At 42.4% G+C, this 57,671-nt stretch carries 57 protein-coding genes (1 of these 57 running past the window's edge); 27 read left to right on the forward strand and 30 right to left on the reverse strand.

The window, feature by feature from the left end; translation table 11 throughout:
* Positions 1 to 131 precede the first annotated feature (131 nt).
* The 8 genes from HKX39_RS00875 to HKX39_RS00910 form a co-directional block, all read right to left on the reverse strand.
* Positions 132 to 1,415: a TRAP transporter large permease gene (locus HKX39_RS00875; protein WP_171679428.1), complete on the reverse strand. Its 1,284-nt coding sequence runs from the start codon at positions 1,413 to 1,415 to the stop codon at positions 132 to 134.
* Positions 1,416 to 1,418: 3 nt separating this feature from the next.
* Entirely contained in the window at positions 1,419 to 2,045 is a 627-nt protein-coding gene (locus HKX39_RS00880; RefSeq protein WP_171679429.1) for a TRAP transporter small permease, read from the reverse strand.
* Between the two features lie 84 nt (positions 2,046 to 2,129).
* The gene (locus HKX39_RS00885; RefSeq protein ID WP_216605029.1) at positions 2,130 to 3,125 is read right to left on the reverse strand and encodes a TRAP transporter substrate-binding protein; all 996 of its coding nucleotides are present in this window, start codon (positions 3,123 to 3,125) and stop codon (positions 2,130 to 2,132) included.
* Between the two features lie 165 nt (positions 3,126 to 3,290).
* Positions 3,291 to 4,625, reverse strand: a complete 1,335-nt coding sequence (gene hslU / locus HKX39_RS00890) for an ATP-dependent protease ATPase subunit HslU (RefSeq protein WP_171679431.1) — start codon at positions 4,623 to 4,625, stop codon at positions 3,291 to 3,293.
* Between the two features lie 15 nt (positions 4,626 to 4,640).
* Positions 4,641 to 5,174: an ATP-dependent protease subunit HslV gene (gene hslV, locus HKX39_RS00895; protein ID WP_171679432.1), complete on the reverse strand. Its 534-nt coding sequence runs from the start codon at positions 5,172 to 5,174 to the stop codon at positions 4,641 to 4,643.
* A 230-nt stretch (positions 5,175 to 5,404) separates the two neighbouring features.
* A complete protein-coding gene (dksA, locus tag HKX39_RS00900; RefSeq protein WP_171679433.1) occupies positions 5,405 to 5,851 on the reverse strand; it encodes an RNA polymerase-binding protein DksA in 447 nt (148 codons plus the stop codon).
* 47 nt (positions 5,852 to 5,898) lie between these two features.
* Positions 5,899 to 7,014, reverse strand: a complete 1,116-nt coding sequence (locus HKX39_RS00905) for a CobW family GTP-binding protein (RefSeq protein ID WP_171679434.1) — start codon at positions 7,012 to 7,014, stop codon at positions 5,899 to 5,901.
* Between the two features lie 109 nt (positions 7,015 to 7,123).
* Positions 7,124 to 7,585: a Fur family transcriptional regulator gene (locus tag HKX39_RS00910; protein WP_171679435.1), complete on the reverse strand. Its 462-nt coding sequence runs from the start codon at positions 7,583 to 7,585 to the stop codon at positions 7,124 to 7,126.
* A 100-nt stretch (positions 7,586 to 7,685) separates the two neighbouring features.
* Between HKX39_RS00910 and HKX39_RS00915 the strand changes: the two genes are divergently transcribed.
* From HKX39_RS00915 to HKX39_RS00935, 5 genes are all read left to right on the forward strand, one after another.
* A complete protein-coding gene (locus HKX39_RS00915) occupies positions 7,686 to 7,856 on the forward strand; it encodes a hypothetical protein (protein ID WP_171679436.1) in 171 nt (56 codons plus the stop codon).
* Positions 7,857 to 8,573, forward strand: coding sequence for a metal ABC transporter ATP-binding protein (locus tag HKX39_RS00920; RefSeq protein ID WP_171679437.1), 717 nt, complete (start codon positions 7,857 to 7,859; stop codon positions 8,571 to 8,573).
* Complete coding sequence (locus tag HKX39_RS00925; protein WP_171679438.1) at positions 8,574 to 9,434, forward strand: metal ABC transporter permease; 861 nt, start codon at positions 8,574 to 8,576, stop codon at positions 9,432 to 9,434. It abuts the gene before it with no gap.
* Entirely contained in the window at positions 9,434 to 10,447 is a 1,014-nt protein-coding gene (locus tag HKX39_RS00930; RefSeq protein WP_171679439.1) for a metal ABC transporter solute-binding protein, Zn/Mn family, read from the forward strand. Before HKX39_RS00925 ends, HKX39_RS00930 begins: the two co-directional genes overlap by 1 nt.
* Before the next feature lie 354 nt (positions 10,448 to 10,801).
* A complete protein-coding gene (locus HKX39_RS00935) occupies positions 10,802 to 13,072 on the forward strand; it encodes an autotransporter outer membrane beta-barrel domain-containing protein (RefSeq protein WP_171679440.1) in 2,271 nt (756 codons plus the stop codon).
* A 64-nt stretch (positions 13,073 to 13,136) separates the two neighbouring features.
* Here HKX39_RS00935 and xerC read toward each other — a convergent pair whose 3' ends face one another.
* From xerC to gatC, 6 genes are read right to left on the reverse strand one after another with little or no spacing between them, the layout of a single operon-like run.
* Positions 13,137 to 14,087, reverse strand: coding sequence for a tyrosine recombinase XerC (gene xerC / locus HKX39_RS00940; RefSeq protein WP_246225990.1), 951 nt, complete (start codon positions 14,085 to 14,087; stop codon positions 13,137 to 13,139).
* Positions 14,088 to 14,116: 29 nt separating this feature from the next.
* Positions 14,117 to 14,848 (reverse strand): DUF484 family protein, encoded by a 732-nt coding sequence (locus HKX39_RS00945; RefSeq protein WP_171679441.1) that lies wholly within the window; start codon positions 14,846 to 14,848, stop codon positions 14,117 to 14,119.
* Positions 14,845 to 15,735: a diaminopimelate epimerase gene (dapF, locus tag HKX39_RS00950; protein WP_171679442.1), complete on the reverse strand. Its 891-nt coding sequence runs from the start codon at positions 15,733 to 15,735 to the stop codon at positions 14,845 to 14,847. Before dapF ends, HKX39_RS00945 begins: the two co-directional genes overlap by 4 nt.
* 4 nt (positions 15,736 to 15,739) lie before the next feature.
* Positions 15,740 to 17,194 (reverse strand): Asp-tRNA(Asn)/Glu-tRNA(Gln) amidotransferase subunit GatB, encoded by a 1,455-nt coding sequence (gene gatB, locus HKX39_RS00955; RefSeq protein WP_171679443.1) that lies wholly within the window; start codon positions 17,192 to 17,194, stop codon positions 15,740 to 15,742.
* The gene (gatA, locus tag HKX39_RS00960) at positions 17,194 to 18,705 is read right to left on the reverse strand and encodes an Asp-tRNA(Asn)/Glu-tRNA(Gln) amidotransferase subunit GatA (protein WP_171679444.1); all 1,512 of its coding nucleotides are present in this window, start codon (positions 18,703 to 18,705) and stop codon (positions 17,194 to 17,196) included. The genes gatB and gatA overlap by 1 nt, the downstream gene beginning before the upstream one ends.
* A 5-nt stretch (positions 18,706 to 18,710) precedes the next feature.
* Positions 18,711 to 19,019 (reverse strand): Asp-tRNA(Asn)/Glu-tRNA(Gln) amidotransferase subunit GatC, encoded by a 309-nt coding sequence (gene gatC / locus HKX39_RS00965; protein ID WP_171679445.1) that lies wholly within the window; start codon positions 19,017 to 19,019, stop codon positions 18,711 to 18,713.
* Positions 19,020 to 19,208: 189 nt separating this feature from the next.
* Between gatC and HKX39_RS00970 the strand changes: the two genes are divergently transcribed.
* The 5 genes from HKX39_RS00970 (at position 19,209) to rodA (ending at position 24,999) form a co-directional block, all read left to right on the forward strand.
* On the forward strand, positions 19,209 to 20,249 hold the full coding sequence (locus HKX39_RS00970; protein ID WP_171679446.1) for a rod shape-determining protein: 1,041 nt from the start codon (positions 19,209 to 19,211) through the stop codon (positions 20,247 to 20,249).
* 109 nt (positions 20,250 to 20,358) lie between these two features.
* Positions 20,359 to 21,243: a rod shape-determining protein MreC gene (gene mreC / locus HKX39_RS00975; protein ID WP_171679447.1), complete on the forward strand. Its 885-nt coding sequence runs from the start codon at positions 20,359 to 20,361 to the stop codon at positions 21,241 to 21,243.
* Positions 21,230 to 21,769: a rod shape-determining protein MreD gene (gene mreD / locus HKX39_RS00980; protein WP_171679448.1), complete on the forward strand. Its 540-nt coding sequence runs from the start codon at positions 21,230 to 21,232 to the stop codon at positions 21,767 to 21,769. Before mreC ends, mreD begins: the two co-directional genes overlap by 14 nt.
* A 9-nt stretch (positions 21,770 to 21,778) precedes the next feature.
* Positions 21,779 to 23,845 (forward strand): penicillin-binding protein 2, encoded by a 2,067-nt coding sequence (mrdA, locus tag HKX39_RS00985; RefSeq protein WP_171679449.1) that lies wholly within the window; start codon positions 21,779 to 21,781, stop codon positions 23,843 to 23,845.
* Positions 23,846 to 23,856: 11 nt separating this feature from the next.
* Positions 23,857 to 24,999 carry a rod shape-determining protein RodA gene (gene rodA, locus HKX39_RS00990; RefSeq protein ID WP_171679877.1) on the forward strand — a complete coding sequence of 381 codons (1,143 nt, stop codon included), beginning with the start codon at positions 23,857 to 23,859 and terminating at the stop codon, positions 24,997 to 24,999.
* Here rodA and mutY read toward each other — a convergent pair.
* From mutY to HKX39_RS01005, 3 genes are read right to left on the reverse strand one after another with little or no spacing between them, the layout of a single operon-like run.
* Positions 24,994 to 26,031, reverse strand: a complete 1,038-nt coding sequence (gene mutY / locus HKX39_RS00995) for an A/G-specific adenine glycosylase (RefSeq protein ID WP_171679450.1) — start codon at positions 26,029 to 26,031, stop codon at positions 24,994 to 24,996. The two genes, rodA and mutY, sit on opposite strands and share 6 nt — an antisense overlap.
* On the reverse strand, positions 26,031 to 26,936 hold the full coding sequence (locus tag HKX39_RS01000; RefSeq protein ID WP_171679451.1) for a cell division protein FtsX: 906 nt from the start codon (positions 26,934 to 26,936) through the stop codon (positions 26,031 to 26,033). Before HKX39_RS01000 ends, mutY begins: the two co-directional genes overlap by 1 nt.
* Positions 26,936 to 27,601 (reverse strand): cell division ATP-binding protein FtsE, encoded by a 666-nt coding sequence (locus HKX39_RS01005; protein WP_171679452.1) that lies wholly within the window; start codon positions 27,599 to 27,601, stop codon positions 26,936 to 26,938. Before HKX39_RS01005 ends, HKX39_RS01000 begins: the two co-directional genes overlap by 1 nt.
* A 146-nt stretch (positions 27,602 to 27,747) precedes the next feature.
* Here HKX39_RS01005 and HKX39_RS01010 point away from each other — a divergent pair, with 146 nt between their 5' ends.
* The 6 genes from HKX39_RS01010 to panC all read left to right on the forward strand — a co-directional run bounded on the left by HKX39_RS01010 (position 27,748) and on the right by panC (position 32,738).
* Positions 27,748 to 28,911: an amino acid ABC transporter permease gene (locus HKX39_RS01010; RefSeq protein WP_171679453.1), complete on the forward strand. Its 1,164-nt coding sequence runs from the start codon at positions 27,748 to 27,750 to the stop codon at positions 28,909 to 28,911.
* Positions 28,912 to 29,994, forward strand: coding sequence for an amino acid ABC transporter permease (locus HKX39_RS01015; RefSeq protein WP_171679454.1), 1,083 nt, complete (start codon positions 28,912 to 28,914; stop codon positions 29,992 to 29,994).
* 8 nt (positions 29,995 to 30,002) lie between these two features.
* The gene (locus HKX39_RS01020; RefSeq protein WP_281356360.1) at positions 30,003 to 30,740 is read left to right on the forward strand and encodes an amino acid ABC transporter ATP-binding protein; all 738 of its coding nucleotides are present in this window, start codon (positions 30,003 to 30,005) and stop codon (positions 30,738 to 30,740) included.
* Between the two features lie 75 nt (positions 30,741 to 30,815).
* Positions 30,816 to 31,007, forward strand: a complete 192-nt coding sequence (locus HKX39_RS01025; RefSeq protein WP_171679455.1) for a DUF3460 family protein — start codon at positions 30,816 to 30,818, stop codon at positions 31,005 to 31,007.
* Between the two features lie 6 nt (positions 31,008 to 31,013).
* Positions 31,014 to 31,886, forward strand: coding sequence for a segregation and condensation protein A (locus tag HKX39_RS01030; RefSeq protein ID WP_171679456.1), 873 nt, complete (start codon positions 31,014 to 31,016; stop codon positions 31,884 to 31,886).
* 9 nt (positions 31,887 to 31,895) lie between these two features.
* The gene (gene panC / locus HKX39_RS01035) at positions 31,896 to 32,738 is read left to right on the forward strand and encodes a pantoate--beta-alanine ligase (RefSeq protein WP_171679457.1); all 843 of its coding nucleotides are present in this window, start codon (positions 31,896 to 31,898) and stop codon (positions 32,736 to 32,738) included.
* Here the strand turns inward: panC and HKX39_RS01040 are convergent.
* A complete protein-coding gene (locus tag HKX39_RS01040; RefSeq protein WP_216605008.1) occupies positions 32,735 to 33,763 on the reverse strand; it encodes a glycosyltransferase family 4 protein in 1,029 nt (342 codons plus the stop codon). The genes panC and HKX39_RS01040 overlap by 4 nt on opposite strands.
* Before the next feature lie 41 nt (positions 33,764 to 33,804).
* Positions 33,805 to 34,401 (reverse strand): 5-formyltetrahydrofolate cyclo-ligase, encoded by a 597-nt coding sequence (locus tag HKX39_RS01045; protein ID WP_171679458.1) that lies wholly within the window; start codon positions 34,399 to 34,401, stop codon positions 33,805 to 33,807.
* A gap of 33 nt (positions 34,402 to 34,434) precedes the next feature.
* Here HKX39_RS01045 and HKX39_RS01050 point away from each other — a divergent pair, with 33 nt between their 5' ends.
* The gene (locus tag HKX39_RS01050; protein ID WP_171679459.1) at positions 34,435 to 36,459 is read left to right on the forward strand and encodes a lytic transglycosylase domain-containing protein; all 2,025 of its coding nucleotides are present in this window, start codon (positions 34,435 to 34,437) and stop codon (positions 36,457 to 36,459) included.
* Complete coding sequence (locus HKX39_RS01055) at positions 36,453 to 37,595, forward strand: tRNA nucleotidyltransferase/poly(A) polymerase-related protein (protein ID WP_343043403.1); 1,143 nt, start codon at positions 36,453 to 36,455, stop codon at positions 37,593 to 37,595. The genes HKX39_RS01050 and HKX39_RS01055 overlap by 7 nt, the downstream gene beginning before the upstream one ends.
* A 45-nt stretch (positions 37,596 to 37,640) precedes the next feature.
* On the opposite strand, the gene HKX39_RS01060 is transcribed toward HKX39_RS01055, so the two are convergent.
* On the reverse strand, positions 37,641 to 38,792 hold the full coding sequence (locus tag HKX39_RS01060) for a class I SAM-dependent methyltransferase (RefSeq protein ID WP_171679460.1): 1,152 nt from the start codon (positions 38,790 to 38,792) through the stop codon (positions 37,641 to 37,643).
* Between the two features lie 91 nt (positions 38,793 to 38,883).
* On the opposite strand from HKX39_RS01060, the gene HKX39_RS01065 reads away from it, so the two are divergent.
* Positions 38,884 to 40,104 carry an MFS transporter gene (locus tag HKX39_RS01065; RefSeq protein ID WP_281356434.1) on the forward strand — a complete coding sequence of 407 codons (1,221 nt, stop codon included), beginning with the start codon at positions 38,884 to 38,886 and terminating at the stop codon, positions 40,102 to 40,104.
* A gap of 123 nt (positions 40,105 to 40,227) precedes the next feature.
* Here HKX39_RS01065 and HKX39_RS01070 read toward each other — a convergent pair whose 3' ends face one another.
* From HKX39_RS01070 to rpe, 8 genes are all read right to left on the reverse strand, one after another.
* On the reverse strand, positions 40,228 to 42,003 hold the full coding sequence (locus HKX39_RS01070) for a DEAD/DEAH box helicase (RefSeq protein WP_171679462.1): 1,776 nt from the start codon (positions 42,001 to 42,003) through the stop codon (positions 40,228 to 40,230).
* A gap of 169 nt (positions 42,004 to 42,172) precedes the next feature.
* Positions 42,173 to 42,610, reverse strand: coding sequence for an HIT family protein (locus tag HKX39_RS01075; protein WP_171679463.1), 438 nt, complete (start codon positions 42,608 to 42,610; stop codon positions 42,173 to 42,175).
* 415 nt (positions 42,611 to 43,025) lie between these two features.
* Positions 43,026 to 43,814: an indole-3-glycerol phosphate synthase TrpC gene (trpC, locus tag HKX39_RS01080; protein WP_171679464.1), complete on the reverse strand. Its 789-nt coding sequence runs from the start codon at positions 43,812 to 43,814 to the stop codon at positions 43,026 to 43,028.
* Complete coding sequence (gene trpD / locus HKX39_RS01085; RefSeq protein WP_171679465.1) at positions 43,814 to 44,845, reverse strand: anthranilate phosphoribosyltransferase; 1,032 nt, start codon at positions 44,843 to 44,845, stop codon at positions 43,814 to 43,816. Before trpD ends, trpC begins: the two co-directional genes overlap by 1 nt.
* A 1-nt stretch (position 44,846) precedes the next feature.
* On the reverse strand, positions 44,847 to 45,416 hold the full coding sequence (locus HKX39_RS01090; protein ID WP_171679466.1) for an anthranilate synthase component II: 570 nt from the start codon (positions 45,414 to 45,416) through the stop codon (positions 44,847 to 44,849).
* Positions 45,417 to 45,426: 10 nt separating this feature from the next.
* The gene (gene trpE, locus HKX39_RS01095; protein ID WP_171679881.1) at positions 45,427 to 46,947 is read right to left on the reverse strand and encodes an anthranilate synthase component I; all 1,521 of its coding nucleotides are present in this window, start codon (positions 46,945 to 46,947) and stop codon (positions 45,427 to 45,429) included.
* Between the two features lie 254 nt (positions 46,948 to 47,201).
* Complete coding sequence (locus HKX39_RS01100; protein ID WP_171679467.1) at positions 47,202 to 47,876, reverse strand: phosphoglycolate phosphatase; 675 nt, start codon at positions 47,874 to 47,876, stop codon at positions 47,202 to 47,204.
* Complete coding sequence (gene rpe, locus HKX39_RS01105; protein ID WP_171679468.1) at positions 47,876 to 48,565, reverse strand: ribulose-phosphate 3-epimerase; 690 nt, start codon at positions 48,563 to 48,565, stop codon at positions 47,876 to 47,878. The genes HKX39_RS01100 and rpe overlap by 1 nt, the downstream gene beginning before the upstream one ends.
* Positions 48,566 to 48,708: 143 nt before the next feature.
* On the opposite strand from rpe, the gene mltA reads away from it, so the two are divergent.
* The 3 genes from mltA to HKX39_RS01120 are packed head-to-tail and all read left to right on the forward strand — an operon-like array spanning position 48,709 to position 51,894.
* Positions 48,709 to 49,980, forward strand: coding sequence for a murein transglycosylase A (gene mltA, locus HKX39_RS01110; protein WP_171679882.1), 1,272 nt, complete (start codon positions 48,709 to 48,711; stop codon positions 49,978 to 49,980).
* Positions 49,977 to 51,158, forward strand: a complete 1,182-nt coding sequence (locus HKX39_RS01115; protein WP_171679469.1) for an FAD-dependent monooxygenase — start codon at positions 49,977 to 49,979, stop codon at positions 51,156 to 51,158. Before mltA ends, HKX39_RS01115 begins: the two co-directional genes overlap by 4 nt.
* A 43-nt stretch (positions 51,159 to 51,201) precedes the next feature.
* Complete coding sequence (locus HKX39_RS01120) at positions 51,202 to 51,894, forward strand: DsbC family protein (RefSeq protein ID WP_171679470.1); 693 nt, start codon at positions 51,202 to 51,204, stop codon at positions 51,892 to 51,894.
* Positions 51,895 to 51,907: 13 nt separating this feature from the next.
* On the opposite strand, the gene HKX39_RS01125 is transcribed toward HKX39_RS01120, so the two are convergent.
* Positions 51,908 to 52,579: an alpha/beta hydrolase gene (locus tag HKX39_RS01125; protein ID WP_171679471.1), complete on the reverse strand. Its 672-nt coding sequence runs from the start codon at positions 52,577 to 52,579 to the stop codon at positions 51,908 to 51,910.
* A gap of 53 nt (positions 52,580 to 52,632) precedes the next feature.
* The gene (gene yjgA, locus HKX39_RS01130) at positions 52,633 to 53,175 is read right to left on the reverse strand and encodes a ribosome biogenesis factor YjgA (RefSeq protein WP_171679472.1); all 543 of its coding nucleotides are present in this window, start codon (positions 53,173 to 53,175) and stop codon (positions 52,633 to 52,635) included.
* A gap of 35 nt (positions 53,176 to 53,210) precedes the next feature.
* Here yjgA and pmbA point away from each other — a divergent pair, with 35 nt between their 5' ends.
* The 5 genes from pmbA to argC all read left to right on the forward strand — a co-directional run.
* The gene (gene pmbA / locus HKX39_RS01135) at positions 53,211 to 54,596 is read left to right on the forward strand and encodes a metalloprotease PmbA (protein WP_171679473.1); all 1,386 of its coding nucleotides are present in this window, start codon (positions 53,211 to 53,213) and stop codon (positions 54,594 to 54,596) included.
* A 49-nt stretch (positions 54,597 to 54,645) separates the two neighbouring features.
* Positions 54,646 to 55,746, forward strand: a complete 1,101-nt coding sequence (locus HKX39_RS01140) for a TRAP transporter substrate-binding protein (RefSeq protein ID WP_171679474.1) — start codon at positions 54,646 to 54,648, stop codon at positions 55,744 to 55,746.
* A gap of 320 nt (positions 55,747 to 56,066) precedes the next feature.
* The gene (gene rplM / locus HKX39_RS01145) at positions 56,067 to 56,495 is read left to right on the forward strand and encodes a 50S ribosomal protein L13 (protein ID WP_023953361.1); all 429 of its coding nucleotides are present in this window, start codon (positions 56,067 to 56,069) and stop codon (positions 56,493 to 56,495) included.
* Positions 56,496 to 56,504: 9 nt separating this feature from the next.
* Positions 56,505 to 56,897 (forward strand): 30S ribosomal protein S9, encoded by a 393-nt coding sequence (gene rpsI / locus HKX39_RS01150; protein WP_171679475.1) that lies wholly within the window; start codon positions 56,505 to 56,507, stop codon positions 56,895 to 56,897.
* Positions 56,898 to 57,076: 179 nt separating this feature from the next.
* Positions 57,077 to 57,671, forward strand: the 5' portion of a protein-coding gene (gene argC / locus HKX39_RS01155) for an N-acetyl-gamma-glutamyl-phosphate reductase (protein ID WP_171679476.1). Its footprint extends 455 nt past the window's final position; 595 of the gene's 1,050 nt are visible here — the first part of the coding sequence; its start codon is at positions 57,077 to 57,079; its stop codon lies beyond the right edge, outside the window.

The following is a 57,671-nucleotide window of genomic DNA, read 5'->3' on the forward strand; positions in this document are numbered from 1 at the left end:
GTTGAATCTACTGCTACAGCGTTTTTATCATATCGCTGAAAGTCATCCTTGAAAACCAAGAAAAACCCTAATAAACCAAGCGGGGTTCTTGAGTTTATTAGGGTTGCTTAACTTTACTTATATGAGGAAGATTAACGTTGACCTAATAAATCAGGTAGACCGAGAGAAATCTCTGGAACATAAGTAATCAGGATTAAGAACAATAACATAATGCTTAACCAAGGCATAGTCGCTTTAATTACGCGTGTCACCGGTAACTTGGTAATCGCTGATGCCACAAAGAGGTTAAGGCCGACTGGTGGTGTTAATAAACCAATCTCCATATTCACAACCATGATAATACCTAAATGAATTGGATCGATGCCTAAGTGCATAGCAATCGGGAATAAGATAGGTACTAAGATAAGAATGATGGCAGAAGGTTCCATAAAAGCACCCGCGACAAGTAGAACCACGTTAACTACGATGAGGAACTGCCATGGTGCTAAGTCCATTGCGGCAACAATGGCGGTCAGTTGCTGTGGAATTTGCTCGGTCGTGAGAACATGCGCAAATAGCATCGCATTGGCAATAATAAACATCAGCATTACACTCAGTTTACCTGCCTCGAGGATTACCTTAGGACACTCTTTAAAAGAAATATCTTTATAGATAAAGACAGCTACAATAAATGAATAAACCGCAGCAACGGCAGCAGCCTCAGTTGCTGTGAAGGCACCTGAGTAAATACCCCCCAAAATAATAACCATGAGGATAAGCCCCCATAGGGCTTTACGAGCAGCACTTAACCATTCGCGTATAGTCGCACGCGGTAAAGCGGGGAGATTTTTCTTGCGAGCAACGACATAAATGACCACCATAAGGACAAGGCCGAGAAGTAAGCCAGGAACAACACCAGCCATAAATAGACGCCCCACTGATTGTTCTGTCGCTGCTGCATAAACGACCATTACCACAGAAGGAGGGATGAGAATCCCTAATGTTCCTGCATTGGTGATAATACCCGTACCAAATTCAATGGGGTAACCAGAACGAACCATACCTGCAATAGCGATTGAGCCAACCGCTGCTACGGTAGCAGGGCTAGAGCCAGAAAGTGCCGCAAACAGCATGCATGATAGTACAGAAGCAATGGCTAAACCGCCACGAATATGTCCTACGGTCGCATTTGCAAAATCAATGAGACGTTTGGCTACCCCCCCTGTGGTCATAAATGCACCGGCAAGGAGGAAGAATGGAATAGCGAGTAAGGTGTAGTGCTCTGAGGTTTCAAAAATCTTAACAGCGACTGAGCTCAGTGAGTCATTACTGAAGAAAATAATCACTAATGAGCCAGCCAGACCAAGAGAAATAGCGATAGGCACACCAATCAGCATAAAGAAAAAGAGTGCCGCAAATAAAACAATAATCGACATTTTTTACTCCTTATGCTCTTCGTTAATTTTTAAGGCGTCATTGGCTTCGTCAGCTAAACCTAAATCAGTCTGTTGACCACGTAATAGACGGATTAAAATCTCAATAAAACGGATAAGAATCATTCCAAAACCAACCGGAATAATCAGACCGATATGCCATACCTTAATGTGGAAAGCATGTAAATCCTCTGCGCCGACATCAGCCGCATGCATAGCACTAATCCATCCAAAGCTAGCGTAAGCGATGAGACTAACAAAGCCGATACATAGTAAACATGCAAAAATACTAATCATACGGCGCCCCTTAGGGGAGAATTGTTTGAGAACAATATCAATGCCGATGTGTCCGGCTGTACGGACACCATAGGATGCGCCAAGGAAAATGAGCGCTCCAAAGAAGAGTTTTGTCAGTGCTACACTCCATGTCATTTCCATTGCCATCGTCATAATAAAAATAGCAATAGGTTCTAAGATAGGACGTAGCGTTTCAGAACTTTCCGCTAGACTGAGGAAAGGTTGGTATAAGTTGTTAAGAACAACATATACAAAGGTGACGATAGTCATTAATGCGAGCGAGAGAATAATTAGAATTTCTTCTAATTTTCCCCATAGCAGAGAAAGCTGTTTCATAATAGACCCTTAATTGAGCGATAAAGGGCAATAAGCGCTACACAAGCGTCCTATTGCCCCATTTATACGACAAAGAATGGAAAATTATTGTTTGTTAGCGGCTTCTGCGGCTGAGATTAAATCAGCACCGATTTGGTCTTCAAACTTTTTCCATACAGGACGCATAGCTTCACGCCATTTAGCACGTTCTTCATCGGTAAGCGTAATGATTTCTGTTGTGCCAGCCTCAACAATTTTCTTTTTGTCGGCAAGGTTAAAGTCATGAGATACTTTGTTGATTTCTACAGTCACTTGGTCAAGAACTTCTTGTAAACCAGTGCGGACATCAGCTGGTAACTCATCCCAGAATTTTGTATTCACAATTACCATGTATGAGAGTAGACCGTGGTTAGATTCTGTGATGTACTTTTGTACTTCGTGAATTTTTTGAGAGTAAATATTTGAGTATGGGTTCTCTGCACCGTTTACTACCCCAGTTTGTAAGCCTTGGTACATCTCAGCAAACGCCATTTTACGTGGAATTGCTAGGATTTGTTTGAATTGAGCATCAAGAACTTCTGATGCTTGTACACGGAATTTTTGACCACGTGCATCAGTAGGTACACGTAAGGCTTTATTCGCAGAGAGTTGTTTGAGGTCGTTATTCCAGTATGTTAGGCCTGTGATACCTTTATCACGCATAGAGTTTAATAGCTCTTTACCTTTTTCACTCACTTGGAAACGTTCTACCGCTTTAATGTCATCAAATAAGAATGGTAAATCAAATAATTGGATTTTTGGGGTGAACTTGTCAAACTTAGCAAGTGAAGGCGCTAGCATATGAACGTTATTTGTCAATAATGCTTCCATCTCTTTACCGTCACCATAGAGGGATGAGTTTGGGTATACCTCGACTGTTACGCGACCAGGGAATTTCTCTTCTGCTAGTTTTTTAAACATCGCTGCACCTTGACCTTTGGGTGTATCAGCAGCAACAACGTGAGAGAATTTAATCACAATAGGATTGTTTGCTAGAGCAGGGCTCATAGCAAATGCACCTAGAGCAGCAACAGAGATGAGTTTTAGAACGGCTTTTTTCATCATGGTCAATCCCCTAAAAAAGATGAAATAAACTATAAGGTTGTGCAAATGTTACTGCAAAAAAAGGGAGGAAACATAGTGGAGTGGTTAATTAAGGGTTTATCCTAGGGTAATAAAAATGCCCCCTATAAAGGGGGCTCTAAGGAATAGATGAAATGGCAGACTTTAGAGAACGTAGCGCGATAAGTCTTGGCTCTTTGCGGTTTCCTCTAGTTTGCTATTTACATATTCTGCATTCACGATGACTTTTGTACCGCTTTGTGAAGTGGCATCAAACGATAAGTCCTCTAATAGTTTTTCCATTACGGTATATAGGCGACGAGCACCGATATTTTCCGTGCGCTCATTAACATCAAAAGCGAGTTCAGCAAGACGATGTAAACCATCATCTGTAAACTCTAGAGCAACACCTTCGGTTTCCAATAGAGCAGAGTATTGCTTGGTGAGTGATGCATCTGTTTCATTCAGAATACGTACAAAGTCGTCAGCAGTCAGTGACTCTAACTCTACACGAATAGGAAAGCGACCTTGTAATTCAGGGATTAAGTCTGATGGGCGTGATAAATGGAATGCACCAGAGGCGATGAATAAAATATGGTCTGTTTTAATCATGCCATATTTTGTATTGACGGTAGTTCCCTCTACTAAAGGTAATAAGTCACGTTGAACGCCTTGTCGCGATACATCAGCACTGCCATGTTCAGAGCGATTTGCAATCTTATCTACTTCGTCTAGAAATACGATACCATTTTGTTCGGCATTGCGAATAGCAGCATTACGAATTTCTTCTTCATTGACGCGTTTAGCAGCCTCTTCATCAACGAGTAATTTAAACGCATTTTTTACCGTCATTTTCTTGGGTTTGGTGCTTTCTCTACCCATATTCGCAAAAAGACCTCGAATTTGTTCGGTCATCTCTTCCATACCAGGCATGCCAAGTACTTCCATCTGAGGTGCTGCTTGTGCCACTTCAATTTCGATTTCTAAATCGTCGATTTTGCCTTCGCGTAGACGTTTACGGAAAGTTTGACGAGCCGTATTTTCTTCGCGGATAGGTTCGCCATGTGCATCTCGTGCTGGTGTAACAAGGACATCCAGAATGCGATCCTCTGCGGCATCTTCTGCTTGAGCACGAACACGGCGCATTTCTAAGTCACGAGTTTGTTTAACGGAAATATCCACTAAATCACGAATAATCGTGTCAACATCACGTCCTACATAACCTACTTCGGTAAATTTAGTGGCTTCTACCTTAATAAAAGGTGCGTTAGCTAATTTAGCGAGGCGGCGTGCAATTTCGGTTTTACCTACACCTGTTGGGCCAATCATCAGAATATTTTTAGGGTGAATTTCGTGGCGGAGTGGCTCGGCTACTTGTTGTCGACGCCAACGATTACGCAACGCCACGGCAACAGATTTTTTGGCTTTATGTTGGCCTACAATATGCTTATCGAGCTCTGAAACAATTTCTTTGGGTGTCATTACACTAAGGTCGCTCATAATTCTTATCCTTTATTATAATTTTTCAACAATATGATTTTGGTTGGTGTAAATACATAAGTCACCAGCGATTTCGAGTGATTTTTTCACGATTTCTGCAGGAGATAACTCTGTGTTTTGTAATAAAGCTAATGCAGCAGACTGTGCATAGGAACCGCCAGAACCAATCGCTGCAATACCATGTTCAGGTTCTAATACATCACCATTGCCTGTGAGTACCAAAGTGTGGTCTTTGTCCGCAACGATTAACATAGCTTCTAGGCGACGTAAGACGCGGTCAGTGCGCCAGTCGCGAGTTAATTCAACGGCTGCACGCATGAGATGGCCTTGGTGTTTTTCTAGTTTAGCTTCAAAACGTTCTTGTAACGTAAAAGCATCGGCCGTCGCACCAGCAAAACCAGCTAATACGCTGTCTTTGTAAAGACGACGTATTTTACGAGCAGTTCCTTTAATGACAACATGACCAAGAGTTACTTGCCCATCCCCACCAATGGCGACTTCATTGCCGCGGCGAACACAAACAATCGTTGTAGCGTGAAATTGTTCCATAAATAGAAATTCCTAAAGATTTTTTTGCTAGTTGGGGATGGAGTTTACTATTTCAAGGGGGAGGGGGGTGATCTTCTGCTTGTGTGGAGCCGACACAAGAAAGGTATAGGGGAGATTGGAAGAGAAACTTGATGTAGACTGCGATAAAAGTGTGCAGGCTTCCATCATGACGTAGGAATTTGTCAATATAGAAGGCTGCACCATCAAAAAGAGATTAATCTGAAAAGAGATTAGTCGCCGTAGAGCTTTTGACGTTTTTCACGACGCTCTTGTGCTTCTAACGAAAGTGTGGCTGTAGGACGAGCAAGTAAACGACCTAAACCAATAGGCTCACCAGTTTCTTCGCACCAACCGTAGTCTTTTGATTCAATGAGTTGTAAAGACTGTTGAATTTTTTTCAATAGTTTACGCTCACGATCTCGAGTGCGTAGCTCAAGTGCATGTTCTTCTTCGATAGTAGCACGGTCAGCAGGGTCAGGTACAAACTGTGTCTCGCGCAGATTTTCCGTAGTGATATTAGCTTTATTAAGAATATCGTTTTCTAGTAATTTTAGGCGATTTTTGAAAAATGCTAATTGTGCATCGTTCATATAGTCATCGTCTGACATGGCTAGGAGTTGTTCTTCGGTAAGAAGAGTTTCTTCTGCGACAGTCGCTTTTTTAGATGATTTTGCCATATTCTAGTCTCCTAGATGCTACATAAAAGGTTGATAGGACAGTCACCTTAAGCGAGGCACTGCGTTAGTCCTTGTTGGAAAATTTCTTGTGGAAGTTTACGACCAATAAAGACAATTTTGTTTTGTTTTTTCTCTTTGCTTGACCAAGGCTTGCCCGGATTGGTGCCTAAAATCATATGCACGCCTTGTAATAAGTAACGGACAGGAGCGCCTTTAATATAGAGAATACCTTTATAGCGGTACAAATCTGGACCATAAACTTGTACAAGTCCTCCCAGAAACTCATCTAACTTCACTGGGTCAAATGGGCGTTCTGAGGTAAATAAGAAAGCACCAATCTCGTCATCATGGTGGGCGTGATGATGGCAGTGCTCATCACATTCGTGATCATGATGATGACCGTCGTGGCAATGTTCGTTACACTCGTGATGATGGTGATGTTCGCCATGACAATGTTCATCGCATTCATGATTATGATGATGGTGGTGATGATGATCATCTGCCTTTAAGAAAGCAGGGTCAATCTCTAAAACAGAGTTGAGATTAAATCCTGTGATATCAATAATTTCTTTTAAATCGACTTCACCAAAGTTAACGGGCGTAATTTTAGCGCGCGGATTCATCTTAATCAGTCGTTGACGTAGTGCTTGGTATTCATGATCACTAACCAAATCAAGTTTTGAAACCAGGATGCGATCAGCAAACCCTACTTGTTGTTGTGCTTCTGGTTGGGTGGTTAATGTTTCCATACCATGCTTAGCGTCAACGATGGTGATGACAGCGTCTAGCATATAGTAGCTAGCGACGTCTTCATCAATAAAAAATGTTTGGCAAACAGGGCCAGGATTGGCAACACCCGTTGTCTCAATAATAACGCGTTCGAAAGTTAATTCACCCTTTTCACGGCGTGCTTTTAAGTCAAGCAAAGTGCGTTGTAAATCACCACGCACGGTGCAACATACACAACCATTGTTTAGCTCGACAATTTCCTCTTCTGAGTCTTGAACTAATAGCTCGTTGTCAATGCTTTCGGGCCCAAATTCATTCTCAATGACGGCAATACGGCGACCATGATATTCGGTAAGGATACGTTTGAGTAAAGTGGTTTTACCTGCACCTAAGAAACCAGTGAGTACAGTAACGGGAACCATTTTTGTTGCCATGTTTTTTCCTAGTAATCGTTTTGTGCTACGCAAGCATTACATCATAAAAATAAAAATTTCGCTGTTAAATGAGGTTAATTTTGGAAAAAACAAGAGTATTTTATAAATTTTATTTTTTTTGACAGTTGGCACATGTGGCTCGGATTTCTGTCTGAGGGGAGTTTTGATTAAAACCGACTTGCGCAAGGAGTGTGTGTAATTCTTTATTAATATGGGGTGCACTAATTTCTTGGACAGCACCACAAACCGTGCAAACAGCGAGTAAGTCATGGTGGCTATGGTCACATTGAATGTGCTGACAAGCCGTCCAGCCATTAATGGCATCAAGGCGGTGGATAAATCCTTCTTCCTCTAAAAATTCTAAGGCACGATAAACGGTGGAGGGTTTTGAACTTGGATGGATGGCTTGCATTTGCTCTAGTAACTCGTAAGCTTTTAGGCTGCGTCGATTGCTTAGCATGAGTTCGAGTACTTGTGCACGAATGGGTGTCAGACGCTTTCCTCGTAACTCACAGAGGGCAGTGGCTTCAGCAATGCTTTTTTCAACAGAAAGAGAATGGTCGTGACCCATAGTATATCCAGTGATAAAAATTAGTTTTGTTATATTATAACATCTGTTATAATATAACAAAATAGAGACTATACCTGACTAGCGATTTATGAATTCTACAATGAAAACAACCCCCTATGCAGATTCTTTTGCAGGGACAGAGATAACACAAATTGTGCATGAGCAGACGCAAAGTGTGCTTACGGATTCCGCTTGGGTACGTTTAGCTCCTTTGCTATTGCTATTAACTTTTATGTGGCTGCTGGTCGCTGTATTTCTAGGTTGGTGGTAAATGTGTGCTATCCGTTTGACGGATGTGACAGTTGGGCAGAGGGAGTCTTCTGCTGACTTTATTCTTAAAAATATTAACGGTTATTTCCCTCGGGGATCAATGACGGCCATTCTTGGACCTAATGGTGCAGGTAAGTCGACATTGATTAAGACGATTATTGGTTTTTTAAAACCTGTTCGAGGGTATGTGGAGATTGATGTCTCACTACGAGCCCAGATGAGTCTGCTACCTCAACTGAGTGAGATTGATAAAAGTTTTCCAATTACGGTTTATGATTTGGTGGCGTTAGGTGCATGGCGACGATTAGGACCTTTTAAATCCTATAACAAAAAAGAACAAGAAGCCATTCAGCGAGCATTAGAACAAGTAGGCTTACAGCATCAGGCGAATCAATTAATTGGTACGCTATCGGGAGGGCAATTGCAGCGTGCTTTATTTGCCCGTCTTATTGTTCGAGATCCTGAGGTGTTTTTATTGGATGAGCCGTTTGCGGCGATTGATGAAGACACATGTGAAGATTTAATCACTTTAATTCAGGGATGGCACCAGAAGGGACGGACGGTTATTGCCGTTCTTCATGATGCCGATTTAGTTGCTCGTATATTTCCTGATACGTTGTTGCTCGCATGTGAACAAATTGCCTGGGGCAAAACAGCGGATGTGCTCACCGAGGATAATTTACAGCGTGCTCGACGGTTAGCATTAAAGGGGTTTTAAATGTATGACATTTTTATAGCTCCTTTTGTTGAGTTTAGTTTTATGGCGAGGGGGCTTTTCGGCGCATTGTTCTTAGCTTTATCGGCCAGCGCAGTGGGTGTTTTTTTGGTACTTCGCCGCATGAGTCTTGTTGCGGATTCTATGTCACATGCCATATTGCCTGGTGTTGCACTAGGATTTTTAATGGCGGGTATGTCGATGGGAGCCATGCTGATAGGTGGTTTTCTGACTGGCATTTTAGTCGCTGTATTGGCGGGTGTTATTGCTCGCTTAACCAGTCTGAAAGAAGAGTCTAGCTTTGCGGCTTTGTACCTGATTTCTTTAGGATTAGGTGTCATTCTTGTCTCTATCCGAGGGACAAATATGGATTTAGTGCATGTATTATTTGGTTCAGTGCTAACGCTCGACAACTTTAATTTGCTCACGATTATGGTAATGAGCAGTTTATCGGTCATTGTATTGGCAATTATTTATCGACCTTTAATCTTGGATTGCTTAGATCCTGTTTTTTTAAAAGCAGAGGGTGGTGGCGGACATTTAACACATGTGGTTTTTCTTTTATTGCTGGTGACGAATCTATTAGCGGGTTTCCAAGTTTTAGGCACATTAATGGTGGTGGGTATGATGTTATTACCGGCTATTGCCGCTAAATTTTTGGGAAAAACCTTAATTCAACAATTAGTGATAGCGGTTGTTCTCGGTATGGTGAGTGCTTATCTAGGTATGGTGATTTCTTTCCAAGTCGATTTGCCTGCCTCTGCCTGTATTATCTTAACCGCAGGTGTCCTCTATATTTTTGCATTGTGTTTTGGATCACAAGGCGGTCTTTTTCGTCAACTTATTACAAAAAGGAAGGAATAATGAAATTATTAGTTGCTTTAGGCCTAAGTTTAGGAATGAGTGTGGCTGCTCAAGCACATGGATTAAAAGTAGCGACCAGTTTTTCTATTTTAGAAGATATGGTCAAAAATGTTGTGGGCGAGCATGCTGAAGTCGTGAGTCTCGTTGGTGCAGACGCTGATGTTCATCATTATGAATTTAAGCCAAGTGATGTAAAAGCATTTTCAGATAACAAAGAAATTAAAGTATTGTTTACTAATGGTTTAGAGTTAGATGGTTGGGCAGAACAATTGGCAAAGGCAGCAAATTTCCAAGGGAAAGTGGTGGCATTGTCAGATGGTGTCAAAACACGTGCTTTTAATGAAGAAATTCTTGGTGAAGAGAACCATAAACATCATAATCATAAACATGACCATAAAAAAGGTCATAAACACGACCATGATCATAAACATCATGACCACAAGCATGATGATAAGCACAATCATGAGACACATGCAGGACATCAGCATGGTGAGTTTGATCCACATGCATGGCAAAGTCTGACTAATGCTCAGATTTATGTCGATAATATTGTCAAAACATTAAGTGAACTTGACGCTGATCATGCGGATATTTTTGCTAAGAATGGTGCTGCTTACAAAGAGAAAATGCAAACCTTGGATAAGCAATTTAAAGAGCAGTTTGCTACTTTAGCTGCAAATAAACGTTATCTCGTGACGTCGCATGAAGCATTAGGTTATTTTGCAGATGCTTATGGCCTAAAAGTATTAACTCCTTTAGGTTTTGCAGATAATGCTGAGCCATCAGCAAAAGATATCGCTATTGTGGTGAAAGCGATTCGTGAATTAAAAGTACCTGCTGTTTTCTTGGAAAATACAAAGAATCCAAAAGTTGTAGAGCAAATTGCACGTGAGAGTAAAACGAAAGTAGGTGGCACACTTTATACCGATGCATTGTCTAAAGATGCTCCGGCGAATAGTTATCTCGGCATGATGCAGACCAATGCCAAAACTATTTTGGATTCGTTGAAGTAGGATAGGCATTTTTCTATAGGTTGAAGTGTGTGGTGAGCCTATGGTCAATTGACTGTAGGCTCACTTATTATGTTGTTTTGATACAAAACCTATGCTTTTTTGATGACATAACTGTAGAATCATCTGCTATTTTATTGATATATATCAATTTTTTAGTAAAATTTCGTCTTCTACGGATTACATTGTTAAGATGATTCATTTTTATAGTGAAGTCATTTTTTCTCATTTAAAGAGTATACGCTTTAAACAAACGACACTGTTAATTTATTGGTGAAGTTTCTTATTCGTGCGTAGACTAAAAATATTGTAGAGAATAATTATTAAGTTGTTAATGAAGCGGAGCGGGTGAGTATTATGATGTTTTTTCATAAGTCAGGCATATTGATAAGTGCGTTAGTATTAGCGAGTGGCAGTAGTTTTGCACAGACATTCTTGGATGTAGGGGATGCTGAAAGACCAACAGTTCATTCGGTAGATGTGCCTCTTGTCTACTCACCATATTATCCAGCGGGACTTTCCTTATCTAAGGAGTCAGGTAGATATTTAATTGTTGAAAATACAGAAGGTTGGAGTAGTCCGAAACAGCTTAGAACGTTTTTTCTAAGAGATGTAAACCGTGGCGAGGAAATTCTTTTTAAAGATTATTTGGATAGTTTCTCAGGGAAGTCTTTTGCGTTGAGCGGTGATGGGCAACGCATCGTAACGATAACTAATGATTATGATCCTGTAGAGGATATCGCTAACGATTTGTCTTTAACCGTTTACGAGCCATCTCAAAATAGCTTTACTAAAAAATATAAATGGTCATTACCTGATACATTAGCTGTTCCTTATAATCAAAATAATTTGTTAATAGAGGTAGAAGACATCAATCACGATGGCAGTAAAATTTTACTATCATATCGCAATTGGTTGCAGAATATACATGAGAAACATCTGGTGAGCGCTGATTTTCAACAGGGTGTTTTAAACAAAATTGCCTTAGATAATAATTTTAATGCGATGGCTATTAGTGGCGATGGTCGTGTTTTGGCGGGAAGTTGGAGACATGACACTTTAAACAATACAGCCGTTTTGCAAGTGGGTGAAAATTATGAGCAATCAGTGCATTTAACTAATGCGGGCATAAGTTCTGAGGCCAATACCTTAAGCTATGATGGCAAGGTTGTTGGGGGATATACTGTAGTTAGTCAAGAGACTCCGTTTGGCATGACTAGTAGGGTGCAAAGACCTACAGTCTGGTATGGTGATGATTGGAAACTATCAAAATTCTTACAGAGTACACCAGAGAGTCCTGAAGACATTCGAGATGCACAAGTGAGTTTTTTAAGCGCAGATGGTCGTATTGCTGTTGTGAACGCCACTTCATTCTTTGACTTTTCCTCTTCAGCTGGGCGCTTTCCAGAAATCTGGTATGGACAGAATTTTGACAAATATTTTCGTCTGATAGATTCCCCCGATTACTTGACAGCCTTTAGAGTCACTGGTATGAATGCTGATGGCACTGTATTGAGTGGGGTACGCTATAATTTAGGTGCGGAGAGTCAGCACCCAGTATTATGGAAAGTGACTTATCCAAAAGAGCAGGCTCCACCACCTACAGAGCAAGTTCCGCCTGCAGATCAACCATCTTCTCCAGGAGAGGATAACCCGAAAGATGTTCCTGTAGCAGAGGAAAAGCCAGTTGAACCGCCGGTTCATGATACAGTGAATCCACCAAAAGTTACCTTGATTGATGTTAATTTGACGAGAAAGTCTTTTACAAAACAAGGTGAGGATGGTATGCGTGTACTACAAATGCATATAGACGACCTTAAAAGGTTACAACAGGGGTGTTTGGTTAGTCAAGTTGGGGAAAGTTGTTTTTCTGTATATACAGGATTAACGAGTACAGGTAAGCTTCACCAGCCTCATGTCGGTTTTAGTATAGCACGTGGATTTTCCCCTAATTTTTCTGCCGGAATTGTGTTGGATTATGGGATGAGGGGCTCGTTGCCAAGAACTTATCGAACAGGTAATAGTTTAGGGGTTGGTTTGTATGCTCAGTGGCAGTCTAACGGTTGGTCGTTTAGACCTAGTATTTCAATGAACCATTATAGTATAGATATTCGTCGTGATACTTTAGGGTTAACCGAAGTGGCAACGGGGAATAGCTCATTAAAAGGGTTTGGTGCAAGTGCTATTTTGGGACGTCAAATTCAGTTGAACAATCAGGGCAGTATTGAGTTGTATGGTGGCGTTCGTCATACGATGGTTAATCGGAAAGCTTATGTAGAGAAAGATGTGGCTTTCCCTGTATCTTATGGTAAGTTGAAGATGAAAGATACAGCATTGGTTGCGGGTTTAAAAGTATCTGTTCCTGTATCGGATAAGTTAAGTTTACGGATGACGACAGAAGTTGAGCAAAGTATTCAACATAAAGCCCCTAGTTTTGTTGCGCGTGAGCAATATATTGGAGAATGGAAGTATACGCCAAAACTAAAGAAATCAAGACCTTATATCAGTATTGGTATGGAGTACAAAGTATCGCCAATGAAAGTGATTCAAGTTAACTCTTATTATGGACGCTCTATTATGGGGAATAGTAGCAAAGGTGTTATGCTATCATTCACCGCACGATTCTGATGTACATGAGTCGATGAAGACGTAAACAAATCCTTTGCTTATATTCTCTTTATAGGCAAAGGATTTATTTTTTCTTTTTTGCTCTTGGGTGAGCTTGATCATACACCTGTGCTAAGTGTTGAAAATCAAGCTTAGTATAAATCTGGGTAGTGGCAATATTGGCATGACCTAGTAGCTCTTGTACGGCCCGTAAGTCTTGAGAAGATTGCAAGATGTGACTCGCAAAACTATGTCGCAATACATGGGGATGAATATTCGCGGGAATATTGCTTTTAATCCCTAATTTTTTTAGTTGCAGTTGAATCACGCGAGGACTAATGCGAGCGCCGCGCTCACCGAGAAATAGAGCATATTCATCTTCAACAGGTGTTGAGGGCTTTAGGAGTAGGTGACGTTTACTTAGCCAAAACTCAATGGCTTGAATGGCTTTTTCACCTAATGGTAGTAAGCGAGTTTTTTTGCCTTTACCAATCACCGTAATTTCTCGTTCTGCTAGATTCAACCAACCTTGAGATTCATATTTATCGACACGATGAAATTGAATATCCACATTCACCAGTTCAGATAATCGTAAACCACTAGAGTAAAACAGCTCAAAAATAGCTTGGTCGCGAGCAGCAATGGCACTATTGTCGGTTAGATTAAGACCTGTATCAAGAAGTGTTTTTGTCTGATCAGCAGAAAGTGCCTTAGGCAAAGAGCGAGGTACTTTGGGTGTTTTAACATCTAATGTTGGATTAATCGCTAGTTGCTCGCGAATACAGAACCATTTATAAAAACTTCGCCAAGTTGACAGCAGGCGCGAGAGAGAGCGAGGACTGTAATCTTGAGAGTGAAGTCTAGCCACCGCCGAACGAATTTGTGGGTTGGTGATGTTGGCAAGCTTGCTGTCTGGATAAAGCGAGATTAACTGTGCCATATCGCGCTGATAGGCACTTAATGTATGGTTAGAGTAACGTTTTTCAGCACGTAAAAACGCTAACCATTGTTGTATTTCTGGATGCATAGTATCCATCATGAGGTTTAGCTGAGACGATTTATTCGTTAGGCTGGCTCAAGTTCCGGATAGTCATCTTCGGCAATATTGTCGTCATTTTCATCCTCTGGTATTGAATCATCCATCATTGATGGTGCTAATCGAGAAATGGCAGCGCTTGCTAGATAACTGAGAGTTTCTAAGAATGTGACGCCCATGCCCTCGAAAAAATGCTCGCTATCTTGACTGGCAAAAATCAAGGCGCCAATGGCAGCATCATTGACATAAATGGGTGCAATAGCAATTGAACCCGCAGGTTCACTTAGCCAGGCAGCAATACCTGGGTGAATCTGTTTGCCAGTATAAGGAGCAACAAGAGTTTGGATATAGTCTTGAACCTCTTGATTGTCTTCTAATTGATAATCTTCAAGGTTTTCTAAGCCCCATAGCAGTAATTCTACTTCGAGGTCAGGGAAGGCATCTTGTAGGCCTGTCACGATAGCGGCAGGAATAAGCTCTTCTTCTTTCTGCGCTAAAAGACCCGCACACCAATCGGTAATCGTATCGCTAATACCTTGGTTTTCGTGAGCGATATAGCCCAACTCATTAAGATTTGAATGAGCATGAGAAAGACGCTCGCGTAATAGATTGACTTGACGCTCCAACAAAGATAATGTGCCGGGGCCATCAGGATTAGGAACATGTAATTCTGCAAAAACCTCAGCATGTTCGTTGAGGAATTCAGGATTGTTTTTTAAAAAATCAGCAACTTGCTGAGGGTTTAATGCTAAATCTGTCATGGGTTTAATACCTGTTTTGGAATAGCGTTAACAAGGGCATCAATATTGATTTCTCCCTCGAAAACTGTAGTGGCTGGTCCAGTCATTTCAATGGACTGACCGTCATAGCTGATACGTAAGTCGCCACCTCGTGTATGTACAAGTACAGGACTTTCAAGGAGGCCACGACGAATACCTGCGACAGCAGCTGCACAAGCACCTGTCCCGCATGCGAGGGTTTCGCCAGCACCGCGTTCATAGACACGTAGATTGATTTCGTTTTTGTTGAGTACTTGCATAAAACCAGCATTAACACGGTTTTTAAAGCGAGGATTTGACTCAATTAAAGGACCTTGTTCGGCAACGGGAGCGGTTGTCACATCCTCAACGGTTTGCACGGCATGTGGATTAGATATACCGACAATAGATAAGTCTACGGTATCTCCATTATTGAGGGGGAGTTTCCATAAGGTATCATTGCCCATTGTGCTAGATGCGAGCCCCTCTGTATCAAAGGCGATGTCTGCAGGAGCAAAACGTGTTTGCCCCATTTCTACAGTAACTGTTTGATCTTCACGTTCATTGAGCGTGATAAGACCCGTGGCTATCTCTGCTTTTAATGGATTGCGTCCAGAAAGCTTTTGCTCATGGACAAAACGCACAAAGCAACGAGCACCATTACCACAATGCTCGACTTCACTGCCATCCGAGTTAAAAATACGGTAGCGGAAATGAGCCTCGGGGTGGGTAGGCTCCTCGACTAATAGAATTTGATCTGCACCAATGCCAAATTGACGGTGTGCAATAGCTCGCGCTCTTTCTGGTGTCATCTGAATAGACTGACGAACTCCATCAAGGACAACAAAATCATTGCCAACGCCATGCATTTTACTAAAACGCCATTTCATTACATTAGCTCAACTTTTGTTTTAATAGCTCATTAACTTGAGCTGGATTAGCCTTTCCTTTAGCCGCTTTCATCACTTGACCAACGAGTGAGTTAAAGGCTTTTTCTTTGCCAGAGCGGTATTCGTCGACAATCGCAGGATTGGCAACAAGAACATCATCAATCATCTTGCTAATCGCTCCAGTATCACTAATTTGTTTGAGCCCTTTTGCCTCAATAATGGCATCAACATCCGCACCATTTTCGCCAGCCCACATGGCTTGGAATACATCACGTGCAATTTTATTTGAGATGGTATTATCGTTAATGCGAGTGAACAGTTTCGCTAACTGAGCAGGATTAACCGGCGCTTGCGTAATTTCTAACTCATCACGGTTGAGATTCGCCATGACTTCGCCCATAACCCAATTAGCTGCTGTTTTGGCATTTTCTTTGCCTGCTGCTTCGACGACTTGTTCAAAATAGTCGGACGTTGGGCGATTTAAGGTTAGTTGAGCTGCATGATAAGCAGGGAGTGCAAAGTCGTTTTCATAACGTTCACGGCGTGCAGCAGGTAGTTCAGGCATGTCGTTCTGAACTTTAGCCTTCCAATCAGCAGAAATCACCAATGGTGGTAAATCTGGACAAGGGAAGTAGCGATAATCGTGAGCGTCTTCTTTGCTACGCATACTACGAGTTTCATCTTTAGTTTCATCATAAAGACGAGTTTCTTGAACGACTTCACCGCCGTCTTCAATAAGCTCTATTTGACGACGAGCTTCGAATAAAATAGCACGCTCTAAGAAACGGAATGAGTTAACGTTTTTGATTTCAGTGCGGGTACCAAATTTATCACTACCTTTAGGACGGACTGATACATTGGCATCAATACGGAAAGAGCCTTCTTGCATATTACCGTCGCAAATGCCTAACCATACGACTAAGCCATGCAGGGCACGTGCATAGGCAACTGCTTCAGCAGCAGAACGGATTTCTGGTTCGCTCACAATTTCTAAGAGTGGTGTACCAGCACGATTTAAGTCTATGCCTGATGATAGTTCACCTAATGGACCAGTATAGTCTTCGTGTAAAGATTTACCTGCATCTTCTTCTAAGTGGGCACGAGTCAGATTAATCGTTTTTTCTTCTTCACCCACAAAGAAACTTAATTTGCCACCTACGACTACAGGTAACTCATATTGACTGGTTTGGTAGTTCTTTGGATTATCAGGATAGAAATAGTGTTTACGGGCAAAAATTGACAAAGGAGCCACTTCGGCACCAATAGCTAAGCCAAAAGAAATAGCCTTTGCTACTGCCTCACGGTTCATTACGGGTAAGCTACCCGGTAACGCCATATCAACAAGATTAGCTTGTGTATTAGGCGCGGCACCAAAGGCGGTGCTACTGCCTGAGAAAATTTTTGATTTTGTCGAGAGTTGTACGTGAGTCTCTAGACCAATAACGATTTCCCAACTCATTATTTCACCTCTGCTTGGCGTTTATGCCAATCTGTATGTTGTTGGAAGCAGTCACCCAGAGCTAATAATTGCCCTTCCTTGAAGTAATTGCCAATAACTTGTAGGCCAATAGGACGATTGCCTTGTGCACCACCAAAGCCACATGGGATAGACATCGCAGGTAAACCAGCAAGGCTTACACCTAAGGTATAGATGTCCGCTAACCAGTCGGCGGTAACATCCCCTTGATTATCACCGATGTTTTTTGCAACGGTTGGTGTCACGGGTCCCATAATGACGTCGCATTGATGGTTAAGCGCGTCTTGGAAATCATTGGCAATCATACGTCGAATACGTTGAGCCTGTAGATAATAGGCATCGTAGTAGCCTTGAGAGAGCACATAAGTACCAATCATAATACGACGTTGCACCTCAGGACCAAAGCCTTCAGCACGAGAACGGCTCATCATTTGTTCTAATCCAACATATTCTTTACTACGATGGCCATAGCGGACACCGTCATAACGAGAAAGATTGCTAGATGCTTCTGCTGGAGCGATAACATAGTATGCAGGAATAGCTAAGGCTGTGCGAGGTAGTGAAATATCAACGCGCTCAGCACCGAGAGCAACGAATTGAGCGATAGCTTGTTCGACGGCATTTTTAACTTCTGTGCTGATGCCATCGGCAAAATATTCTTGAGGCACACCAATACGTAAGCCTTTGAGGGGCGTACTACCATTAGCTTGGAATTTTGCTGTTTCTGCGTTAAAAGCCTGTTTAACACGTCCCTGAGCATTATTGATGCCATCACAACTCATCACGCTTGTGGAGTCTTTTTCATCAAAACCACTCATAATATCTAATAATTCAACCAAGTCTCGGGCGTTACGAGCTAGAGGACCTGCTTGATCTAGACTTGAAGCAAAGGCAATCATACCAAAACGAGAGACTGTACCATAGGTTGGTTTGATGCCTGATACACCGCATAGGGCCGCAGGTTGACGAACAGAGCCGCCAGTATCTGTGCCGGTAGTGGCTAGTACGATACCTGCAGCGACGGCTGCTGCTGAACCCCCTGAAGATCCCCCAGGGACAGCTTGCTCATCCCATGGGTTTAAACAAGCTCCAAAAGCTGAGTTTTCATTACCAGAACCCATGGCATATTCATCGCAATTGAGCTTGCCGATATTAACGCAACCAGCGTGGGCTAAGCGTTCAACCACAGTCGCATCGAAAGGACTTGTGTAATTGGCCAACATTTTGCTGGCAGCCGTAGTACGCCAGCCTTTGGTGACAAAAACATCTTTGTGGGCAATAGGTAGACCTGTTAGAGGCCCCTGTTGACCCTTGGCGATTGTCTCGTCCGCCATACGTGCTTGAGCGAGTGTTAACTCAGAATCGATATGTAAGAATGCATTCAGACGAGAAAGTTTTTCTGCTTTGTTTAAAGCCTCTTGGGCGAGCTCAACGGCACTAACTTGTTTGCTATCTAGTGCGGAGCGTACTTCGTGAATAGTGTTAAATGACATGATAATTATTCAATAACCTTAGGAACTAAGAAAAGCCCTTCAGATTCAGCAGGGGTGTTAGACATGAGTGACGCACGGGTTTGCTCAGAAGGTGTTTCTGTCACGACGTCTTCGCGTAAACGCAGGCTAATTTCTTCGTGTACTGAGAGAGGGTGGGCTAAAGGTTGTACACCACTAGTATCCACAGATTGCAGTTGCTCAATAAGGCCAAGCATACTATTGAGCTCATTTAGTGCAGTTGCTTGTTCTTGCTCATTGAGCTCTAGGCGAGCAAGGCGAGCGATACGGCTGACATCAGCGGGAGTAAGAGACATAAGAGTGTAAGAAAAAAAACGAGTAATTGTAAAAAAAGGAAAGTTACATTAAAAGGGCATATATCAATGCGCTAAAAATGCTAAACTTGCCAGATATGTTTCATTATAAGTTAATATTAAGAGTTATCCAATTCATAACCCCTTAATAAAAAACTCTTTTTGCTTACTTCACCTCCTAGATGGTAAAAAATGTTCGGATTTTTGAGAAATTATTTATCTACCGATATGGCGATTGACCTCGGTACAGCTAACACCCTTATCTATGTTCGTGGCAAGGGTATTGTTCTTGATGAGCCTTCAGTTGTGGCTATTCGCCATGACGGTGGTCAAGGTCGTAAAGTGATTCAAGCAGTGGGTCATGCCGCAAAACAGATGTTAGGACGTGTGCCTGGCAATATTGATGCTATTCGTCCGATGAAAGACGGTGTGATTGCGGACTTCTCCGTGACAGAGCAGATGATTAAGCAGTTTATCCGTATTGTTAATCCACGTAGTTTTTTTTCACCCAGTCCTCGTATTATCGTATGTGTACCTTGTGGTTCTACACAAGTAGAGCGTCGTGCGATTCGTGAGGCAGCACTGGGTGCGGGTGCAAGCCAAGTTCATCTTATTGAAGAGCCTATGGCGGCGGCAATTGGTGCTGGTCTTAATGTATCTGATCCGAGTGGTTCAATGGTCGTGGATATCGGTGGCGGTACAACAGAGGTTGCTATTATCTCTTTAGGCGGTATGGTGTACAAAGGCTCTGTACGTGTGGGTGGCGATAAATTTGATGAAGCGATTGTCAACTATATCCGTCGTCATCGCGGTATGCTTATTGGTGATCAAACTGCTGAGTATATTAAGAAAGAAATTGGTTCTGCTTTCCCGGGTGCGGAAGTGCGAGAACTAGAAGTTAAGGGCCGTAACCTGACAGAGGGTGTGCCTCGTAGCTTTACCGTTACATCCAATGAAATTCTTGAATCATTAACTGACCCACTCAATCAGATTGTTTCTGCCGTTAAGATTGCCTTAGAGCAAGCACCGCCAGAATTAGGTGCGGACATTACTGAAAAAGGTATTGCTTTAACGGGTGGCGGTGCTTTATTACGTGACTTAGATCGTCTTTTACAAGAAGAGACAGGCTTGCCTGTGATGGTCGCTGAAGATCCGCTAACATGTGTTGTACGTGGATGTGGTGAGGCATTAGAGCATTTAGAATTATTAGGACCTGTATTCATTAACGAATAATCTGTTCTGACTTAACAGAGGCGATAGTGCAAATGCTTTATCGCCTTTCCTTTGGCATATCATCAATCGGTCGGGCAACTTTTGCCCGACATTGTATTTAGGATACTCGATGCAGCAAGAGCAATCCTTACGTTTATTTAAAAGAGGACAAGCCTCTAGTGCAACACTTATTTTTTTTGTGGTGCTATGTATCGTTTTGATGGTCGTTGACTCTCAAACGAATTGGCTTGTACCTGTGCGTCGAGTTGCTGCAACCGTTATCACTCCTCTCCAGAAAGCCGCTCTTTGGCCACGAAATGTTGTGGTTCAAATTTCTAATTGGTCAAATGCTGTTGAGTTGGCAAAAACTCAGACAGAAGAAGCGCAACGACAACGAATTGGTTTAACACAATTAAATGTGCAAGCCTCACAAATGGCTGCTGAAAATGCGCAGTTACGTCGTTTATTGGGGATTAAAAACTCCGTGATTATTCCCTCGGTGGCTGTAGAAATTTTATATACAGCGGCCAATCCTTTACATCAAACTCTTGTGCTTACTAAAGGTGCAAAAGACGGTATTGCGCCGGGTATGCCCTTGATTGGAGAGGGGGGGATTGTAGGGCAAATTCAACGCGTTACCTCATCCACGTCAGAGGCTTCGCTTATTACGGATGAGCGGATTACCATCCCAGCCATTGTTTTGCGTAATGGCTTACGCGTTGTCGTCTATGGTAGTGGTCGACCCAGTCGTGTCGAAGTGCGTTACTTAGCATTGGGTGCTGATATTCAAGAAGGGGATCAATTGGTTACAAGTGGTATCGGAGGCGTATATCCTGCTGGTCTTGCTATCGGAAGAGTGAGTAAAATAGAAAATAATTCAGCACAAGGCTTTGTGAGTGCCGTTGTTGAACCATCTGCTCATCCAGAGCGTTATTTGCATTTTCTTGTATTGCTGACAGAGGTAATACATCCACAGGGCGATACACTATCGGAGAAAGAAAATGAGCAGAAATAAATCTATTCGCTCATTGCAGCCTTTGGATGCTGGTGATGAGGTTTTTCAACCTTCTACGCCGTTTGTATGGATAAGCATTTTTCTGGTGTTTGTTGCTTCTTTATTGCCTTGGCGTAATTGGCCAGGGTCGCCAGATATATTACTGGTGGTGTTGGCGTTTTGGTGTGCCCATAGCGCCAAAGGCGTAGGACTAGTAGCGGCACTTGTACTAGGGATTCTGATGGATGTGCATGATACGAATATTTTAGGTCGACATGCCCTATATTACGTGTTGGTCATTTATGCTGTTATGGCGATGCGGCATCATATTATTCAGTTTTCCGTATTTGCACACTTTACGTCTATGCTACCTGTCTTTGTATTTGCGGCGATTCCCGGACGTATTTTTGAAGCATGGTTAGCAGGTGTGTGGTCAGGTTGGGGCTGGTTGTGGTCTGGGCTTATTACTGCATTCCTATGGTTTGTCGCTGATATTTTATTTAAGTTTTTCTCTCATACGCCAGTAGATGAAAATAAACTTGATTAGAGGGTAGCAATGTTTGAGTTCGGTCAGAAATCAGGGCTACAACGTAAACGATTAATTACTCGAATTATTGTCGGTAGTTTATTTATCCTATTTTGCTTTAGTATTCTTATTTATCGTTTATGGGTGTTGCAGGTTGAGCGTTATGACGGCTTGTCAGAACGCGCCGAGCGCAATCGTATTTCTCTTATTCCTATACCACCGAGACGAGGTGAAGTCGTTGATCGTAATGGTTTGGTATTGGCACGCAGTTATCGTGATTATACGATTGAGATTGCCCCAGCACATGTTAAAAATACAGATGAAGTCATTGCGCAGTTGCGAGAAATTATTCCTGTGAGTGATTTAGACGTACGTCGTTTTAAACGTCGTCTATCTGGGGCGCATCGCTTTAGTTCGGTGATGTTAAGACATAATATCACCGATGATGAAGCGGCCACTTTTGCAGCACATTCCTATCGATTTCCTGGCGTCAGTTTAAAAGCACGTTGGGTGCGAGAATATCCTCAGGGAGAATCTGCTGCGCATTTAATTGGGTATGTAGGCCGTATTTCAGAAAAGGATAAAGAACTTCTTGAAAAAGAAGGTCGTGAGGGTAATTATCGTGGTACCGATGTCATTGGTAAAAAAGGTATCGAAGCGAGTTACGAAGAAATTTTACATGGCAAAACAGGTTGGGAAGAGGTGGAAATTTCTGCGTCGGGTCGCCCTGTTCGTGTACTGAAAAAAACAGATCCTATTCCGGGCGATAATTTGCGTTTATCCATTGATATGGGGTTGCAAAAGATGGCGGAAGGCCTATTTAATAACCCGCGCAATCCCCAGAGAGGTGCATTAGTCGCGATTGAGCCAACAACGGGTGAGGTATTAGCCTATGTGTCAGCACCGTCATTTGATCCCAATCTATTTATTGACGGTATTGACGTAGAAAATTGGCGTCGCTTATCGGATGATGAGGATGCACCATTATTGGATCGTCCGATTTCTGGTACCTTTCCTATTGGATCTACCTATAAGCCCTTTGTCGCTCTAGCGGCATTATCTCTGGGTATCCGTGATGCTGAGACGAGAATCCCTGATCCGGGGTATTTTGAGTATGGGGGGCAACGCTTTCATAATGCAGGGCGTGCCGTCTATGGACCAACCAGTATGCATCGTGCCATTGTAGTGTCTTCTGATACCTATTTCTTTAGTTTGGGTCCAATCATGGGGGTCGATAATCTACATGATTTTGCCCAGCAGTTTGGTTTCGGTAAGCGTACAGGCGTTGATTTACCGGGAGAAAAAAGAGGTATCTTGCCTTCGCGAGAGTGGAAGCGTCAAGCATACAAAGACCCTAAAAAACAGGTTTGGCATGCTGGTGAAACAATTTCTGTTGCGGTAGGTCAGGGCTATAACTCTTTGACGATTATGCAATTAGCACAAGCCACTTCTGTATTGGCGGCAAATGGTGTTTATATGCGTCCTCATATTGTGAATTGGCTAGAAAATCCTGTCACACGTAAGGCAGAGCAAGTAGTCAAAGAACCTGATTATGTGATTCCACTCAAACCAGAGCATTTGCGAGTCATTAAAAATGCCATGGTTGATGTCAATCGGTTTGGTACTGCCAAGAAAATTTTTGCAGGAGCTCGTTATGTTGCTGCTGGCAAGACTGGGACGGCACAAGTATTTAGTCTGAAAGGGGCGCGTTATAATGTACGTGCATTAAATAAGTCGCTACATGATCATGCTTTATATATGGGTTTTGCACCAGCAGATAACCCGAAGATTGCTGTCGCACTCATTGTAGAAAATGGTGGGTGGGGTTCGACAGTGGCAGCGCCTATTGCACGTAAGGTATTTGATTATTGGTTATCACCTACACGTCAAGAAGCTCCAGAGTATGTACCACCTTTTTATGAAGAAGCTAGTGAAGATCCTCAGGAAGAAAGCTCTCCTGATACCGAAGTACCCGCAGAGACACCTCGTAACCCAGAAGATCGTACCCATGATGCAACACCGGATATTCTAGAGCCAGTACCTAATACATCTTCGACAAGTGCCAATCCTCTTCCCGTATTACAAGAGGTTAGATGATGAATAAAGTGATGAATAGAATAATGCACTTTGTGGTATATGCTTTTAAAGCGATTGATTGGCCTTTATTTATTATCTTATTGCTATTTGCTGGTCTTGGGATGTTAGTCATGCATTCTGCAGTCGGTGGCTATGACGGACGTTTTATTGGGCAGGCACGTAATTTCTTGATTGCATTTTGTGTTATGTGGTTTGTTGCCTTATTTCCGCCATCAAAAATCATGAAGATAGTGATTCCTTTCTACGTGTTGGGGTGTTTACTATTATTGGCGGTATTATTATTTGGTTATACGAGTAAAGGCGCTACACGTTGGTTAGATGTGGGTTTTGCGCGTATTCAACCGTCTGAGATGATGAAACTTTGTGTGCCGATGATGCTAGCTTGGTATTTTGATAAGCATAGGAGCGATTTGAGGATACAAGACTTCTTCATTGCAGGTGTTTTACTCGCCATTCCTTTTTTCTTGATTATTAAGCAGCCTGATTTGGGGACTGCCTTATTGGTATTTGCGACGGGCTTTTTTGTCATTTATTTTGCAGGTCTATCTTTTAAGTTATTAACCCCTATTTTTATTTTTGGTTTGATTTTTATTGGGCTTGTTATTCATTTTGAGCCTATGCTCTGTGAACCGGGTTTTGACTGGGTTATCTTACATGAATACCAAAAAACAAGGGTATGTACTTTATTGGATCCGACTTCTGATCCTTTAGGTAAGGGATTTCATACTATTCAAGGGATGATTGCGATTGGTTCTGGTGGTGTCTATGGCAAGGGTTATCTACAAGGCACACAAACCCATTTGGACTTTATTCCAGAGCAAACAACTGACTTTATTTTTGCCGTATTTGCAGAGGAGTTTGGTTTGTACGGCAGTATTTTCTTATTAATTCTTTATACTCTCTTATTAGCGCGTTGCTTTGTGATTACGATGAAGGCAAAAACCCAGTTCGGGGCTTTATTAGCTGGTGCATTGGGTATGATGTTCTTTTTCTATGTGTTTGTGAATATGGGGATGGTGATGGGTATTTTACCGATTGTGGGCGTGCCATTACCTTTTATGAGTTATGGTGGCACGGCATTAGTAACGCTAGGCATTGCTGCAGGCTTATTGATGAGTATTTCTAACTATACCCCGAGTAAGCCTTCGTCATAATTCTGGGTCTGTACTCAGTAGTTTCATCACCGGACTAGGTAAAGCCAATGAGGAAATATCGCTTAGTGGATACCATTGTGTATCGGTGATAGCGAGACGGGCACTATCTTGTAGCGTTGTTGTAGCACTAATCCGCACAGGGTGAATTAGTAAGCGATAATGTGAAAAAATATGTTCAAAGCTTGCCATTTTTTGTGCGTGTAGCGTAGGATGCTCCGTTAGCCATGTATTGAGTTCGGCTTCATTGGTGAGTTCTGGCAAGGATAGTAGTCCTCCCCAAATACCTTGAGCGGGTCTTTTTTGTAGCAACACCTTATGCTGTGTACGAATAATTAGCATAATGGTTTCTCGTTGAGGGATGATTTTCTTGGGCTTTTTACTTGGCAGTACGGCTTGCTTGCTGTATTTAAAGGCATAACAATCAGGACGCAAAGGACATTCTTGGCATTTGGGTTTGCTCCTTGTGCAGACCATAGAGCCTAAGTCCATGAGTCCTTGATTATATTGACCAATTTGTTGCTCACCCATAACGTTTTTATAAGCTTGCTCCCATAATTGCTTATCTGTTTTTGCACCATATCCTTCAATACCGTAAAAGCGTGTAAAAACACGTTTTACATTGCCATCCATAATAGGTGTGGTGGCATGAAAACAAAATGCAGCAATAGAGTTGGCAGTAGACTCACCAATACCGGGGAGTTTTTGTAGCTCACTTGCTTGTGATGGAAAAAGTCCTTTATATTGTGTCGCGACTATTTGTGCGCACTTATGTAAATTGCGTGCTCGTGCATAATAGCCTAGTCCAGCCCAATAGGGCATAACTTCCTCTACGGGTGTATTGGCCAGTGCTGTGACTGAGGGAAATTTTTTTAAAAAACGAAGATAGTAATCAATGACCGTACTGACCTGAGTCTGCTGGAGCATAATTTCCGAGAGCCAGACTTTGTAGGGATCCGTTGTACCTTGCCAAGGTAAGTGATGGCGGCCTGACTGTTGTTGCCAGGCCTGAATGCGTTTAACAAAGCTAGTCATTAAAACTTAGAGTGTTTGGTGACAGACCAACGAGCAGCGATTGCGGCGATAAGCATAACGATAAGGGTAGCTAAGATAAGCCAGAACGTATCTGGCAGTGCTAAAGAGAAAGACTCGCCATAGCTTTCAGATAAAACACGAATCGCATCATTCATCATATTTAAGCCAATAATGGTTAGAACAATAGCGAGCAAACCCGAACATAAGCCAGTTATTGCGCCGAGATATAAGAAAGGGCGACGCACAAAAGACTCCGTAGCACCAACCAATCGCGCAACAGCAATTTCATCTCTTTGCAAAAGTGCTTGCATACGGACAGTATTAAAAATCGTTGCGATGACGATAATAGCCACGCCGAGTGCCAAGATACCTAGTAAAACCTTGAAGAAATATAGAATACCTTCCAGTTTTTTTAACCAATCACTATCAAATTGAACCAAATCAACGGCTTCATTTGTCTCCCATTGAAGTGCCATTTCATTCGCTTGGCCGGTGGTAATTTCACTTTTTAGAGAAATAATCAGGCTATGGGGTAGTGGGTTATTAGGAAGGACGCTGAGAGAGTCTTGCCACTCTTTATTAGCACGTAGAGAGTCAAGCGCCTCTTGTTTGGAGACTACTTCAATCGTATCAATGCTGTCTGCAAAATCCTTTTTTAATTGTTCACCCAGTTCGGTGGTTTTCTCTAAAGAGACAATGTCTTTCATAAAGAGAGTAATGACGGGATTTACAGATACGGTTTGTGCAACGGGAGCGAGTGAAGTGATAATCGCACTTACGACTAAAGGTAAAGATAACACAAACGCAATAACCGTAATATTGGTGAGCGTTGAGAACGGTGTTAGCAATAGGCGGCGCAATGCAGTGCGCAATGCATAAATATGATGACGTAACCAAGTTTTCATTAGTGGTATCCTAAATCGGTAAAGCGCCCTGGCTCAATTAATAGTGTGCGGTTTGAGTAGCTTTGCAATAATGGTCTATCGTGAGAGGCAATCAGAGTGGTGACACCAACGCGATTAAAATCACGAAATACATCGAGAATCAGATGTGCATTTTCTTGGTCAAGATTGGCAGTTGGCTCATCGGCAATCAGGATGCTAGGACGATTAACAATCGCACGAGCAATGGCTAAACGCTGTTGTTCGCCACCTGAGAGAGCAATAGGATTAAGTTTTTCTTTGCCACCTAGACCTACTTTAACAATAGCGGCACGAGCACGTGCTGCTGCAACATCCGTGGGGAGCCCCATGACAGCAAGGGGTAACATCACATTTTCAAAAGCGCTACGGTCATAGAGTAGATGGGTATCTTGTAGAATAATACCTACGGAACGACGCAAGTATGGCATAGCACGAGCGGTGATTTTATCGATACGCTCCCCTTTGACGGTAATAGAGCCTCTACTTGGTGCTTCTAAACCACCAATAAGTTTGAGTAGCGTGGACTTGCCAGCACCAGATGGACCAGAAATAAATACAAATTCGCCACTATCAATTTTAAAATTAATATCAGCGAGGATATTGGCACTTTGACCGTAGGCCTTAAATACGTGCTGGAATTCAATCATAAGTTTTGTCGTAAGCAGTAAAGTCGTTATATGAATATAACTTTCCCTGTATTTTAACATTGAATTAAAAGCTGTTAGCGACAGAAACCCTTAAATGTAACAGTAATAAATGTTATAGTTTTTTCTGATTAGCAATATATAGTGATATGAAGAAAGAGAAACTGCAGTTTTCTTGGCATGATACAAGATTTAGATCTTGGATTTATCAGGCCATTGTTTTGGTATTAGTGGTTTATTGTGGTTGGTATTTAATCAATAACACCATGCAGAATTTGGCTGCTCGTAATATTCAGACAGGGTTTGCTTTTTTAAATAAAGAAGCTGGCTTTGCTATTGGCGAAACCTTGATTGAATATAAATTGACGGATACTTATTGGCAGGCTATTAAGGTGGGTTTATTAAATACTATCTTAGTATCTGTGATAGGGATTATTTTATCGACTATATTAGGAATGATAATCGGTGTTGCGCGCTTATCGACCAATTGGCTCGTCAATAAATTGGCGTCTATTTATGTAGAGGTCATGCGTAATATCCCACTATTAATTCATTTATTCTTTTGGTATGCCTTGCTTACCGAGATGTTACCGGGACCGCGACAAGCCTTAAGTCCTATTGACGGTGTATTTCTTTCTAATCGAGGAATCAAAGTGCCTGCTTTTGAAGGGGCGTCCTTGGTATGGATGTTATGGGCATTGCTGATTGCTGTATTTTGCGCATTTTTCCTCGCTAAGTTTGCCAAAAACAAACAGAATAAAACCGGGCAAACAACACCGGTATTCTTTATGAGTTTAGGTTTGTTCCTTGTCATGCCATTACTTGCCTTTTTATTATCGGGAGGGCAAGTAGAGGTGATTAAACCAGAGTTAAAAGGATTTAACTTTGTTAATGGTTGGAGTTTCAGTCCAGAGTTAGCCGCTTTATTACTAGGCTTGGTGCTTTATACAGCAGGCTTTATTGCAGAAATTGTACGCTCAGGTATTCAAAGTGTTTCTAAGGGGCAATGGGAAGCGGGTGAGTCATTGGGCTTATCAAAGACTCAAACCCTAAGATTGATTGTGATGCCACAAGCCATTAGAGTGATGATTCCGGCGATGAGTAATACCTTTATGAACTTTACTAAAAATAGTTCATTAGCCGTGGCGATTGGTTATCCTGATATCGTGTCTATTGTAAATACTATGCTCACGCAGACAGGGCAAGCTATTGAGGCAGTGATGATTATTATGTTGGCGTATTTTACGTTAAGTATGATGATTGCCCTTTTTATGGCGTGGTATAACAAGCGTATGGCCTTGGTGGAGCGTTAAATGCAGACAGCAAATATTCAAAAGCCACCCATCAATAAAGGGATAGTGTTTTGGTTAAAAAATAACCTTTTTGCCTCTCCAGCCCATACCTTAGCGACTATTTTAGTCTTATGGTTCTTAGTTTTTTCTATTCCAGCGGTTATTGAATGGGCTTGGTTGCAGGCTAACTTTAGTGCGACTAGCGGACGAGAGTGTCAGCAATCAACAGGCGCTTGTTGGTCTTTTATTCAACATAAATATCGAATGATTTTATTTGGTATTTATCCTTTTGATGAACAATGGCGTCCTTTTTTGGTCACATTATTATTAATTGCGCTAATCGTTTATAGTGCTATTCCTAAGTTCTGGAAAAAATCCTTGCTTGCCGTATGGGGTATTGTGATTATATTGTGTGGCGTGTTGATGCAGGGCGGCGTGTTCTCACTAAGCTATGTGGAAACTTCACGTTGGGGTGGCTTGCCAGTGACGTTGATTTTGTCTATTTTTGGTATTGTCATAGCTACTCCAATAGGTATTTTATTAGCATTGGGTCGTCGCTCAGAGATGCCTTTAATTCGTACGTTGTGTATCGCCTATATTGAAATTATTCGTGGCGTTCCTTTTATTAGCTTGTTATTTATGGCTTCCGTTATGGTTCCTTTGTTTTTTCCTGAGGGGATGTCAATGGATAAATTGCTGCGAGCACAACTGGCCGTTATTATTTATGTTTCGGCTTATATAGCGGAGGTTGTTCGAGGTGGTCTGCAATCTATTCCTAAAGGGCAGTTTGAAGGAGCGGCTTCGCTAGGGTTAAATTACTGGCAAACAATGAGGTTGGTGATTTTACCGCAAGCCTTAAAAGTGGTCATTCCTCCGTTGGTAAGTATTTTTATCTCTGTTTTTAAAGATACATCACTTGTCGTGATTATTGGTATTTATGATTTAACCTTATCCGCTAAGGCGGCATTGGCTGATCCTATTTGGCAAGGTTTTAGTGTAGAGACGTATGTCTTTATTGGTTCGATTTATTTTGTATTTTGTTATGCTATGTCTAGGTACTCACGTTATATTGAGCAGCGATTAGACCTAGGTACGCAACGATAGGAGTATTCATGTCTAAAATAATGATTGAACTAAAAGATGTGAATAAATGGTACGGTGATTTTCATGTATTGAAAAATGTCAACCTGAGCGTAAAAGAAGGGGAGAAATTAGTCATTTCCGGTCCTTCTGGCTCAGGGAAATCGACATTGATTCGCTGTATTAATGGATTAGAAAGCCATCAGACTGGCGATATTATTGTTGATGGTACCGTATTGAATAATAACGTTAAACACCTTGAAAGTATTCGTCAAAAAGTCGGCATGGTGTTTCAACACTTTAATCTATTTCCGCATTTGAGTGTTCTTGAGAATTTGATGTTGGGTCCTGTATGGGTCTTAAAAAAGAGCAAAAAAGATGCGCATGATATAGCGATGAAATATCTTGAACGGGTGCAAATTGCGGATCAAGCACATAAGTTTCCCGGACAACTTTCTGGTGGACAACAGCAGCGAGTGGCGATTGCCCGCTCTCTCTGTATGTCACCTAAGGTGATGTTATTTGATGAGCCTACTTCTGCTTTAGATCCAGAAATGGTTAAGGAAGTACTAGAAGTAATGGTCGAACTTGCTGAAAAAGAGCGCATTACGATGCTTTGCGTGACCCATGAAATGGGATTCGCTCAAAAGGTAGCGGATTCGGTGGTATTTATGGATCAAGGTATGATTGTGGAGCAAACCCCTCCTGAGGAGTTCTTTACCAAACCACGTACCGAGCGCGGCCAACAATTCCTTGCGCAGATCTTGTAGCCTATGCATAGTGGGTAGGCCTTAGGCTATAATGTGCTTTTACTTATTCAATGAGTTTGATGTCGAGTATTAATCATGTCAAAGAAAAATTACGAATCTGAAGCGACTTTGTTTTTAAAACAATATAAAAAAGACCATCCAGAGACAATGCAAAAGCAGCTTGAAGGGCGTGCACGTCTTTGGGACAAAGAGGTAGATACAGAGCAGCAAGAGCAGTATAAAGCAGCACGCGTTTACCAAAAGCCTTACGTTTATCAAACACATTAATTTTTGATGAAGCCTATTCAGGCAGAGCTGGACGCATTAGTCGATCCAAATCATGATACGACACCGGATGTGATTGATTCGGTGGCGTTGGCTCGTTTGTACGGAGAGCCTTTATTTGATATTCCCCAAGATCTTTATATTCCTCCTGATGCATTAGAGGTTTTTCTAGAAGCATTTGAAGGACCTCTTGATTTATTGCTCTATCTCATTCGTAAACAAAACTTTAATGTATTGGATATTCCGATGGCGGAAGTCACTATGCAATATATGAGTTATGTTGAGCAAATCCGTGCTAAAAATCTTGAGTTGGCAGGCGAGTATTTGTTAATGGCGGCGATGCTGATAGAAATCAAGTCGCGTATGCTATTGCCCGTAAAGAAAAGCGATACTGGAGAAGAAGTAGAAGATCCTCGTGCAGAATTAGTCCGTCGTTTATTGGCTTATGAGCAGATGAAATTAGCTGCACGTAAACTCGATGAAATGCCACAGCTGGGTAGAGATTTTGAGCGAGCTAACGCACAGGCCAATATTAGCGTTGAGCGAATGCTACCAGAGGTCAATCCAGATGATTTACGTCAGGCTTGGCTAGATATTATTAAGCGTGCCAAGTTAAATCAACGACATCATATTTCTCGAGAACAACTCTCGGTGCGGGATCATATGAGTCATATCTTGCGACGTTTAGCCGATGTGCGCTTTATGGAGTTTAGTGAACTCTTTATGGAGCGTATTAATGAGGGTGCACCTCCAGCGGTTATTGTGGTACATTTTATTGCAATGCTTGAACTAAGCCGTGAGTTATTGGTCGAAATTACTCAAGCTGAGCCTTATGCACCTATTTATGTGCGTTTAACCTATACATCAAATACAACTGTTTAAAGGATTGTTGTGAAGATTGTTCATACTATTGAAGAGTTACGAGACCAATTACGTGGTCAATTAAGAACGGCTTTTGTCCCAACGATGGGTAATTTACATGAGGGGCATTTATCATTAATGCGTTTGGCTCGTCAGCAAGGTGATCCAGTTGTTGCCAGTATTTTTGTGAATCGCTTGCAATTTGGCCCTAATGAAGACTTTGATAAGTATCCTCGTACATTGCAAGAAGATATTGCCAAATTAGAAGAGCGTCGAGATGTTTATGTGCTATTTGCACCGACAGAAAAAGAGATGTACCCTGAGCCACAGAGCTATCGCGTACAGCCTCCTAGCGAATTGGGTAATATTCTGGAAGGTGAGTTTCGTCCTGGATTTTTTGAGGGTGTGAGTACTGTCGTGCTGAAACTTTTCTCCTGTGTACAGCCTAAAGTGGCTGTCTTTGGTAAAAAAGACTATCAACAATTGATGATTGTCCGTAGTATGTGTCGTCAATTCCAATTGCCTGTTCAGATTTATGCACATGAGACTGTACGTGAGGCAAATGGTCTTGCGCTATCGTCTCGCAATCGTTATCTAAGTGCGACCGAGTATGCCGAAGCCCCTATGCTGTATGCCACATTAAATGAGGTAAAAAATAAATTACTAGCAGGTAATTTAGACCGAGAGGCGCTTGAGTATGAGGCGACTAAGCGCTTAAACGATCGTGGCTGGAAAGTAGACTATATTGCGCTACGTAAACAAAGTAATCTGTTAGCACCAAGCGCAGACGAGCTTCTTAATAAAGAGCCCTTGGTTGTGTTAGGTGCGGCTAAATTAGGTAATACTCGCCTTATCGATAATTTAGAAATTTAAGCTTTGTTAAGCAATTCTTGGTAAACCTCTTCATATTCTTTTGTCATGCGTGAAGCGGTAAAATCCATTTTTTGCATATAAGCGTGAATATTGCTTTTCATCTCAGTCAGTTTAGAGGGATTATCAAGTAAGAACTGCAAAGTGTCTTGATAGCCTTCTAAACGATTGTCTTCGATAAGAAAGCCTGTTTCCCCTTGTTGTACAATTTCTGGTATACCGCCAGCTTTATTAGCAATAACTGGTACTTGATAAGAATATCCTTCCAAAATGACAAATCCCATTCCTTCAGAAGATGAGGGGAGGAGCTGGACATCCATATGTTTTAGCACAGATCCTATATAAGGATTAAAGGGAATAAAGGTAATATTTGGGATTCCAGAGGCTTGGGTTTTTAGCTCTGTTTCTAGTTCGCCAGACCCCACAATAAAGAAGTGTATTGATGGAAACCGTCGAGCTAACTCTATAGTCATAGGAAAGTTCTTTACCTTTAATAAATTACCAATATGTGCAACAGATAGACGATAGGAGTTAGTAGAGAAGTATTGCTCTTCGAACTCTGTATTTTCCTTTAAGGGTTTGATACAACCATAAATCGTACGAACATCGGGGTGAATAGCACGCATTTCTTCCGAAACTTGATGGCTGATTCCAATCAGTTTATCGACAGATTGATAAGACCGGAAGGACGATTTGTGACGAAATGGGATGCTAACACGACGTGTAATGAGAGCGGTTTGACCAGATATTTTTTTGAGCAACGCTGCAAAATGAGCTCCGCGACCATCAAGAGCATGAATGATGACAGGACGGCGAGTGAGAACAAGTTTAATTGCTTGCCATAAAGTGATAATTTTAATGGGATAGTTGGCTTGTTTGAGATGAGGAATAAATTTCCCCGATTTTTTACCCAGAAAAAATACCTCATAACCAGAGACATGTTTCATTAATTGCTCACTCTGGTATTCTCCTCCACCAAAGCCTTTTGCCATATTAATAAATAAAATTGCTGCTTGACGTTCTGCCATAAAGAAAGAGCCTCTCATTGATATTTTGGGCATTGAATTGATTAGTATAGCACCCAGCCAGAAGGAGTCAGTATTCTTTTGAGGGGAATATCATGCTCAGCAGCTTGATAGTGGCTATCTTCTATGAGACCTTCGTCCCAGCTTAAGCCAATTGTCAAAGGATCTTGTCCTCGTGCTATCCACTTTGCTAATGTTCTATCGTAATAGCCCTTACCATAACCTAGCCGATCTCCTTGGCGAGTAAAACCCACTAAGGGGGTAAACACAATGTCAGGGGTGAGATGAATTTCTTCTGAGGTTAGTGGTTCAGGAATATTAAAATGTCCCACTGTCATAGGCGATTGGCTAGTCCACCGGAAAAAATGTAATGGAGCATCTTTTTCAAGGACTTTAGGTAAGATGATATGGAATCCTGCTTGATCGAGCTTGAAGAGCAAGGGTTTAATATCAATTTCATGTCCAATAGGCCAAAAAGCCGCAATCAAAAGTTGAGGCTTAAAGTGTTGTTCGCAATAGTCCCATAAGAGTGAGCAGAGGCGTTGGCTATCCATGTCACGTTTTGAAACGGGAATCATTTTTCGTTTTGCCAAAAGCTGTTGACGTAACACGTTATAATCGACGCAATGATGATTGCTCATATGGGCGCTACCGCATTAAGGGATTGATATTTAATGAAAAAAATTGCTAAAAAGTACTTGTTTTTACCGTTGTTTACTATTTCTATGGCGGCATGTTCATCAGATTCGACAGGTGTGCATGCCAGCGCAGAAGAAAGTGATACAGAACAAATGGTGGCAAGTTACTCCAAGCCTAGAGTTGATTATAAACCAATTCGTATAGCGGATTCTGCGGCAAGAAGTAGTGTGGTACAAGCGTATGAGGCAATGCGAACCCGCCGTTGGGAAAGCTTGCCTGCCTTAGCACAAGCGGCTCAGGCAGATCACGAGTTGGGTAGTTATCCCATGTATTGGTACCTACGCAATCAATTAAGTCAAGTGACTATGCCAATTCCGACAGCGCAAGTACAGCAGTTTATCCAAGCAAATCCTAAAACTTATGTTGCCGAGCGACTTAAAGCTGAGTGGATGATTGCGGCAGCGGCACAAGGAGATTATGCGACAGTACTGAAATTAGGTCCTGTTGGTATTAATAATGTAGGTGCGCAATGTGCTTATGCACAAGCACAGATCCAAGCGGGTCAAAAAGTAGATGTGAAAAAGCTTGTCGCATCGATGAAGAATAATGATCGTTGTTGGTCTATGCTATCTGTTCTAAAAGCTAGCAGACAGCTGAGTGATGTTCAATTGCAGACTTTATTGCGTGATGCGGTCGAGTATGATGATAAAACCATGGCACGTCGTTATGCAGCGATGATGTTTACAGGCGATGCCATGACACAATTTAATGCACTGATGAATAATCCGAGTCAGTGGTTGGCAACACAGTCTGGGAGAGCGATTAATCGTACACAGGAAGAGCTCAGGGCGTTAGCCTTTAGTCGTTTGGCTCGTCAAGATCGTGATATGGGTATTGGGGTATTGCAAAGTCGCGGGGCAGAGCTTTTATCAGCGACGGATTTACAATGGGTCTATTCACAATTTGCTTTAATCGCCGTATTGAATCAAGAAAATCGTGCGGATGATTGGTATCGAGCTACTAAGGATTTACGCTTGAGTGATTATAATGCCGCATGGCGAGTACGTGCGGCTTTACGTCAAGATAAAGTAGACTGGAAACGTGTTGAGCAAACGATTAATTTTATGTCGCCAGAACAGCAAGAAGAAACTGCATGGCTGTATTGGAAAGGGCGTGCATTAAAAGCACAAGGAAAGGCAGAGCAAGCCAAAGCTTTATTTTCATTATTGAATAAGCAGTATGACTTTTACGGTCAATTAGCGCAAGAAGAGTTAAATGGCAAAATTGTTCTTCCAGCTCAAGCGGCACCAGTAACAGCGAAAGAACTTGCACATATCAAACAAAATACAGGCCTTCAGCGAGCAATTGCCTTATTTAACTTGGGCTGGCGAGCAGAGGGTGTAGCTGAATGGGGTTATGCGATTGCTGGCTTAAATGATCGTGATTTAATGGCTGCAGCAGAGTGGGCAAAAGAAGCGCAGCTTTATGATCGCGTGATTAACACCTCTATGCTAACTAAACACCAAGTCAATTTTAAACAACGTTATATCGCCCCATTTGAAGGACGTGTTGGTCAGCAAGCACGTAGTGTGGGCATTGAACCGTCTTGGGTCTATGGCTTAATTCGTCAAGAGTCACGCTTTGTTCCTGTGGCGCGTTCGAGCGTGGGGGCTTCTGGTTTAATGCAAGTGATGCCGGGCACGGCAAGATTGGTGGCGAGCAAAATAGGAATGAGTGATTTTTCTCCTAGCCGAGTTAATGAGTTCGAAATGAATACTGTGTTAGGAACCAACTATTTACGGATGACCTTGGATGATTTAGGTGGTAATGAGGTATTGGCGACTGCGGGCTATAATGCAGGTCCTAATCGTCCTAAACGTTGGCGTCAGACCTTTGCGCAACCTGTAGAAGGTGCAATTTTTGCGGAAACCATTCCGTTTACAGAAACACGTCTTTATGTCAAACACGTATTGTCTAATGCGATTTGGTACGATGCGATGTTTAATCATGGCAAAGTAAAATCACTTAAACAACGTTTAGGAATGGTAAGTCCGTGGTAATTCCTCAATTAGCTTTTACAGAAGATAAGTTTATCCAGGGTCTACATGTTTTTTGTGTTGGCGGTGCTGTCCGTGATACTTTATTACAGAGAGCAGAGGGTGATAAAGACTGGGTGGTTGTTGGAGCATCCCCAGAGGAAATGTTGGCGAGAGGATTTACGCCAGTAGGAGGGGATTTCCCTGTCTTTTTACACCCAGTCACTAAGCAAGAATATGCGCTTGCACGCACAGAGAGAAAGTCTGGCAGAGGCTATCAAGGTTTTACTTTTTATACCGGTAAAGAGGTGACGTTAACGGAGGATTTACAGCGTCGAGACTTTACGGTTAATGCGATGGCAACGGATAGTCAAGGTAGCTTGCACGACCCCTATCATGGTTACGAAGATTTAAGATTAAAACTTTTTCGACATGTCGGGGATGCCTTTATTGAAGACCCTGTTAGAGTTTTGCGCTTAGGGCGTTTTTTAAGCCGTTTTAGTGACTTTAAGGTTGCACCAGAAACAATCGTCTTGTGTCAGCAGATGGTGGCTAATAATGAAGTAGACGCTTTAGTGCCAGAGCGCATTTGGAAGGAAATTTCTCGTGCCTTGATGGCAGATTCCCCAAGTCGTTGTTTTGATTTTCTCCATGAGATTGGGGCGTTAAAACGAATTATGCCTTTGTTATCATGGACTCCGTCAAAAGCGCGCTTATTAGATAACACGGCGACGGCAGGATTAAATTTATCGCAACGGTACGCTTTATTAAGTCTAGGTACACCGGATATAGAAAAACTTTCTCAACAATTGCGTGTTGCTAGAGAACAAACCGATTATGCTAACTACTTGCCTGAAGTCGTTGCTGGTTTGGATGCGCTTTCTATGCCAAGTATGGAGGCACTAACAGAAACAAGTGCAGTCAATATCGTGGAGTTTGTAGAGCGCATGGATGGTATTCGTAAGCCAGAACGATTATTGGACTTAATAGCATTGACGATGCTTATTCGCGACAGCCAGCCAGCTTTGGACTGGCAACATATCATCAGCACTATTAAAGCTGTACCGGTGGGCGAGATTGCTCAACAATGTGAAGGCGATGTGGCTTTGATTAAGCAAAAAGTCAAAGCTGCTAGAGTGCAAGCATTATTAGCGATATAAGTAGTTTTCTCGTTATTTAAGACAGGAGAAGGATTGGATGACACATTATAGGGTGTGTCGTCTATCGCCACTGATAAAGCCAATCGGGTCAATATCCAGATTTTTTCCTAATAGCATTACTTTAAATAACTCCCCCATTTCGGCTTCAGAGAGGAGTTTTTGGACGGGACCTATTTGACGAGCGTAGTCTTTGACATCATTTGGGTCGAGTTGATTGAGCAGAGATAAAATGCCGCAATTCATGAGAAAACGAGCTTGACTGGTAAAGCCTAATACTTCTAAATTGCCACCAATAGCCGCATCTGCTATCGCCGTAAAATCGACATGAGCGGTAATATCTTGTAAACCAAGATAGCGTAAAGGGTCACTATGCGCATGGTGTTGTAAGTGACACATGAGCGTGCCTTGGTGGCGTTGAGGGTGATAATACTCGTTACGAGGGAAGCCATAATCAATAAGAATGACGCCACCTTTACGTAGGTAGTTGCCCATCTCACGAACCCAACTTTCTGCTTGTAAATTGATTTCTGTACGATACCCGGGGTAAGCAGGTAAGCGTGATTGTGCAAGGTCGAGAAGTGCGGGTGAGGCAGGTTTGGCTTGATAGGTAAGCTCATCACTTTGCCATGATACAAACACCTCTTCCAATTCTTGCGCTTGGTTCCATTGAATGAGCTTAACAGGCATGGCGTCCAATACTTCATTGGCGAGAATACAGCCTGTAAAGTCAGTAGGTAAGCTATCTAGCCAAGTAATTTGAGAGAGGAAGTCCTTGAGAGTTTCTTGTTGGCGTTGTCTAAGGTCGGCTGAGAGCTCTAGAATAAAATAGTGAATAGTAGGGTCGGCTAATTGCTCTAGGATAGCACGGGCGAGTTTGCCACTACCTGCACCGAATTCAAGAATATGCGAACTCTCAGCGGCGGTCAGGACTTGTTCTACTTGTATCGCCAATGTGCGCCCATACCAAGGACTTAACTCAGGTGCGGTGGTGAAGTCACCTTGAAGAACGGTTGTTTCATTATCGCCGCTGAGCTTAGTAAGACCACCTGTGTAATACCCCCAATACGGATTGTATAGCGCTTCTCTCATCCACTCTTCAAAAGATATACATTGCTTTGGTGCCCATTTCTCTTTGATGTGTGATAAAAATTGTTGGCTATGCTCAAGTGCTGCATAGCTAGGCGTAGGGAGCGACATAGTGGTTGTCCTAAAATTGGAAATCAAGAAGGGTTATTATAATATCCTGAAGAAAGATAAAGGAAAATAATAGGAGATAGGCATGAGGGTTATGTGGAGGAATAAGCCTTTTTTTAGGCTATGGTTGAGCTATACAGTAGCCTCTATTGCTGCAGCTGCTTTACCTACATTAATGACGTTAGTGATTTTGGACCTTTATGAAGCACTTAATGTGTTAGGTGTGGCATTAGCCGCAAGAACTTTCGGATTTATTGTGGGAGCTGTCACCTCTGGTTTTGTTTCCGATAGGTTTGTTCACAAAAAGGTATTATTGGGCTCAACACTTATTCGATTGTTGGCGACGGCAATCTTGACGTTTTGTATTTATCAACAATTATTTTTAGTGCTATATCTGACTATTCTGGTATTGGGAATAGGAGAAGGTATTTTTCGCGTAGCTTATCAAGCCATGATGGTCGATATGGTGAGTGAAGATGATCGTTTAGCGGCAAATGCTGTGAATACGCTGAGTATGCGGGTGTCGTTAACTGTTGCTCCTTTAATAGTAACCGTATCATTTTTGCATTTAGGTGGTTTGAATACATTACTTATTATTGTTTTTCTGTGGGTATTGTCTGTTTTGTCTATTTTATTTGTGGAAACTCTAGACACAAAGGAGATAAAACCTATATCAAAACTTTCAGTTTTTCAACATTATAAGGAAGGCTTCGATGAGGCATTACGACATCGGTGGCTAATGGCGGGATTGGGGGCATTGGCTATTTGGTTGTCATTAGGTTTTGCTGTTCAACAAATTTTACTGCCTGTCATTAGCAAAGAAGAATTGGCGGATGAAAGAATAATCGGTTGGGCATTAGGTGCGTATTCCTTTGGTGCTTTATTAGGATCTCTTCTTCTGAGTAAATATAATCCTAAGGCTTATGGAGCGACTGCATTTATTGCTTTGGGTATATATGGTTTTGTTCCTTTAGCGTTAATAACAGGAAATGAGTGGATAATTTATATGGCTTATTTTGCGGGTGGCGTGGGTATTGAAATATTTAATATTCCTTGGTTCACCGCGATGCAAAGAGAAATTCCCAAAGATAAGATGGGTAGGGTATCCTCTTTAGATTTTTTAGTGTCTTATGGCATTAGTCCTCTGTCACTAGCCGTGCTGCCTTATTTTATTGCTCAATTCGGACAGGATGTGATATTAATCTTTTGTGGTGTCATGACACTTATAAGTGCTTTGGCTGTACTGCTTGTCCCTGGGGCATGGCATATGAAAGAGCCGAAATTATCACAAGCTTATTCCAAGAAAACGCATTAACTTGGAATAATTGTTTGAATTAATCTAAGTAGTCGGATTAACAGAAGAGCTTATTCCAAGAAAACACATTAACTTGGAATAATAGAGAGGTTTATTCCAAGTTGATGGCTTAATAGTTTCTTATTAAGCCCATTGACGAGTTACTGATTTACGCTTTGTACTGCGGGCAGCAGGTTTTGCAGAGCGCTCACTACTGCGTGAGCGTTCGCTGCTACGAGAGCGAGCAGGGCGTTCATCTTGAGCGAATTTTTTGCTACGACCTTCTGGTTTAGTGGCTGTTTTACGAGGTGCTTTTTCTTCACGATTGTATTTTGGTTTTGCACTACGTGCACCACGCTCAAAATCAGCGAACTTAGGTTGCTCATCTTTCCCTAGGCGTTTTTTAATACTTTTCGCTTCACGAGCACTGAGAACCTCAAAATCACCCTCTAGTGTATCCACAAAGTCTAAACGACTGGCTGGACGATCTTCTTTGCGAGCCTTACGTGGTTTTTCACCGAATGGATTGCGGTCATCACGGCTACCGCGACGTTCCTCTCTAGAAGGGCGGTCAAAATCACGCTCACCGCGAGCAGTCTCACGTTCACGTGTAAATTCACGATCATCACTACGGTCGAAAAATTCAACATCGCCACCTTTACGACGAGCAAAGCCACTACGCGCATGGTCTTTTTCTCGAGATGATTTACGATCACGACCACCGCCAGCAGATTTACCACGACCTTTGCTATCTTTGGTTTTTACCGGTTTTGGAGTTGGTTCTAGACCTGGAATAACATCCGTTTCAATCGTTTGACCGATAAATTGTTCGATACGACGTACCTTAAAACGTTCACTATGTGTTGCGAGTGTAAAAGCTAGACCATTACGACCTGCACGACCTGTACGACCGATACGGTGAACATAGTCTTCAGGTTGCATAGGTAAATCATAATTGATAGAGTGAGTAATGCCTTGTACATCAATACCGCGTGCAGCAACATCAGTCGCCACTAAGACTTGGATACGACCTTTTTGGAGGAAGTTTAATGTACGTGTACGTTGGCGTTGATTCATATCACCATGTAAAGCCGCTGCTGCAAAGCCGTCGTCTTCAAGACGCTCGGCCAAATCATCGGCACCGCGTTTTGTTGCTGTAAAGACAATCGCTTGTTCTAGGCTTGAGTCACGTAATAAGTAATCTAATAAACGGAACTTATGTCCATGGTCATCTGCATAGAGTAAGCATTGTTTGATGTTGTCATGCTTATTCTTTTGATCAGCAATCATAATGCGTTGTGGTTCATCTAGCATTTCTTCCGCTAGACGAGCAACGCTACCTTCAAAAGTCGCAGAGAACATTAATGTTTGACGGCTTTTGGGTGTTTGAGCCACAATGCTTTCGATATCATCAATAAAGCCCATATCCAACATACGATCGGCTTCATCTAAGACAAGACTATGGATTTTAGATAAGTTAACGCGCTTAGCTTGTAAGTGATCGATTAGGCGACCCGGTGTCGCAACAAGAATATCTACACGGCGAGATAGTGCTTTAATCTGTGCACCATAGGGCATACCACCGACGACTGTTGCGATACGCAAGTCTTTCATACCTGCACTATAGACCTTAGCGGCTTCCGCGACTTGTAGGGCGAGTTCTCGTGTTGGTGTCAATACAAGCATTTGTACACTTGGATTTTTCTCTTTGCTTGGTACGGCTTGTGTGGCCATTTTTTGTAAAGCAGGCAGCATAAATGCCGCTGTTTTACCACTCCCTGTTTGTGCGGTGACGATGAGGTCGTGACCTTCTAATGCCATAGGAATGGCTTGTTCTTGTACTTTTGTTGGGTTTGTAAAACCAGCTTTTTTAATCGCGTTAAGCAAAACGGGGGCTAAGCCCAGATTGTCAAATGACATGGCTAATTGTTCCTATTGTCGGTACATCGTGCCGACCAGAACAACCAATTACCGATAGAGGTAAGGCCAAGAAGGTAGGAGCGATGAAATCATGTAAAAGATGACAAGCATACCTGAAATTTATCGTAAGGTAAACAAAAATATAGAAAAATCAATAATTTATGTTGTATTAAAGTGTTTCCAATGCGTTTTTGAGTGCTTGGTGATATGTGCTGAGAAGGTTGTTCTGCAAGGCTATTTGTTCTTTGTAACTATTTTCTTGAGGGTCATGAGTGGGTGAACTCCAGAAGGATGAGGGATAATGTAAATCCCATTTAAAACGAGGAATAATATGCCAATGAATATGAGGCACCATGGTGCCGAATTGTGCAAGATTAATCTTGTCGGGTGATAAGCATTCGCGTTGGACTTTTTCGACAAGGTAGACGTATTCCATGAGACGATGACGCTCTTCAGTGGTGAGGTCGGTCATTTCGGCAACGTGTTTTTGTAATATCACGCGAGTAAAAGCAGGGTAATGGGGCTCATTTGCATTAATGACGCGGATAAAGTCGTTTTGGTAGATTAATGTGCCACCAATTTCTTGGCAAAGGATGCAATTGCTCATTGTTGTGGGTCCTTGTTGTTAGTGGGTTGATGCTATCGATTGCTATGGTTCGCAGCACGTTCCGCGCAGTCGCTAATCACCCCCCCCTAGCACTACTGTGTAACGCCAACCTACCTACAGGTTTTTGTCAGTCGCTCGAACAGAGCCTCACTTCGTTCGCCTAACTCGCTTTGTGATCAAAAACCTCTCCGGCAGGTTAGCTTGGGTGATAGTGCGGGTGAATGCCGTCCTCATGGAGAGAACTTGATGTACCGAGCGAGTTTGGAAACGGCGAGCGTAGCGTAGCACTTTCCTTGTTCGAGCGAATACACAAGTTCTGTAGTGAGGACGGATGGCAGTAAATAACACCTTTCTGGAGCAAGCGTAAATCACCTGTAGTGAGGCATTTAAACTGTTGATTAGATGAGATTAGCAATTACGCAAACAACCTCTCTAATGCCTCGCCGGGGTTATCCTCGCGTATAAACGCTTCACCTACTAAGAATCCGTAGACATTATGCTCATTCATACGAACCACATCATCACGTGTATGAATGCCACTTTCTGTGATAAGCATACGGTCATCAGGAATGTCATTAATGAGCTCAATCGTGTTTTTAAGATCCACTTCAAAGGTACGTAGATTACGATTGTTAATGCCAATGAGCGGACTCTTTAAATTTAAAGCACGCTCTAATTCGGTACGGTCATGCACTTCAATGAGCACATCCATTCCTAAGCTAAAACTTGCCTCTTCTAGCTCTTTTAATTGAGCATCAGATAGGGCTGAAACGATAAGTAAAATACAATCGGCTCCCATGGCACGTGCATTAATGACTTGATACGGATCAATCATAAAGTCTTTGCGTAACACGGGGAGAGAGCATGCTGCGCGTGCTTGGCGTAGATAGTCTGGAGAGCCTTGGAAAAATTGCTTATCTGTCAGGACGGATAAGCAAGTAGCACCATGAGCTGCATAGCTAGTCGCAATTTCTGCTGGATTAAAGTTTTCGCGGATGATGCCTTTTGAGGGAGAGGCTTTTTTGACTTCAGCAATCACCGCATTTTTTTTGGCATTAATGCGTTCACGTAAAGCGTTAGCAAATGCACGAACATCTTTACGTGCATTTGCCTCTGCAAGTAAATCGCTTTCGCTACGAAGCTTTTTGAGGACAGTAATCTCTTCACGCTTAACAGCAAGAATTTTTTCCAGAATATCTGACATTATTGAAACTTCCTTGTATATTCACAGAATTGGTGTAATTTAGCTAATGCAGCGCCATTGCTGATAAGCTCATCTGCTTGTTTAATGCCATGTTCAATGCTATCGGCTTTATTGCCTGCATAAATGGCTAAGCCAGCATTTAACATAACGATGTCACGGCAAGGGCCAGGGTTATTGTTTAGGACCCCGCGAATAATATCACGAGATTCTAAACTATCTTTAACACGCATATTTTTGGTGGAGTACATGGATAAACCAAAGTCTTCTGGATGGATATCATACTCACGAATCAAGCCGTCTTTAAGCTCACCGATACGTGTTTTAGCACCAAGGGATGCTTCATCTAAGCCATCCATTCCATGCATAATAATGACGTGACGAGCGCCGAGTTGTTTTAGTACACGTACTTGAATGCCTACTAAATCAGGGTGAAATACCCCCATTAGCTGATTTCTTGCACCTGCAGGATTCGTGAGAGGGCCAAGAATATTGAACATCGTACGGACGCCTAACAGTTTACGTATAGGAGCAATATTTTTCATGCTGCTATGATGATAGGGTGCAAACATAAAACCAATATTTGTCGCCTCTAAACATTCTTTGACTTGTAAAGGGTCTTTAATGTCAATATTGGCACCTAGTGCTTCTAATACATCAGCACTTCCTGAGGATGAAGAGGCGCTACGATTCCCGTGTTTAGCGATAGGTACGCCGGCAGCAGCGGCAATAAACATAGAGGCTGTTGAGATATTAAAGGTATGGCTGCCGTCACCACCAGTACCACACATATCAAGGGCATCATCTGCATTATCAATAGGGACTGGTGTTGCAAATTCACGCATGACTGTTGCGGCCGCCGTGATTTCGCCAACGGTTTCTTTTTTTACTCGAAGACCCATTAATAGGGCTGCAGCAACGGGTTCGGGCATCTCTCCACGCATAAGAGAACGCATAAGCTCTAGCATTTCTTCATGAAAGATTTCTCGGTGTTCAATACAACGGGTAAGTGCTTCTTGATAGGAAATTGTCATACTACACCTTTAAGTTTAAAAAGTTTTGGAAAAGCTTATGACCATATTCGCTAAGAATAGATTCAGGATGAAACTGTACGCCATAAATAGGTAGAGTTTTATGGGCAACACCCATAATCTCACCGTCTTCTGTTTCGGCAGTAATCGTCAAACAATCAGGAATAGTCTCGCGCTCAATCGCTAAAGAGTGGTAGCGAATCACACTATATGGTGATGGAATATCTTTAAATAAATCAGTGTTGCGATGCGTGATTTTACTCGCCTTACCATGCATGATAGTTTTTGCGCGGATTATTTTGCCGCCAAAGGCTTCACCGATAGCTTGATGACCTAGACATACGCCAAGGATAGGTTTTTTACCGGCAAAGTGTTTAATTACGTCAAGAGAGATACCCGCTTGTGCTGGGTCACAAGGCCCCGGAGAAATACAAATATAATCAGGGTTGAGCGCTTCGATTTCGGCAATGCTGGTTTGGTCATTGCGTAATACGCGCACATCTTGTCCCAACTCTCCAAAGTATTGCACGATGTTATAGGTGAACGAGTCGTAATTATCTAGCATTAATAACATGATGATTCCTTTAGATAGGTTGGTCTAAACCATATTGAACTTGTTCTGCGGCACGTAAGACAGCACGCGCTTTGTGTTCTGTCTCTAACCATTCTTTTTCGGGGTCAGAGTCAGCCACAATACCTGCGGCGGCTTGAACGTAGAGCATACCGTTTTTGATAAGACCAGTGCGAATAGCAATCGCCACGTCCATTGCACCGTTATAACTTAAATAGCCTGCCGCTCCACCATAAATACCACGACGGACAGGTTCAAGCTGATCAATAATTTCCATTGCTTTAACCTTAGGTGCACCGGTGAGTGTACCTGCTGGGAAGGTTGCACGGAGTACATCAATGGCATCCATATTGTTGTTTAGTGTTCCTTCAACATTAGAAACTAAATGCATAACATGAGAATAGCGTTCAATCGTCATTTGATCGGTGACTTTGACAGAGCCAATTTTAGCGACACGACCTACATCATTACGTGCTAAGTCAATTAGCATTAAATGCTCTGCAATTTCTTTTGGATCATTACGCAACTCTTGAGCTAGTGCTGCGTCTTCGCTTGGGCTGTCACCACGTTTGCGAGTGCCTGCTAATGGGCGAATCGTGATACGAGATTGCTCTGCTTGATGCTCGTCTGTGAATTGCTCTTGGCGAACCAGAATTTCGGGTGAAGCTCCGACTACATGGAAATCACCGAAATTCCAGTAATACATATAAGGAGAGGGATTTAAACTGCGTAATGAACGGTACAGAGATAGAGGGGAGTCACGGAATGGTTTAGCAATGACTTGACCAATCTGTACCTGCATTAAATCGCCTGCAGCGATATGTTCTTTTGCTTGTTCAACGGCTTTGATAAAGTCAGCTTTCTTAAACGAACGAATTTCCTCTGTGACTAAGCTTGGTAAGCTATAGGGAATTTCCACCGGTTTACGTAATAAGGTGCGAAGTTCTAAAAGACGTTTTTGAGCCTTTGAAAAAGCTTCTTGTTCGGAAGGGTCTGCATAAACGATGAGATAGGTGCGGCCAATGACGTTATCAACAATGACCATTTCATCAACTTGCATTAATAAAATATCAGGAATGCCATCTAGCCCTTCGGGGAAAGGCTTGACTGCTGGGCCTAGTTTGCTTTCAATATTACGAATAGTGTCATAACCAAAATAGCCTGCTAGACCCCCTGCAAAGCGAGGAATACCCGGACGTAAAGCCACTTTAAAACGTTTTTGGTATTCTTGAATAAAAGTTAAAGGATCCCCCTCATAAGTCTCTACCACTTGTCCGTTACGGAGTACTTCGGTATGCTGACCTTCAGCTTTGATGACGGTACTCGCTGGTAAGCCAATAAAAGAATAACGTCCAAAACGCTCACCACCTACGACAGACTCAAGTAAACAGCTCATCTTTCCAGCCTCTCTGCCAGAATGAGCTAATTTTAAATAAATACCCAATGTTGTATCAAGATCCGCATAGGTCTCTTTGATGATAGGGATACGATTGTAGCCTTGTGCGGCGAGTGCTTTAAATTCAATTTCAGTCATCATTATCGTCTTCTAAAAAGTTATATGCAAACCGAGTAGATACAAAAAAACCCGGTCCACACGAGGTTTGCCGGGTTTTGCTCTTATTCACTGAACATAAGCTAGGCTTGTGTATACAGCGATTGTTGCGATCTGTTAAGATACAGTAGATGCAATCAACCCGACAGACGAACGCCACCAACGCCAATAGTTGGCGTAAGCATTAGCGAAGTAAGTGGTGAAGTTTTGCATCATTATATCTATATAAAGTTAAATTAATTTTGCGAAAAAATCCAATCAGCCGCAAAACTGATATCCTCTACTATAGCATTAACTGTTAAATTTTGTACAGATTTCCCTTCGTTATAACCATATGGCAAGACCAGAACATCCATATTGGCGGCGTTGGCAGCTTGCGTATCATTGAGTGAATCACCGATGAATACTGTGTTTTCGACCTCTACCCCTAGTTTTTGACAAGCATAAAAAAGTTGATCGGGATGTGGTTTTTTTAATGCACAGGTATCTCCACTGACCACAATGTCAAAGAAAGGTGCTAAACCAGTTTTTTGTACAAGAGGGAGAGTAAACTGCTCGGGCTTGTTGGTGACAATTCCTAGTTTTAATCCTTTTTCTTGCAAACGAGCTAAACCTGATAAGACATTAGGGTATAACTCGCTTTGTGTGCCATTGGACTGGTGATAAAAGGTATTAAAAAATGCTTCGGCTTGTTCAAAAAGAGCGGGCTCTGGTTCGATATAGTTTAATTGAGCACAGAGAGCTCTTTTAATCAAGACAGCCGTACCTTTGCCGACAAAGTTGCGTAAATCCGCTAAGGGAAGGGTCTCCCTACTCATAGCCTTTAACATGGCATTCGCAGCATGCGCAATATCTGGGACGCTATCGACGAGCGTGCCATCTAAATCAAATAAGACAGCTTGATATTTCATTAGCGTGCGACCTTAGCAATTTCTGAACGCATCTCGGCAATGACTTTAGCATAGTCTGGTTTGCCAAAAATCGCTGAACCAGCAACAAAGGTATCGGCTCCGGCAGCGTAAATTTCGCCAATATTATCGACTTTTACGCCACCATCGACTTCGAGGAAAATCTCTTGACCGCCTGTTGCGTGATAAGTATCAATGCGATGACGTGCTTCACGGATTTTTTGTAGCGTAGAGGGAATAAAAGATTGTCCACCAAAACCGGGGTTAACTGACATTAATAAAATGACATCAATTTTATCCATCACATAGTCAAGATAATGCAAAGGCGTGCCGGGATTAAAAACAAGTCCCGCTTTACAGCCATGATCACGAATCAAGGCTAAGCTGCGATCAATATGTTTTGAGGCTTCAGGGTGAAAGGTAATGATGTCTGCGCCCGCTTTCGCAAACATAGGAATGAGGCTGTCGACGGGCTCTACCATTAAATGAACATCAATAGGGGCTGTCGTGTAGGGACGAATAGCTTGGCATACCATGGGGCCTATTGTTAAGTTGGGTACGTAGTGATTGTCCATTACATCGAAATGAATCCAATCGGCACCAGCCTTAACGACATTGCTAATTTCTTCACCTAAACGAGCAAAGTCAGCAGAAAGAATACTAGGGGCGATACGAGCAGCGTTTAATGTCATAATTTGTAAGGTAGTGTAAGGATAGGGGATACACACTAGTGTATTAATTAATGAAGTATTATATTACTTTATTTAGACAGTCGTTAGTTGTTCACCCTTCTTTTGGGGGTGGTGCTGTCATGAAATCACTAACAAAGGTCGTTATGAAAAAAATTCTGAGTATATTTATGCTGAGCAGTTTGGCTGCTTGCTCTTCTTTTGACTCTGTATATACAGGCGGAGGTTCATCAACTGTTGCGGCTGATGATGGTTTTGACATGCAGGCACCGCTAAAGATGCCAGACTCTTCGGTCTTTAAAGAAACTGCACCACGCGAGCTTAATGGTATTTATCAAGCGGCGAATTGGGGAGACTTACCGGGTTGGTCAGCAGATGACGGTGAATATATTTGGTTAGGACTGGTGAATAACTGCCGTGGTTTAATGCGCCCCATTTCGGGTTCTTTGACGATTCCTGCACGAGCGACCCCGCAAGCATGGTACAACGTGTGTCAACAAGTGGCGACGATGGGTACGCAAGTGGATGCCGCGACAGCAAAACAATTTGTCCAAGACAATTTACGTCCTTGGGCTGTATTGGGTGATAAGGGGGCTCAGGGATTAGTTACGGGCTATTATGAGCCGATTGTACGAGGTTCTCGCTCTAAAGGAGGAGTGTATCAATGGCCGATGTATGCGCCTCCTTCAGATTTGCTCACCGTAGACCTTGGAGCCTTATATCCTGAGTTAGCAGGTAAGCGAGTGCGTGGCAAGGTTGTTGGCAATAAGGTTGTTCCTTATGATACGCGTGCTGAGATTACGAGTGGGGATAATCAGCCTCCTGTGATTGCGTGGTTAGATGACCCTGTCGAAGCATTTTTCTTGCAAGTACAAGGGTCTGGCCGAGTGTTATTAGACAATGGTTCTTCATTGCGACTTGCTTATGCTGACCATAATGGACGACCATATACCTCAATTGGTCGTTGGTTGGCAGATCAAGGAGAGTTGCCTATTAATCAAGCGTCTATGCAAAATATTAAACAATGGGCGCAAAATAATCCTAATCGTGTGCCTGAAATGCTGAACTCTAATCAAGCGATGGTTTTCTTTAAAGAAGAGCGTTTGAAAGATGAGATTACGGGACCAAAAGGTGCTTATGGCATTCCTTTGATTGGTCAACGGGCGATTGCTGTTGATCCGACGTTTGTACCTTTGGGTAGTCCTGTGTTCTTAGCAACCACCCAGCCTGCATCGAATACCCCTTTACAACGCCTTGTTTTTGCTCAAGATACAGGTGCTGCCATTAAAGGGGCGGCTCGAGCAGACTTCTATTGGGGTAGTGGTGACGCGGCAGGAGAGGCTGCAGGTCGTATGAAACAAGCGGGTCTAATGTGGATTTTATGGCCACGTGATGCAGGGGAGCCAAGCGCACGATGAGTCAAGTTATTGTTTGTGGGGCAGGCATTGTAGGTATGGCAATGTCATTGGCCTTATCGCAAAAAGGGATTAAAACTCGTTTGTTGGCCCCTAGGTATGTGGCACAAGCTAATTTAGGTGAGGCTTACCATCCTCGTATTTATGCGATTTCTTTAGCAAGTCAACAGTTATTAAGCGAGTTGGGGGTATGGTCCTTATTGCCAGAGGCTCGTTTGACGCCTGTTGAGCAAATGCAGATTCAAGGGGATCAAGCAGGTCAGTTGAACTTATCCGCAAAGACAGGTGAGTTGCAAGAGTTGGCATGGATTGTGGAGTCGGGTGAGATTGAAGCTGCCTTACAAAAAGCCTTGATGATTTATCGTGTAGAATGGCTTGACGATAAGGTGATTGATTTGTCTATCAATCCCACGACTAATCCGATAGTTCATACAGAACAAGGACAGTCTTATACTGCAGATTTAGTGATTGCCGCTGATGGCGCTAATTCCATCATCCGTCAGAAAGCGGGTATATGGCATCAATCAAAATCTTATGAGTCTAAAGGCTTGGTGGCGCAGTTTACGACGGAGAGACCTCATGGCAATACGGCTTACCAATGGTTTACTGACGAAGGTGTATTGGCATTTTTACCCTTGCCCGATACCAGTGATGGTCATCAGATTTCAATGGTGTGGTCAGCGAGCAATGCCGTTGCTAAAGAGCTAGAATCTTTGAGTCAAGAAGAATTAGTCTCAGTTCTGCAAAAACGTATCGGACATTTAAGTCAAGATATGCTAGGACAATTAACGTTACGTAGTCCTATGTACGGTTTCCCTTTGACTCTTGAAAAGAGTGGTATGGTTGCACAGGGGGTAGCATTGGTTGGGGATGCGGCACATCGTGTACATCCCTTGGCTGGACAGGGTTTAAATTTAGGATTGGGTGATGTGCAGACCCTTTGTCAGGTCTTGTCCGAGAAACCTCATTATCGTGAATTGGGTGATATCAGAGTATTACAAACTTATCAGCGTGAGCGTAGTGTGCCTATTGCTCATATGCGTTGGGTAACGGATGGTTTACATGGTTTGTTTAGTAGTCAGTTAGAACCTATTAAAGCCGTGCGTAATATCGGTATGGATATTGTGGCAAAATTGCCTTTTATAAAAGAATTTTTGATTAAAAAAGCCTCTGGATTGTAGTGTGCATAGTACAGCTCATTCAGTAGGGTAATAAGGACTTTTGATGAAAATAGTGAAATACTTAAGTGTATTGAGTGCCTTTGTATTTAGTAGTGCCTGGGCTAATTCCTCGCAAATTCAACAAGAATTAGAGAAAGCCTTTAATCTTAAAATAGAAAGCGTTGAGAAAATACCTTATAGCAATCTGTATGAAGTAGTGACGGATGAGACAATTCTCTATACAGATGAAAAAGCCTCTTTTGTTATTGCAGGTAGCTTAATTGATACCAAAACACGAGAAGATATTACCGAGTTAAGCTTAAAAAAATTAGCAGCAGCAGATTTTAAAAAACTCCCCTTAGATAAAGCAGTCAAAACAGTCTACGGCAATGGTGAGCGTCAGATTATTACTTTTGAGGATCCTAATTGTGGCTATTGTAAGAAGCTTTATCAAGAACTTTCTAAGTTAGATAATGTGACGGTGCATACTTTCCTTGTGCCTATCTTGGGACAAGATTCTGTGCGTAAGGTAAGCAATATCTGGTGTGCTAAAGACCGTGCTGCTGTTTGGAAAGCTTGGATGCAAGATGGTGTAAAACCTGCTGAGGCAAGTTGTGATGATGAGCCTACGGCAGAAGTCATGAGCTATGCTCGAAAACTACAAGTACGTGGTACACCGATGCTGTTAATGGCAAATGGTGAGCGGATGAATGGTTATGCTCAAGCATCGGTGATTGAGGCCACATTAAGTAAATAAGATAACTAGGGTATTAACGCATATTGGCAATAATAAACTTATTCAAGTCTGCGACTTCTTCAGCGCAGACTTGATGTGCCATTGGGTAGCTATGCCATTCTATGGTATAGTCCAATTCCTCAAGTGTTTGGCGACTGGTGTGGGCGATATTAATTGGAATGACAGGGTCAAAGTCACCATGCACCAAGAAGATGGGGGTGTTTTTATTAGCAGCAGAGGCTTCTTTTGCTGTACGTTGATAAAGCGGTAAATAGCCTGATAGACCAATAAGTCCAGCCAGTTTTTCAGGGTAGCGAACACCCGTTAATAAGGTCATTGCACAACCTTGTGAGAAACCCGCTAGAAAAATTCTTTCACTAGGAATGCCGCGCGCATTTTCTCGTTGAATAAGCGCTTCGATATCTGCTTTTGATTCGTAAAGCCCTTTTTCATCCTCTTCTCTTTCAATACGAGCAAGACTAAGAATATCAAACCAACCACGCATTGCCATGCCGTTATTGATGGTGATAGGACGTACGGGGGCGTTGGGAAAAATAAAGCGTACCCCAACACCTTCAGGAAAGCTTAATTCAGGCACAATCGGCACAAAATCATTGGCATCGGCACCTAAACCATGCATCCAGATAATGCTGTATTGCACAGTGTCTTGTGTTTGTAATTCAACAGTGTCTAAAAAATTGCTCATGATGTCATTCCTAGACGTGCGATTAGCACGATAAAAGTGTTAAGCTGACTGTCTTAAGTCGTTATGATTAGCGGCTTTAAAAATTGGAAAAGGGCTCGGTAGTTTTTCTTTTGAGGGTCTTGACCTTCAGGTAGAGCAGCATTTTGTGCTTGTTCTTTGCGAGCAGCACGGATTAAGGCGCGCAACTGTTGTACATCAACCTCTGGATATTCGTTGAGGAGTAGCGTTAGCTCATTATCATCCGCTAACAAACGGTCGCGTAGGGTTTCTAACTGGTGCATTTGGGCTGTGGTCTCTTTTGATCCATTTTCCCAAACATCGAGTTGATGACGAATGGCCTCGATATCTGCATTACGCATCAGTTTGCCGACGTAGTGTACTTGACGGCGTTTGCCTTCGCCTCGGCTTTTGATTTTTTGGCAGGTGCGGATGGCTTCCAAGAGCTTCTCGTCGAGCGGAAGTTGTTTAACTTTATCAAAAGGTAATTCGATGACTTGTTTGCCTAAATCGGTAATGGCTTGTAGCTCTCGTTTAACTTGAGACTTACTCGGGCCATCATAAAAATCATCATCGTCTTCGTAATCTGTTTCGTGCATACGTTAAAAAATACTTTAAATGAACAATATCCGTTATGATAACCCTTACGCCTGATAAGTGTCAGGTAAGTTTACGGAATACTGTGATAAAAATGAAAATGAATTTTGAAGAATTGGTGCAGATGGCCTTGGAAGAGGCGAAGCAGTTAGGCGCTAGTCAGGCAGTTGCTGAGGTTTCTGAGTCTAGTGGTTTATCTGTTTCAGTACGCAAAGCAAGTGTCGAAACCGTTGAGCAGACCAATGATCGTTCATTGGGTGTAACGGTGTATAAAGGTAAGTCGCGGGCGTCGGCCTCTACTTCGTCTTTAACACCTGACGCTATTCGTGATACGGTTAAAGCCGCATGGGATATTGCAAAATATACGGCAGAAGATGAATTTGCGGGGCTTCCTGATAAAGAGGATTTAGCGACTGAGTTTCCAGATCTGAAACTGTATAAACCATGGAAAATTGACTCTCAAGAGGCGATTGAGTTAGCCACTCGTTTAGAAGATGCTGCTGTTTCTTATAACAAAGCCATTAGCAACTCTGAAGGTGCGCAGGTTAATTCTAGTACGGGACGATTTGTTCTAGGCAATTCGCATGGCTTTTTAGCCGGTTATCAATATTCTAATCATGGAATGTCGACCGCCGTGATTGCTGGAAAAGGCAATCAAATGCAACGTGACTATTGGTATACCTCTCATCGCTATCCCGAAAAACTAGCAAATCCACAGCAAGTGGGTGAATATGCAGCACAACGTGCTTTATCTCGCTTAGGTGCAAAACGTATTCCAACGGGTAAATATCCTGTGTTGTTTGAAGCGCCGTTAGCGATTGGATTATTAGGTGCTTTTGCTCAAGCGATTAGTGGGGGGGCTTTGTACCGTAAATCGAGTTTCTTGTGCGATAGTTTGGGCAAAAAGGTGATGGCATCACATTTAAGCATTACCGATGATCCTTTTATTAAGGGAGCGATGGGTAGCTCAGCTTTTGATGAAGAGGGTGTACGCACACAAAAGCGTGAGCTCTTAACAAATGGTGTATTAAACGGTTATTTATTATCGACATATACCGCACGTAAATTGGGTATGCGCAGTACGGGTAATGCTGGAGGCTCACATAATCTTAGCATTCGTTCATCTTTAACAAAAAGATCGGATGATTTTGAAGCTTTGTTACAAAAAATGGGCACAGGCCTGTTGGTGACAGAGTTGATGGGACAGGGTGTGAATTACGTTACCGGTGATTATTCGCGAGGAGTATTTGGTTACTGGGTAGAGAACGGGGTGATTCAGCATGCTGTTCAAGAAGTGACAATTGCCGGTAACCTTAAAGAAATGTTTGCACAAATTATTGCATTAGGTAGTGATGAATATACGCGTGGTTCAAAAACATCGGGGTCAATCCTAATTGAACAAATGTCGGTCGCAGGTTTATAAAATCAGTTATGATATGTAACAATGAATAAGTTTTTTTAAGGAGATTGTCATGGAACGTCGTTCGTTTTTGAAAAAAGCTGGTATGGGCGCTATTGCAGGTACAGCTGTGATTGGTGCACCAGCGGTGGCTCAAGAGAATCCAGCAGTTAAATGGCGTATGGTATCGAGCTTCCCACGTAGCTTACCTGCTTTATACGGTACAGGTGAGAAGTTTGTTAAATATGTTAAAGAGATGTCTGGCGGTCAATTCCAGATTGATTCTTTCCCTCCGGGTGAGATTGTTCCTGCACTTCAAGTGATGGATGCGGTATCTAATGGTACGGTACAAGCAGGTCACACGTGTGGTTACTATTATTTCGGTAAAAGCCCAGCTTATTGCTTTGATACAGCGGTTCCTTTCGGTCTTACTGCGCGTCAAATGAATGCGTGGATGATTGAAGGCAATGGTATGAAGCTTCTACGCGAGTTGTTTGGCCAAGTGAATATCGTTAATTTTATGCTTGGTAATACGGCAGCTCAGATGGGTGGTTGGTACCGTAAAGAAATCAAGAGTATCGATGATTTCAAAGGCTTAAAAATGCGTACCTCAGGCATGAACGGTGAGTTGCTCTCTCGTTTAGGTGTTGTGCCACAACAAATTGCTGGTGGTGACATTTACCCATCATTAGAAAAAGGCACATTGGACGCGGTTGAGTTCGTTGGTCCTTACGATGATGAGAAGTTGGGCTTTGTAAAAGTGGCGCCACATTATTACTACCCAGGTTTCTGGGAGGCGGGTCCACAAGTATCGCTTTACACAAATAAAGATGCTTATGAAGCACTTCCTGCTCACTATAAAGCCGTTATTGATGCGGCTTCTCGCTCGGCTTCTGCAGATATGTTGGCGGTATATGATTCACAAAACCCACAAGCATTGCGTCGTTTAATCGCCTCTGGTGCTAAACTTCATGAGTTCCCTCGCGAAATTATGGAAGTTGCTTATACTAAGGCACAAGAGATGTTCAAAGAATATAGCGATAAAGACCCAATGTTTAAGAAAATCTACGATGACTATATGGCGTTCCGTGATGACTTAGCGCCATGGTTCAATGTGGTAGAGGGTTCTTATACTCGCTTCTTAGCAGCGCAAATCGCGAAGAACCGTAAATAAGCACATTTAGGTTGTAAAAACTCTTTTTAGGGTTTTCGTATAAAAGGCACTCTTTTTAAAGACCGCTTCGTCTTTGAAGAGTGCCTTTAGTGTGTATGCCTTGAGGAGAAAAACTGAGTTTTGATGTTTTTTCTTAACAAAAATGATGATTGCTGACGCTATTTCTTTGTTTTATATAGAAAAAATTAAAAACTTATGCTATAGTGTCAGACTTATCCCTAATTTGTACTGCCGATGGGGGTTCCCAAGCTATAACGGCATGACGAAACAAGTTTATCTTGTCAGGATAAGCGTTTATTAATTTATTTAGGATTTTCATCATGAAGACATTTGTGGCTAAGCCGCATGAAGTCAAACGTGAGTGGTATGTTATCGACGCAAAGGGTAAAGTCCTAGGTCGTGTAGCCAGCGAAGTTGCACGCCGTTTGCGCGGTAAACATAAACCTGAGTTCACTCCTCACGTAGACACAGGCGATTACATTGTAATTATCAATGCTCAAGATATCGTTGTAACTGGTAGCAAGTTCGAAGACAAGAAGTACTTCCGTCATACTGGTTACCCAGGTGGTATTTACGAAACTAACTTCCGTAAATTACAAGAGCGTTTCCCAGGTCGTGCAATCGAGAAAGCTGTTAAAGGCATGTTACCGAAAGGTCCTTTGGGCTACGCAATGATCAAAAAACTTAAGGTCTATGCAGGTAGCGAGCATCCACACTCAGCACAGCAACCTAAACAGCTGGATATTTAAGGATAAATCATGATCGGTAATTGGAATTATGGCACAGGCCGCCGCAAAACTTCAGTGGCTCGTGTGTTCTTGAAAAAAGGTTCAGGCAAGATTGTTGTTAACGGCAAAACAGTTGATGACTACTTTGCTCGTCAAACAGGTCGAATGATTGTACGTCAACCATTAGAGTTAGTTGACATGTTAGAATCGTTCGATATCCAAATCAACGTTCACGGTGGTGGTGAGAGCGGCCAAGCGGGTGCAGTTCGTCACGGTATTACTCGTGCGTTAATTGACTATGATGCAGCGTTAAAACCAGCATTATCTAAAGCGGGTTATGTTACTCGTGACGCTCGTGAAGTTGAGCGTAAGAAAGTTGGTCTTCGCAAAGCACGTCGTCGTAAGCAGTTCAGCAAACGCTAATCTGTTATCTGCGAATGCAAAGGGGCTCACCATATGGTGGGCCTTTTTCATTTGTGTAATCCAATGGAATGATTGGAGGGGAGATGAAGTTACTTTAATCGAGAAAAAACATTGTACAATGCAGGGTATACATTGTTTTGACAAGGGAATATATTCCCTTATTAACATAAGGATAAAAGATGACAAAAAAAATTAAAGTGGGTATCGTAGGTGGCACAGGTTATACGGGTGTGGAACTATTGCGCTTACTTTCACAACATCCTCATGTTCAATTGCATGCGATTACGTCACGCAAAGAAGAGGGAATGAAAGTCTCGGAAATGTTTCCTAATTTGCGAGGGAAGGTGGATTTAGCATTTTCTACGCCTGAAAATGCCGCCCTAACACAATGCGATGTCGTCTTTTTTGCAACTCCTCATGGCGTGGCGATGGCTCAGGCGCAGGAGTTGCTTGCTGCAGGGGTTAAAGTCATTGATTTGGCGGCAGATTTTCGCTTGCAAGATACGGCTGAATTTGAAAAGTGGTATAAGATGCCACATAGTTGCCCGGATATTCTTAAAAATCAGAGTTGCTATGGCTTGGTAGAGATTAATCGAGAAAAAATTGCACAAAGCCAAGTCATCGGTAATCCTGGTTGTTATCCTACGACGATTATTTTAGGATTGGCTCCTGTATTAGAGGCAGGCTTGGTTGATGTATCTCATGTCGTGGCGGATTGTAAGTCGGGTGTATCAGGTGCAGGTCGTAAAGCAGAAGTAGGTACACTTTTTTCTG

The organism is Pelistega suis (genome assembly GCF_013133795.1).
Classification (GTDB): domain Bacteria; phylum Pseudomonadota; class Gammaproteobacteria; order Burkholderiales; family Burkholderiaceae_B; genus Taylorella; species Taylorella suis.

Bases quoted from the DNA above. Each gene is read 5' to 3' on its own strand.
- HKX39_RS01010 (WP_171679453.1), top strand. From the start codon at position 27,748: ATGAAGAAAGAGAAACTGCAGTTTTCTTGGCATGATACAAGATTTAGA.
- HKX39_RS00885 (WP_216605029.1), bottom strand. From the start codon at position 3,125: ATGAAAAAAGCCGTTCTAAAACTCATCTCTGTTGCTGCTCTAGGTGCA.
- gatB (WP_171679443.1), bottom strand. From the start codon at position 17,194: ATGAGTTGGGAAATCGTTATTGGTCTAGAGACTCACGTACAACTCTCG.
- HKX39_RS01005 (WP_171679452.1), bottom strand. From the start codon at position 27,601: ATGATTGAATTCCAGCACGTATTTAAGGCCTACGGTCAAAGTGCCAAT.
- HKX39_RS00915 (WP_171679436.1), top strand. From the start codon at position 7,686: ATGAAAACAACCCCCTATGCAGATTCTTTTGCAGGGACAGAGATAACA.
- rpe (WP_171679468.1), bottom strand. From the start codon at position 48,565: ATGACATTAAACGCTGCTCGTATCGCCCCTAGTATTCTTTCTGCTGAC.
- mreD (WP_171679448.1), top strand. From the start codon at position 21,230: ATGAGCAGAAATAAATCTATTCGCTCATTGCAGCCTTTGGATGCTGGT.
- trpD (WP_171679465.1), bottom strand. From the start codon at position 44,845: ATGACAATTTCCTATCAAGAAGCACTTACCCGTTGTATTGAACACCGA.
- HKX39_RS00935 (WP_171679440.1), top strand. From the start codon at position 10,802: ATGATGTTTTTTCATAAGTCAGGCATATTGATAAGTGCGTTAGTATTA.
- HKX39_RS00875 (WP_171679428.1), bottom strand. From the start codon at position 1,415: ATGTCGATTATTGTTTTATTTGCGGCACTCTTTTTCTTTATGCTGATT.
- rodA (WP_171679877.1), top strand. From the start codon at position 23,857: ATGAATAGAATAATGCACTTTGTGGTATATGCTTTTAAAGCGATTGAT.
- gatA (WP_171679444.1), bottom strand. From the start codon at position 18,705: ATGTCATTTAACACTATTCACGAAGTACGCTCCGCACTAGATAGCAAA.
- dksA (WP_171679433.1), bottom strand. From the start codon at position 5,851: ATGGCAAAATCATCTAAAAAAGCGACTGTCGCAGAAGAAACTCTTCTT.
- trpE (WP_171679881.1), bottom strand. From the start codon at position 46,947: ATGACTGAAATTGAATTTAAAGCACTCGCCGCACAAGGCTACAATCGT.
- HKX39_RS00910 (WP_171679435.1), bottom strand. From the start codon at position 7,585: ATGGGTCACGACCATTCTCTTTCTGTTGAAAAAAGCATTGCTGAAGCC.
- HKX39_RS01100 (WP_171679467.1), bottom strand. From the start codon at position 47,876: ATGAAATATCAAGCTGTCTTATTTGATTTAGATGGCACGCTCGTCGAT.
- HKX39_RS01115 (WP_171679469.1), top strand. From the start codon at position 49,977: ATGAGTCAAGTTATTGTTTGTGGGGCAGGCATTGTAGGTATGGCAATG.
- mltA (WP_171679882.1), top strand. From the start codon at position 48,709: ATGAAAAAAATTCTGAGTATATTTATGCTGAGCAGTTTGGCTGCTTGC.
- HKX39_RS00970 (WP_171679446.1), top strand. From the start codon at position 19,209: ATGTTCGGATTTTTGAGAAATTATTTATCTACCGATATGGCGATTGAC.
- HKX39_RS01140 (WP_171679474.1), top strand. From the start codon at position 54,646: ATGGAACGTCGTTCGTTTTTGAAAAAAGCTGGTATGGGCGCTATTGCA.
- mrdA (WP_171679449.1), top strand. From the start codon at position 21,779: ATGTTTGAGTTCGGTCAGAAATCAGGGCTACAACGTAAACGATTAATT.
- gatC (WP_171679445.1), bottom strand. From the start codon at position 19,019: ATGTCTCTTACTCCCGCTGATGTCAGCCGTATCGCTCGCCTTGCTCGC.
- HKX39_RS01045 (WP_171679458.1), bottom strand. From the start codon at position 34,401: ATGAGCAATCATCATTGCGTCGATTATAACGTGTTACGTCAACAGCTT.
- trpC (WP_171679464.1), bottom strand. From the start codon at position 43,814: ATGTCAGATATTCTGGAAAAAATTCTTGCTGTTAAGCGTGAAGAGATT.
- HKX39_RS01125 (WP_171679471.1), bottom strand. From the start codon at position 52,579: ATGAGCAATTTTTTAGACACTGTTGAATTACAAACACAAGACACTGTG.
- rplM (WP_023953361.1), top strand. From the start codon at position 56,067: ATGAAGACATTTGTGGCTAAGCCGCATGAAGTCAAACGTGAGTGGTAT.
- HKX39_RS00945 (WP_171679441.1), bottom strand. From the start codon at position 14,848: ATGACAGATTTAGCATTAAACCCTCAGCAAGTTGCTGATTTTTTAAAA.
- HKX39_RS01065 (WP_281356434.1), top strand. From the start codon at position 38,884: ATGTGGAGGAATAAGCCTTTTTTTAGGCTATGGTTGAGCTATACAGTA.
- HKX39_RS01060 (WP_171679460.1), bottom strand. From the start codon at position 38,792: ATGTCGCTCCCTACGCCTAGCTATGCAGCACTTGAGCATAGCCAACAA.
- rpsI (WP_171679475.1), top strand. From the start codon at position 56,505: ATGATCGGTAATTGGAATTATGGCACAGGCCGCCGCAAAACTTCAGTG.
- pmbA (WP_171679473.1), top strand. From the start codon at position 53,211: ATGATAACCCTTACGCCTGATAAGTGTCAGGTAAGTTTACGGAATACT.
- HKX39_RS01020 (WP_281356360.1), top strand. From the start codon at position 30,003: ATGTCTAAAATAATGATTGAACTAAAAGATGTGAATAAATGGTACGGT.
- HKX39_RS01070 (WP_171679462.1), bottom strand. From the start codon at position 42,003: ATGTCATTTGACAATCTGGGCTTAGCCCCCGTTTTGCTTAACGCGATT.
- HKX39_RS01090 (WP_171679466.1), bottom strand. From the start codon at position 45,416: ATGTTATTAATGCTAGATAATTACGACTCGTTCACCTATAACATCGTG.
- HKX39_RS00905 (WP_171679434.1), bottom strand. From the start codon at position 7,014: ATGGCAACAAAAATGGTTCCCGTTACTGTACTCACTGGTTTCTTAGGT.
- mutY (WP_171679450.1), bottom strand. From the start codon at position 26,031: ATGACTAGCTTTGTTAAACGCATTCAGGCCTGGCAACAACAGTCAGGC.
- HKX39_RS00930 (WP_171679439.1), top strand. From the start codon at position 9,434: ATGAAATTATTAGTTGCTTTAGGCCTAAGTTTAGGAATGAGTGTGGCT.
- yjgA (WP_171679472.1), bottom strand. From the start codon at position 53,175: ATGCACGAAACAGATTACGAAGACGATGATGATTTTTATGATGGCCCG.
- xerC (WP_246225990.1), bottom strand. From the start codon at position 14,087: ATGGATACTATGCATCCAGAAATACAACAATGGTTAGCGTTTTTACGT.
- HKX39_RS01120 (WP_171679470.1), top strand. From the start codon at position 51,202: ATGAAAATAGTGAAATACTTAAGTGTATTGAGTGCCTTTGTATTTAGT.
- HKX39_RS00925 (WP_171679438.1), top strand. From the start codon at position 8,574: ATGTATGACATTTTTATAGCTCCTTTTGTTGAGTTTAGTTTTATGGCG.
- HKX39_RS00880 (WP_171679429.1), bottom strand. From the start codon at position 2,045: ATGAAACAGCTTTCTCTGCTATGGGGAAAATTAGAAGAAATTCTAATT.
- mreC (WP_171679447.1), top strand. From the start codon at position 20,359: ATGCAGCAAGAGCAATCCTTACGTTTATTTAAAAGAGGACAAGCCTCT.
- HKX39_RS01050 (WP_171679459.1), top strand. From the start codon at position 34,435: ATGAAAAAAATTGCTAAAAAGTACTTGTTTTTACCGTTGTTTACTATT.
- HKX39_RS01015 (WP_171679454.1), top strand. From the start codon at position 28,912: ATGCAGACAGCAAATATTCAAAAGCCACCCATCAATAAAGGGATAGTG.
- HKX39_RS01040 (WP_216605008.1), bottom strand. From the start codon at position 33,763: ATGGCAGAACGTCAAGCAGCAATTTTATTTATTAATATGGCAAAAGGC.
- HKX39_RS01000 (WP_171679451.1), bottom strand. From the start codon at position 26,936: ATGAAAACTTGGTTACGTCATCATATTTATGCATTGCGCACTGCATTG.
- hslV (WP_171679432.1), bottom strand. From the start codon at position 5,174: ATGGAACAATTTCACGCTACAACGATTGTTTGTGTTCGCCGCGGCAAT.
- HKX39_RS00920 (WP_171679437.1), top strand. From the start codon at position 7,857: ATGTGTGCTATCCGTTTGACGGATGTGACAGTTGGGCAGAGGGAGTCT.
- HKX39_RS01030 (WP_171679456.1), top strand. From the start codon at position 31,014: ATGAAGCCTATTCAGGCAGAGCTGGACGCATTAGTCGATCCAAATCAT.
- dapF (WP_171679442.1), bottom strand. From the start codon at position 15,735: ATGAAATGGCGTTTTAGTAAAATGCATGGCGTTGGCAATGATTTTGTT.
- HKX39_RS01025 (WP_171679455.1), top strand. From the start codon at position 30,816: ATGTCAAAGAAAAATTACGAATCTGAAGCGACTTTGTTTTTAAAACAA.
- HKX39_RS01075 (WP_171679463.1), bottom strand. From the start codon at position 42,610: ATGAGCAATTGCATCCTTTGCCAAGAAATTGGTGGCACATTAATCTAC.
- hslU (WP_171679431.1), bottom strand. From the start codon at position 4,625: ATGAGCGACCTTAGTGTAATGACACCCAAAGAAATTGTTTCAGAGCTC.